Source organism: Methylobacterium sp. W2 (assembly GCF_020662345.1).
Taxonomy (GTDB): domain Bacteria; phylum Pseudomonadota; class Alphaproteobacteria; order Rhizobiales; family Beijerinckiaceae; genus Methylobacterium.
In genome coordinates this window covers 1-57,552 of sequence record NZ_VMOA01000001.1, presented here as the reverse complement: position 1 = coordinate 57,552, position 57,552 = coordinate 1, and the positions used below count along the sequence as shown (strand labels likewise).

The following is a 57,552-nucleotide window of genomic DNA, read 5'->3' as shown; positions in this document are numbered from 1 at the left end:
CTTGGTCAGCTCGGTCTTGCCGACGCCCGTCGGCCCGAGGAACATGAACGAGCCGATCGGCCGGTTCGGATCCTGCAGGCCGGCGCGCGCGCGCCGCACGGCGGTGGCCACCGCCTCCACCGCCTCGCGCTGGCCGACGACACGGCGCCCGAGTGCTGCTTCCATGGCAAGCAGTTTCTCGCGCTCGCCCTCCAGCATCTTGTCCACCGGCACGCCGGTCCAGCGCGAGACGACGCCAGCGATATGGGCCGGCGTCACCGCCTCCTCCACCATGCCGTCACGGGCGACGGCGGATTCGGCGGCAGCCTCGTTCTCGGCGAGCTGCTTCTCGAGGCCGGGGATCACGCCATAGGCGAGCTCTCCGGCGCGCTGGTACTGACCCTGGCGCTGGGCGTTGGCGAGTTCCGTCCGGGCCTCGTCGAGCTTCTTCTTGAGATCGGCGGCGGCGCCGAGCTTGTCCTTCTCGGCCTTCCAGCGCGACGTGATCACGGCCGATTGCTCCTCGAGATCGGCCAGTTCCTTCTCCAAGCGCACCAGCCGGTCGCGGGAGGCGGAATCGGTCTCCTTCTTCAGCGCCTCGCCCTCGATCTTGAGGCGGACCACCTCGCGGTCGATGTTGTCGAGCTCTTCCGGCTTCGAATCGACCTGCATGCGCAGGCGCGAGCCGGCCTCGTCCATCAGGTCGATGGCCTTGTCCGGCAGGAAGCGGTCGGTGATGTAGCGGTTCGACAGGGTCGCGGCCGCCACCAGAGCCGCGTCCTGGATGCGCACGCCGTGGTGCTGCTCGTACTTCTCCTTGATGCCGCGCAGGATCGAGACCGTATCCTCGACGGTGGGTTCGGACACGAAGACGGGCTGGAAGCGGCGGGCGAGGGCCGCGTCCTTCTCCACATGCTTGCGGTACTCATCGAGGGTGGTCGCGCCGACGCAATGGAGCTCGCCGCGCGCCAGAGCGGGCTTGAGCAGGTTTGAGGCGTCCATCGCCCCATCCGCCTTGCCAGCGCCCACCAGGGTGTGCATCTCGTCAATGAACAGGATAATGCCGCCCGCCGCCGAGGTCACCTCGGACAAGACACCTTTCAGCCGCTCCTCGAACTCGCCGCGATACTTCGCGCCGGCGATCAGCGCACCCATGTCGAGGGCGAGCAGGCTCTTGTCCTTCAGGCTTTCCGGCACGTCGCCATCGACGATGCGCAGGGCCAGCCCCTCGACGATGGCGGTCTTGCCGACGCCGGGTTCGCCGATCAGCACCGGGTTGTTCTTGGTGCGGCGGGACAGGACCTGGATGGTGCGGCGGATTTCTTCATCGCGGCCGATCACCGGGTCGAGCTTACCCTCGCGGGCGGCCTCGGTGAGGTCACGAGCGTATTTCTTCAGGGCGTCATAGGCGTTCTCGGCCGTGGCATTGTCGGCGGTGCGGCCCTTGCGGAGGGCGTTGATGGCCGCGTTCAGCGACGCGGCGGTGACGCCGGCTGCGGCGAGTGCCCGGCCGGATTCGGTATCCTTCTCCACGGCGAGGGCCAGGAGCAGGCGCTCCACGGTGACGTAGGAATCACCCGCCTTCTGGGCGGCCGTCTCGGCGGTGTCGAAAAGGCGCACGAGTTCGCGCGTCGCCTGCGGCTGCGCCGAGTTGCCGGACACTTTGGGCTGCTTGGCCAACCATTGCTCAACCTGGGCGAGGGCCACGCGGGACTGTCCGCCGGCGCGGTCGATGAGACCGGCGCAGAGTCCCTCGGGATCGTCGAGCAGTACCTTAAGCAGGTGGCCCGGCTGCAATTGCGGATGGCCTTCGCGAAGGGCCAGGGATTGCGCGGCCTGGACGAAGCCGCAGGCGCGTTCGGTATAGATCTCGAAATTCATCTCGTTCCTCTCCCCGTACCGACGATCCACCGCCCGCCAAGCGGCGCAGCCCCGTCGAGACGTCGCTCCCCGACCGGATGGTCCGGGGAACACCGGCGCCGCGAGGGCCGCCGGTTGTTCAGGATGTAGTGTTGCAAATGAGCACCACAAGACCCGATCACGGACTTGCGCGCAACGATGGCTTCGGGCGAGGCTGACGGCATGACCACAACGCCGACGAGCCCCCCCGAACTGCGCCTTGAAGCGCTCCACCGCTACCCTGTGAAGGGGCTCTCGCCCGAGGGGCTGGAGGGAGCGACACTGGAGACGGGAGGCTATTTTCCCGGCGACCGGCTGTTCGCCATCGAGAACGGACCGTCCGGCTTCGATCCAGCCGCACCCAAGCATCAGCCCAAGATCAAGTTCCTGATGCTGATGCGGAATGAAGCCCTGGCCCGGCTCGGCACCCGCTACGACGAAGAAACTTCCGTGCTGACGATCCGCCGGGGGGACGGCATCGCCGTGGAGGCCGATATCTCGACCCCGGAGGGGCGCGAGGCGGTGGAAGCGTTCTTCCGTGCCGAATTCGCGGATACCCTGCGCGGGCCGCCGAGGCTGCTCACCGCACCGGATGGGTTCCGCTTCACCGATTCAGCGCGCGGCTTCGTCTCGCTCCTCAACCTCGCCAGTGTCGCGGCGACGGAGGACATGGTGGGCGTGCCCGTCGATCCGTTGCGATTCCGCGCCAACCTTCACCTCACCGGCCTCGCCCCCTTCGCCGAACTCGACCTCGTCGGACGCGTCCTTGCCACGGCGGGAGGCGTGCGCCTGCTCGTCTCCAAGCGGACGGAGCGCTGCGCGGCGACGAATGTCGATCCGGCGACCGGCATCCGCGACCTCGCGATCCCCCGGACGCTCTCCGCGCACCTCGGCCATACCGATTGCGGGGTCTACGCGGAGGTGGTCCATGGCGGCCGCCTCGAACGGGGCGAGACGCTCCGGATCGAGGCGTGAGGCACTGTGACAGTTACAAAGCCTGCGGGCCGCGATCGACCTTCGCGTTCCCGCAGGCGGGATCGCTTTAGATCGCGTGACGCGGGACGAGGACGATGGCGGCGGCGTAGCCGGCCCGGCGCAGGCCACGAAAATCAGCGTGACGCCGCTCGCAGGTCACCCTGACGTAGCGCTTCTCGCCATCGGCGCTCCAGGTGGAGGCGGCCATGGTCTGGCCATGGATCATGCATTCCATCGGCGTGTGCGCGGGCGACACGATGACGTCGAGGGCGGTGGTGCGGGAGCAATCCTGCGCCGCGATCATGCTAGAGCAAACGAGGGCGACGGCTAACAATTCTGACATGACGGACCCCTTTTTCGGTTCAGCGAATAAGGTCCGCGGTGTTGCTCAGGCGTCGAGCGGCCGCGTGATTGTTGCCTGAGCGTTCCTCGTCGTTTCTCATTGGACTCGGTCTAGCATGACAGATGCCAACCCCGTCGCAAGGTCGCCCCGCTTCGGGTCGCACATGGCTCTCATGCGCGGCGCGAAGACTACGGATTCGTGCGCGAAGCGACGCCCTGCCGGCCCGCGATCAGCCGGTGACGAGGCGGTACCCAGTACGGGGCATGAGCCAGGTCGGCTGGGGCTCGGCGCGCGGCAGGATGCTGGCGACGGCATCGAGATCGACGACGTAACTATCGGTCAGTCTGCGCCAGACCTCGCCGGGAGAGGCGGTGTCCTTCCCAATTTGGGCGAGGGCGGCAGTCAGATTCCGAAGGCCGGTGAGAGTCAGACGGGGGACGGTGGGATCCGCGGCGAGCATCGGAGGGAGCGTCCTGTGCAATCTTCCAGAGGATCACAGGACAGGGCTAACCCATGGTTATGTCCTCCCCCCTTCGTGCCGGCCGTTCTCACCTCCGATCCGCCTCCCACGACGCGACCATTTTTCCGAGCTTTGGCGGCTATGGCGCTTCGCAGTGCGACATCGCTGCGCTAGAAGCGCGTCGTCGCGCATCCCGATCCGGCGCCGTAGCGAGGACAGTGCCTCACGATGAAAGAATCTCTGGCAAAAGACGCCCTCCCGAACGTGCATGTGCGCGCTGAAGTCCTGGTCCAGGCGCTCCCGCACATGCAGCGCTACGACCAGGAAATCGTCGTCATCAAGTATGGCGGCCATGCCATGGGCGACCGCGCGGCGGCGGAGGATTTCGCCGAGGACATCGTCCTCCTCGAGCAATCCGGCCTCAAGCCCATCGTCGTCCATGGCGGCGGCCCGCAGATCGGACGGATGCTGGGCCGGCTCGGCATCCAATCCGAGTTCCGCGGCGGCCTTCGCGTCACCGACGAGGCCACCGTGGAGGTGGTCGAGATGGTGCTCGCCGGCTCGATCAACAAACAGATCGTCGGCTGGATCTCCGCCGCGGGCGGCCGTGCCATCGGCCTCTGCGGCAAGGACGGCAACATGGTCCGCGCCCGCAAGGCGACGCGCACCGTCCTCGACCCGGAGAGCCAGACCGAGCAGGAGATCGATCTCGGCCTCGTGGGCGAGCCCGAGCACGTGGAACGCGGCGTCCTTGACGCGGTGCTGAAAGCCGAGCTGATTCCGGTCCTCGCCCCAGTCGCCTTCGGGGCGGACGGCCAGACCTACAATGTCAATGCCGACACGTTCGCCGGGGCGATCGCCGGGGCGCTGCGGGCCAAGCGCCTATTGCTCCTCACCGATGTGCCGGGCGTGCTCGACAAGGACAAGAAGCTGATCACCGACCTGACCCTCGAGGATTGCCGCCGCCTCATCGCCGACGGTACCATCACGGGCGGAATGATCCCGAAGATCGAAACCTGCATCTACGCGCTGGAACAGGGTGTCGAGGCGGTGGTCATCCTCGACGGCAAGGTCAGCCACGCGGTGCTGCTGGAGCTCTTCACCGACCACGGCGCGGGCACGCTGATCCGCCGGACGTAGGCAGCTCTCGCAAAGGCAGTCAGCGGTTTAGCATCTCAAGACCCGTGGCACTTTAACGGCCTCAGCGAGGGGAGGCGTTGGCGCACCAAGGCAGACTCCCCTGGCGAACCTCCCAGAAACGACGAAGCCCGGGACGTGCTATTCACGCCCCGGGCCTCTGAATCGGTGGCGGCCGAAGCCGGCCCACCATCATGCGTCCTCAGCGCCCCCCGGCTCCGGCACGCCTGCCTTCTCCCAGAAGGCGGCTGTGGCCTTGCGATACGCCTTGAGCAAAGCGGGGCCTTCGGGACCAGCAGAGCCAATCTCGGCCCAAATCTGCTTGCAGAGCCCGGCCTGCACAGTGAAGCGGCTGGGGTCCTCGGTCTTCGCAGCCGCCAGCAACGCCCCGACGATCTTGCGCATGCGTTCGGCATTCTGGGCGAACACCTCCTCGCGCTCGGCCACGCGACGGCGAGCCGCCTCGACCTTCGCAGCGCGGCGCTCGGCGGACACCGCATCCTCGGTCACATCCGCCTCATCGGGCCGGTACGCCTCCTGGACCGACTTGAGCGCCGCACGACCGCGCAGGATCATCGGCTTGGCGTCCGCCCGCTCCCGGCACGCGGCCCGCAACTCGACGATGAGGCGCTTGGCCATATCCACCATCTTGCGCGAGGGTGGGGACTCGGAGGCCGAGACAGCCGCCTTCTCCAGGGCGGCGATGATGGACTCCGCATCGGCCGACGGTCGCTCGTCGGAAACGTCGGGGCCGGCAATCGCCATTGCCTTGTGGTCCGGCTCAAAGCTCACAATGAAAACCTCTCGATCGATCCGAGGCGCCTCGGATCAATCACCCGAGGGTCCGCATCACCGTTCCCGCGCCCGAAGCCGCCACGTCGAGCAACCGGCAACGCCTCGAGGCACCATCTGTCCAGCGCACAGGCCCTCACAGGTCTGCCGCCGCGACCGGGCGTAGCCCTATCGCCTAGGCCGCGACAGCGTCAAGGCGATGCGGCTCATTGAGAATGCGGAGGATTGCAGGGTGCCGAGCATTGTCTGACCAGATCGACGGTCACATCCCCCGATCATCAGATCAATCAATGATGTAATCAGGGAAAAATGGTGCTGCTGGACAGGATTGAACTGTCGACCTCCTCATTACCAATGAGGTGCTCTACCACTGAGCTACAGCAGCCGATCGTCGCGACGTGTCGGGACGAGCGGGGAGTTAGCGGATCAAAAGCGGCTTGGCAATCACTTCTCGCCACCTTTCAGCAATCCGTTTGAAACGAGCAACCCGGTTTCCCTCTTGCAGGCGGCTCGGATGATCCCCGCCAGGCCGGATTCGGCCACGGCTTCCGCCGCGTCGGATGGAGAGAACCAGCGATCCTCGCGCTCGTTCCGCTCCGGCCAGTGCTTGAGCTGCTTGCGCACCTCCAGGGGGAACACCTTGACCTGGCAGAGGACGAAGTCGCGGCTCTTCAGGCGCTTCTCGTAGAGATAGAAGCCGAGCGGCCGCTTGCCGATCTCGCCCAGGAGACCGGCTTCCTCATAGGCTTCCCGGGCAGCGGCCTCGAAGGGCTTGCGCCCCTTCATCGGCCAGCCTTTCGGGATTACCCACCGGCGGCTCTCGCGCGATGTGATCAGGAGGATCTTGAACCCGCCATCCGGCAGGCGCCGGAACGGCAAGGCCCCGACCTGGCGCCGAGGCTCCGTATCACTCTCCAACTGGACTGAACTCATGGCAGATGAACGCCCCGCCGCCGTCCGGGTTCGATGGCCCGAGTTCGACCGCGAGATTCGAGAAGGCGCCTTGCAAGCATCAGTGACGAGGCGGGCGGTTTCGTCGCATCGGCGATCGATACGAGGACCATCGAGTTCCGGATCACCGGACGCCCCTTGTCTGTCACGCGAGTACGGGCGCGCGAGGATGGAAAGGATGGAACAGCCGAGATAGGCTTCGACGTGTCGGACACGGATTGGCTCTACCGGAAAAAGAAGATTGCCCTCAAGGCAAAATTTACCCGGCAAACTAAAACGGCGTCACGCCTCGCCAGCGTAGACACCTTCCATCCTTACGACGCGCGCGTGACACCATGAACACACCCGGCCCCGCCGGGGTCATCCTCGACAGGGCGATGCAGGGAGGGGTTCAGCCAGCGGCGCTCAGGTTCTCGATCAGGGCATTGAGGTCGGCGCGCATGGCCTGGACCTCCGGCTCCGACATGTTGAGCTGGCACATCACGGATTCCCGCACGAGGCGGGCCTCGGCGCGAAGGTCGCGACCATGCGGGGTCAGCTGGATCTCGACCTCGCGCTCGTCACTCAGCCGTCGGTGGCGGACCAAGAAACCGGCCGTCTCAAGCCGCTTCAGAACCGGGGTCAGCGTGCCGGAATCGAGCCTTAGGCGGCGGCCGATATCCGACACCGTCACGCCATCGGTCTCCCACAGGACGAGGAGGACCAGATATTGCGGATAGGTCAGTCCCAACCGCTCCAGCAGGGGGCGGTACGACCGGGTGATGCGGTGAGCGGCGGCGTAGAGCGCGTAGCAGAGCTGATTGTCGAGCAGCAGCGGGTCCGTGGTGGAACTCACCTGCTGCTCCGGAGCGTCGACCATATACATCACGCGATCGATCCCCAGATCCAGACGGCACGACGCACCAGCGGCGGCATCGGTTCCTCGCACCCGGGGGTATCGGACGCGAGCCGAACGAGGGGTGCCGACGATCCGAAACTCTCGTTATTTCGTTCCGATTGCAAGCATTTACCGGACCAACGAGCTCGTCCATACTCTAGGGCGGCCAGGGGCGGGATGCCGCACGATTGCGTGAGCGTCGCGACAATGCCCACCCGACAATGCCCGCCCGCTGACCCCGCCCTGTGACGACCGGGACGGATTGATGCGCGAACAGCCTGTGACCGCCGCCTTTTTGGCCTGTGCCTCGGCGGAGGGAGCGGCCACAATGTGGGGATCAGGCCCGCGACAGGATACCACGATGCAGTTCGCCCCCTCAGCCTCGCGCTCTCGCGCACTTCCAATGGCCATCGCCATGGCCTTCGGCCTCGGCCTGCCCCTCACACCGGTCACGGGTTCGGCGCTGGAAGGCCCGGCCCCGGCCAAACCGGGTGAGGCTACGGCGCCGGCGGCGGCGGCCAAGCCCCGTGTTGTCATCGTCGCCACCGGCGGCACCATTGCCGGCGCCGGTGCCGATGCCGCCAACAGCGCCACCTACCAGGCGGCCAAGGTCCCGGTGGACAAGCTCATCGCCGCCGTACCCGCCATCGCCCAGGTCGCCGACGTGCGCGGAGAGCAGGCCTTCCAGATCGCGTCGGAGAGTTTCACCAACGCCCAACTGATCCAGCTCGCCAAGCAGGTCTCGGCCCTGGCCAAGCGCGACGACGTCGATGGCGTGGTCATCACCCACGGCACCGACACGGTGGAGGAGACCGCCTACTTCCTCGATCTCGTGGTGAAGACCGACAAACCCATCGTCATGGTCGCTTCCATGCGCCCGTCCACCGCGATCTCGGCCGACGGCGCCCTCAACCTCCTCGACGCCGTGGTGGTCGCCGGCGCGAAGGATTCCCGCGCCAAGGGCGTACTGCTGACCATGAACGACGAGATCCAGGCCGGGCGCGACAGCACCAAGCGCGTGAACATCAAGCCCTCCGCGTTCTTCAGCCAGTGGGGGCCCCTCGGCATGGTGGTGGAGGGCAAGACCTACTGGTTCCGCGCCCCGGTGAAGCGCCACGGCACGACGTCGGAATTCGATATCGAGACGATCGACTCCCTGCCGGATGTCGCCATCGTCTACGGCTCGGGCAACATGCACCCCGAACCCTACACCTCGGCAGTGGCCGGCAGCGCGAAGGCGATCATCCATGCCGGCACCGGCAACGGCTCGGTGGCCGGCTACCTCGTCGATACGCTGAAAGACATTCGCGGCAAGGGCGTGCAGATCATCCGCTCCTCCCGCGTCGGCGACGGCTTCGTCCTGCGCAATGCCGAGCAGCCCGACGACAAGTACGATTGGGTCGTCGCCCACGACCTCAACCCGCAGAAGGCCAAGATCCTCGCCGCCGTGGCCTTGACGAAGACGCAGGACACGAAGGAGCTCCAGCGGATCTTCTGGGAATATTGAGCGGATCGCCTGACTGCCGCCTCAGCGCAGGAGGAAGCCCTCCGGCGCGAGGGGCGGCGGCGCAGGTTCACCGAGGGCGTCGAGGACGATGCCCTCCACCACACGGACGAGGGCATCGAGGGGGAGGTCGTTGGGCTCGGTGCCGAACGGATCCTCCAACTCGTCCCCCAGGGCATCGAGGCCGAAGAAGGTATAGGCGACAAGCGCCGTCACGAGCGGCGTCACCCAGCCCAGGGTGCCTGCGAGCCCGAAGGGTAGCAGCAGACAGTAGATCCAGGCCGTGCGGTACAGGAGCAGGGTGTAGGCGAAGGGAAGCGGCGTGCTCTGGATGCGCTCGCACACGATCTGAACCTGGCCGAGGGCGGCCACTTTCTGCTCCACCAAGCCGAACAGGATGTCGGAGAGTGCACCCTCGCGCCGGGCCCGCCCCAGATCGGCCATTTGGTGGACGAGCACCGCCTCGGCCGGGCTCGGCCGGGCGTGCAGATCCGTCGCCTCCGCTTCGGGAAGCCACGGCGTCGCGGCCGCCACCTCGTCTTCCCGGCGCATTTGCGCGTGGAGGGCCTTGGCGAAGGCCATGACGCGCTTCAGCGCACGCAGGCGGAGGGAGCGATGCCGCTCCTCGGGGAGGAGCGCGGCCAGGAGGCGGGCGAAGGAGCGCGCTTCGAGGATCAGCGTTCCCCAGGCTTTGCGCGCCTCCCACCAGCGGTCGTAGCAGGCTCCGTTGCGGAAGCTCAGGAAGATGGAGAGCGCCAGCCCGACCAGGGTGAAGGGACCGATGCCCGCACTCATCGGAAAGGGATGGGGCCAGGCCCGCTCCACCGCCACGACCCCGATGGCGGCCGCGGTGATGAAGCTCACTTTCAGCGCCACCCTCGGCAGGATCGAGCCCTGAAGCGTGAACAGCACGGCCATCAGGTTGGGACGCGAACGGACGATCATGGAGGGTTCGAAGTTCCGTTGAGGGGGGACTACGGCCGCGTGAAGGGACCGTCCGGTCAAGCCTGCGTTACCGGGGGGTTCGATGACAAGGCAACCTCAGCACTCTCGCATTGACGAGCCGACGCTTCCCCTCGCTCGGGCCTTCGGAGTGTCGCAGGTCGTTGGCGGGTCGCAGGACTTTGGCCTGTCGCGGGACTTGGGACGCCAGACCGGTGACCACTTCTGCGAAAGCTGCTTGGCGTGAACACCATCGATCGGCGGCGAACCGCGCCCGATCTCGCGACAGGGGCGGAGTATCGGGAATGGGGCCCGGCGCACGACAGGCCGTAGCGGTGGAACGCAGAATGTAGAATACTGTCGACTTTCCCGCACCGCAAAAGTCGTCATGCCGCCCGAGCAAGAGCGGAGACTTGCGCAGAATCCTGGCGAACCGGCGGAAAGGCCGGATATCGGGGCGCGAGAACCCAGCAATCCATTGCAGTGCAACAAGACATTCACACCGCTACTGCGCCTAGACCAGCCCCTTGCGGAAACTGGACCGTATCTTTACGCTGTCCGCGCCAAACAAGACTTCCGCACTCCCGGCACTATGCAAGATATCACTTGTGTTATGGCCGGGACGGGGGAGGCGCTCCGAGGATAGACCGGTCGATGAAGAAAAATAAGGTGATCACGGCCGAGGAGGCGATCGCCCTCATCCGGCATGACGACGTCGTCACCACAACGGGGTTCGTGCAGAGCTGCATCCCGGAGGCGCTTCATGCCGCCTTGGAGAAGCGCTTCGTCGACACCGGCGCCCCACGCGGCCTCACCCTGATCATGACCGCCGGCGCCGGCGACAGCAAAGGCCTCGGCACCGGCCGGCTTCACCACGAGGGCCTGCTGAAGCGCGTCATCGCCGCCAATTTCGGGCGCATGCCGAAGGTGGCCAAGGCCGCCCAGGACAACAAGATCGTCGGGTACAACCTGCCCCAGGGCGTGATCTCGCAGCTCTACCGGGCCTGCGCCGCCGGCCAGCCCGGCCTCTTCTCCAAGGTCGGCCTGCACACCTATGTCGATCCGCGCCACGGCGGCGCTCGCGTCAACGAGGTCACGACGGACGAGATCGTCAAACTCGTGGAAGTCGATGGCGAGGAGTGGCTGTTCTACACCGCCACCAAGATCGACGTCGCCTTCATCCGCGGCACCTCGGCCGATCCGGCGGGCAACATCTCCTTCGAGAAGGAGGCGCTGACCCTCGATTGTCTGGCCCAGGCCATGGCTGCCCGCAACAACGGCGGCATCGTCATCGCGCAGGTGGAACGCATCGTCGATGACGGCTTCCTGCTGCCCAAGGACGTGCGCGTTCCGGGCATCCTCGTCGATTGCGTGGTCCTGGCCGAGCCCGAGATGCATCGCATGAATTACGGCGTGCAGCACGATGCGGCCCTCGCCGGCCAGATCCGCGTGCCGGTGAGCGGCATGAAGAAGATGAAGCTCGATGCCCGCAAGATCATCGCCCGGCGCGCGGCCTTCGAATTGCCGCCGAACGGCGTGGTCAATCTCGGCGTCGGCGCCCCCGAAGGCATTTCGGCTGTCGCCAACGAGGAGAAGGTGACGCCCTACATCACCCTCACAACGGAGGCCGGTGCGGTGGGCGGCGTGCTCGCGTCCGGGTCGAGCTTCGGCGCGGCAACGAATGCCGATTGCGTCATCGACCAGAACCAGATGTTCGATTTCTACGATGGCGGCGGCCTCGACATGACTTGCCTCGGCATGGCCGAGTGCGACCAGCACGGAAACGTCAACACCAGCGCGTTCGGCGGCAAGCTCAACGGCTGCGGCGGCTTCATCAACATCAGCCAGAACGCGCGGAGCGTGGTCTTCGCCGGCACCTTCACCGTGGGCGGCCTGGAGACCACGATCGAAGACGGCAAGCTGAAGATCGTCACCGAGGGACGCTCGCAGAAGTTCCTGCCGCAGGTGGAGCAGATCACCTTCAGCGGTCCCTATGCGCAGAAGCGCTCGCAGCCGGTGATCTACGTCACCGAGCGCTGCGTCTTCCAGCTCACGGACGAAGGGCTCGAACTCATCGAGGTCGCGCCCGGCATCGATATCGAGCGCGATATCCTGCCCCATATGGGCTTCACGCCGATCATCAAGCACCCGGCGCAGATGGATGCCCGGCTGTTCCGGGACGAGCCGATGGAGCTCCTCTCCGACCTCCTCAACCTCAATCTGCCGGAACGGGTCAGCTACGACGCCGAGCGCAACATCCTGTTCCTCAACCTCGAAGGCTGGCACGCCCGCATCAAGAGCGACATCGACGACCTACGCAAGGTCCTGGTCGACGCCTGCAAGAAGGCCGGCCAGCGGGTCAACTCGGTGGTCAACCATGACGGGTTCCGCATCAACGAGAACCTGTACGACGATTACGCCAGCATGATCCAATACCTGTCGGCGAACTACTATCTGACGACCACACGCTACGCGACGAGCGCCTTCCTGCGCCTCAAGATGGAGGAGGCCCTGAACAATCGAGGCCTCGCCCCGCACGTCTTCGAGCGCAAGGAGGACGCCCACGCCTTCCTCGACGGCATGGACCGCAAGGTCCGCCGCGCCTCCACCGCCATCGACGCGGCGGCCTGAGACATCAGGCCGGGATGGAGATCGTGTTCGACGCCCGGATTCCATCCCTCGCGCGTCCGGCATGCGCGGGGATGCGGTCTGTGCCATGAGCGCTGATCAAGCGGTGGAATCCGACACCGAAAGATCGGCAACCAGGAAGTCGACGAAGGCGCGAACCTTCGGGCTCATCTGCCGGCTCGAGGGCCAGACGATCCTGAGCTTGCCGGTGCTTTTGATGTAGGATGTCAGAACCGGCAGGAGCAGACCGGCCGCGATCTGCGGCCGGATCGTGAAGAGAGGGACGCAGGTCACGCCCTGTCCCCGCTCCGCCAGATAGATCAGCGGCTCGAGCGTGCTCGCCGTCAGCGCGACCGGCATATGGCCTCCGACGAAAGTCTCGCCCCGGTAGAGGGGCCATCGCTCCAGCTTGCCGTTCGAGGGATAGCGGTGCTGCAGGCAGGTATGCCCGGCGAGATCCTCCGGCATGTTCGGGTATCCCATCCGGTCGAAATAGTCCGGCGCCCCCACGACCCTGTGCTCGAACTGCCCGAGCATGCGCGTCATCAGCCGGGAATCGGAGACCTCGCCGGTCCGCACGACCGCATCGAACCCCTCCTCCACCACGTCTACGACACGATCGGTGAAATCGAGGTCGAGTTCGACATCCGGATATGCGCGCATGAAGGCGGACAGGGACGGCATCAACAGCATCCCCACCAGCGGAAGGCTCACCCGTAGCCGTCCCCGCGGCCCTTCCTGGGACAGGGACATCTCGCGGGTTGCAGCATCGACCTCGGCGAAGATGCGGCGGCAGCGCTCCAGGAACAGGCTGCCTTCCGCCGTTAGAGCGAGACTGCGGGTGGTGCGGTGAAACAGCCGGGTCCCCAACCGGAGTTCCAGCCGCGCGATGGCCTTGCCCACCGCCGAGGGAGACACACCGAGCCGCCGCGCGGCCTCGACGAAGCTTCCAGCCTCGGCAGCCTGCAGGAAGACGTTGAGGGCGGACAGAGTGTCCACGGTAGCGTCCCACGATTGCGGACACCCATGTCCGGATAGACCGGAACGATAGAGTATTTTTCGTGCCACGGCAGAGGGGTATCGCCGATGCCGCGGTCGCTCGGACCGCCTTTCCACGGACGGATGCAATGGCCGAAACGATGACCCCGGCCGTATCGCCGGGCGGAGCCCGCTTGCCGGTCGTCGGCCTTCTGGCTCTGGCGATGGCAGGCTTTCTCACCATCCTGACCGAAGCCCTGCCCGCCGGGCTGCTCCCGTTCATGAGCGCGGATCTCGGCGTGTCCCAGGCCATGGTCGGACAACTCGTCACCGCCTACGCGATCGGCTCGCTCGTCGCGGCCATCCCGCTCACGGCAGCGACCCGGACATGGCGACGGCGCCCTCTTCTCCTGCTGGCCATCGGCGGCTTCCTCGCGGTCAATGCCGTGACGGCGGTGTCGACCCATTACACGCTGACACTGACCGCCCGCTTCATCGCCGGACTCTTCGCTGGGCTCGTCTGGTCCCTGCTCGCCGGCTATGCCGGCCGCATGGCCCCTGACCATCTGAGGGGCCGCGCCATCGCCATCGCCATGGTCGGCGCGCCCTTGGCCCTGTCGATCGGCATTCCGGTCGGAACATTGCTGGGCGGTCTCGTCGGATGGCGCCCGGTCTTCCTGATCCTGAGCGGTCTCAGCGTCGTGCTGGTCGGCTGGATCGCCTGGAAGGTCCCGGATTTCGAGGGCGAGGCCGATGACCGCAGACTCCCCCTCGTCGCGGTCATCGCCCTGCCGGGGCTGAAGACGGTGCTGGCGGTGACGCTGGGCTTCGTACTGGCCCACAACATCCTCTACACCTATGTGGCGCCCTTCCTCGGACGCTCCGGCCTGGCCTCCCGCACCGACGCCGTGCTGCTCCTGTTCGGCCTTGCGGCGCTGGTGGGAATCTGGATCGTCGGATCCTGGATCGACCGGAGCCTGCGGGCGCTCACGCAGATCAGTATCGTCGCCTTCTGCGGGGCGGGACTGGCACTCGCCACCCTCGGTGAACACCAGTGGGCCGTGCTGATGGCCGTGGCGGTATGGGGTGTCGCCTTCGGCGGCGCAGCGTCCCTTTTCCAGACGGCCTCGGCACGGGTTTCGGGAAAGACCGCCGATGTGGCCCAGTCGATGATCGTGACCGCATGGAACCTCGCCATCGCCGGGGGCGGCGTGCTCGGAGGCCTCCTGCTTCAATTCGGCGGTGCCGCCGCCCTACCCTGGAGCCTGGTGGTACTGCTGGTTTTCGTCGGGTTCCTGGTCTTTGCCGACCGTAAAACGGGGTTCGCTTAGGAACGCTTCTTCGACGAGATGAACATCGGCTCGTTGTAGGAGCGCGGATTGGAAACGAAACCTCGGGACGCCGAGGGGCGTCCTCTCCCCATGGCTCACGCCTCCGGGGTCGGAACGCCGATGCCGACATAGTGGAAGCCGTGGCGGGCCACGTCCTCGCCCCGGTAGACGTTGCGCAGATCGACCACCACCCGCGCCGCCATGCTCTCGGCGAGGAGCGCCCAGTCGAGGGCGCGGAAGGCGTTCCATTCGGTGACGATGACGAGGGCGTCGGCCCCTTCGGCGCAGGCATAGGGATCGTCGGCATAAGCGATGTCAGGCATCAGCGCCCGTGCGCCCTCCATTCCCTCAGGGTCATGGGCGCGGATGCGGGCGCCGGCATCCTGCAGGCCGGCGACGATGGACAGGGACGGCGCGTCGCGCATGTCGTCGGTATTCGGCTTGAAGGTGAGGCCGAGGAGCGCAATGGTCTTACCCCGCACCGAGCCGCCGCAGGCGGTGACGATCTTGCGCGCCATGGCCCGCTTGCGCTGATCGTTGACGGCGACCACCGCCTCCACCAGCCGGATCGGCGTGCCGCAATCCTGCGCGGTCTTCACCAACGCCAGGGTATCCTTCGGGAAGCACGAGCCGCCATAGCCCGGCCCCGCATGCAGGAACTTCGAGCCGATGCGGTTGTCGAGGCCGATGCCGCGCGCGACCTCCTGAACATTGGCGCCAACCTGCTCGCACAGGTCGGCGATCTCGTTGATGAAGGTGATCTTGGTGGCGAGGAACGCGTTGGCGGCGTATTTCGTCAGCTCCGCCGTGCGCCGGCCGGTGACGAGGATCGGCGCTTGGTTGAGATAGAGCGGGCGGTAGACCTCGTTCATCACGCTGGCCGCGCGGGCGTCGTCGGCCCCGATGACGATGCGGTCGGGCCGCTTGAAATCGCCGATCGCCGCGCCTTCGCGCAGGAATTCAGGGTTAGACACCACGGCGAAATCCGCATCGGGCCTCGCCTCGCGGATGATGCGTTCGACCTCGTCGCCGGTGCCGACGGGAACCGTCGATTTCGTCACCACCACGGTGTAGCCGGTGAGCGCGGCGGCGATGTCGCGGGCCGCCGCATAGACGTAGGAGAGATCGGCGAAACCGTCGCCCCGCCGGGATGGCGTGCCCACCGCGATGAACACCGTATCGGCTGCGGCCACAGCGCTGGTCAGGTCGGTGGCGAAGGTCAGGCGGTTCTGGCGGACGTTGTCGGCGACCAGCGTATTGAGGCCCGGCTCGAAGATCGGGATGCGCCCCTGTTCGAGCGCCTCGATCTTGGCCGGATCGTTGTCGACGCAACAGACCGTGTGGCCGAAATCGGCGAAGCACGCACCGGAAACCAGGCCGACATACCCCGCGCCGATCATCGCGATCTTCATCAGGCTCTCTCCTCGGCCGCCTCGATGGGGCGTCTCGACCAATCGTCTCTCGCCGTCGGCGGTGACAGATCCATGACGGATCGGGCGCTTGCCACGCTCGGCCCCACGTGACCCGAACAATGGCGGAGCACCGCGTCGGCAGGCCCCGATACCTCCACCTCCGCCGGGCGGATCGGTGGAACGGGGCTGTATAGCAGCCCCCAGTGGATGACAAACGAGTGGGCATGGCGGCCTCGATTTCAGGCGCGCGCGTCGCGGAGCGCCGCGCCCGTCGCCGTGATACGATCCGGGCCATGATCCCTCGCCTCATCGCGCCGGCCGCCGCCCGGAAACACGTCCCGTCCCGTGCCATGCAGGCGCTCGTGGCAGTCGCGATGGTCCTGGCGGGCCTCGCCCTCTCCGTGGAGGCGGCTTTTGCCCGACCCTTCGTCGATGCGGCCGGGCGAACGGTGGATGTGCCGGAGCGCGCGAAGCGCATCCTCGCCGCCGGGCCGCCGGCTTCGGTCCTGCTCTACACCCTGGCCCCCGAGACCATGATCGGTTGGGTCCGCGCCCCCTCCCCCGACGAGGCCGCCTTCCTGACGCCGGAGACGCGCGGCCTGCCCGCCTACGGCCGGCTGACGGGCAAGGGCAACACCGCCAATGTCGAGGCCGTGCTTACCCTGAAGCCGGATCTCATCATCGACGTGGGCAGCACGGCGCCGACCTATGTTTCCCTGGCCGACCGGGTTCAGGCCCAGACGGGGATTCCCTACATTCTTCTTGACGGCGCCATCGACCGGACGGGCGAAACCTATGCCAGGCTCGGCGAACTCATCGGCGCGCCGGAGCGGGCCGGGGATCTCGCCGCCCATGCGGAGTCGATGATCGCCGAGGTGAAGAGCCGGATCGACTCGATCCCCGCCGACCGGCGGCCACGCGTCTACTACGCCCGCGGGCCGCGCGGATTGGAGACGGGGGTCTCCGGCTCGATCAACACCGAGGTTCTCGATAGGGCCGGCGCCCGCAACGTCGCCGAGGGCGGAGGCGCCGCCGGCCTCACCACGGTGTCTCCGGAACAGGTGCTGGCCTGGAACCCCGACGCCATCGTCAGCCTCGACCCCGCCTTCCGGCGGGGCATCTCCACCGATCCGCTCTGGAGCACGCTCGGTGCCGTCCGCGCCGGCCGGGTCTACCAGACGCCGCGCCTACCCTTCGGCTGGTTCGATTCTCCGCCAGGGATCAACCGCCTGATCGGCCTGCGCTGGCTGGCGGGACGGCTGTATCCCGACCTGTTCCCGGAACCGATGGAAGGCATCACGCGGGATTTCTACAAGCGGTTCTACCATGTGGACCTCGATGCGGCGCAGCTGGACACCCTGCTAAGGGATGAAGGGGCGGCCCGGCCGTGACACCCACCGCCATCGCCGCCCGCCCCGCCCTGCGCCTCGCGCTACAGGGCGGGCTCCCGCTCCTCGCGCTGCTCCTCCTCGTTCTCGTCTCCCTGGCGACGGGCAAATACGCCGTGCCCATCGCCGACGTGGCGCGCATCCTCTGGGCGAAACTGCTTGGGCTCTCCTCCTCCATCGATCCGACCGCGCAGATCGTGGTGCTGCAGGTGCGCCTGCCGCGCGTGGCGGCGAGCCTCGTCGTCGGCGCGGCCCTCGCCGCGGCGGGCTCGACCTACCAGGGCCTGTTCCGCAATCCCCTGGTCTCGCCCGACATCCTCGGGGTCTCGGCGGGGGCGAGCCTCGGCGCGGTGCTCGGCATCTTTCTCTCGCTCCCCGTGGGCGCGATCCAGCTCCTCGCCTTCGCCGGGGGATTGCTCGCCGTGGGCGCGGTCTATGCGGTGGGCCTCGCGGTGCGGCGGCACGATCCGGTGTTGACCCTGGTGCTTGCCGGCGTTGCCAACGGGGCCGTGCTCGGCTCCGCGATCTCGCTGCTGAAGGTGCTGGCCGACCCCTACAATCAGCTGCCGGCCATCACCTATTGGTTGCTCGGCAGCCTCGCCTCCGTCACCCTCGGCGATGTCGGCGCGATCCTCCCGGCGATGGTGCTCGGCCTCCTGCCCCTCGTCCTGTTCGCATGGCGGATGAATTTGATGAGCCTCGGCGAGGAGGAGGCGCGGGCGCTGGGCGTGGAGACGCGCCTGCTGCGCCCGCTGTTCATCGCCGCCGCGACCCTGGTCACCGCCGCCGCCGTCTCCGTCACCGGCGTGATCGGCTGGATCGGCCTCATCATCCCGCACGTGGCGCGGCTGATCGTCGGGCCGGATTTCCGCCGCCTGCTGCCGGCCTCCCTCCTGATGGGGGCGGGCTATCTCCTGGCGGTGGATCTCGTCGCCCGCACCGTCGCGCCGATCGAGGTGCCGCTGGGCATTCTCACTGCGCTCATCGGCGCGCCGTTCTTCCTCTGGCTCCTCGCCACGGCGAAGCGGGGCTGGGCGTGAGTCTGGCCGTTCACGACCTCGCCTTCGGCTACGGTGCCAAGACCCTCGGCGCGGGCATCGGCTTCAGCGTGAGCGCAGGCGAGGTGCTGGCCCTGCTCGGGCCGAATGGCGGCGGCAAGACCACCCTGTTCAAGACCCTCCTCGGCCTGCTCCCCGCGAAAGCCGGGCGGATCACCCTCGACGGCGAGGATGTGACGACCTGGCCGCGGGCGCAGTTCGCGCGCAGCGTCGCCTACGTGCCCCAGGCTCACGCCGCCTTCTTTCCCTTCCGCGTTCAGGACGTGGTGCTGATGGGCCGGGCGAGCCGGCTCGGTGCCTTCGCCGCCCCCGGCAAGGCGGACGAGGCGATCGCCCTCGCGGCCCTCGCCACCCTCGGCATCCGGCATCTGTCCGAGCGGAGCTATACCGAGATCAGCGGAGGCGAGCGCCAGCTCGTGCTCATCGCCCGGGCACTGGCGGGAGAACCGCGCTTCCTCGTCATGGACGAGCCCACCGCCAGTCTGGATTTTGGCAACCAGGCCCGCGTCCTCGACCAGGTGCGGCGCCTGAAGGAACGCGGCATCGGCATCGTCCTCTCGACCCACGACCCCGACCACGCCTTCCTCTGCGACACGGTCGCGCTCCTGCACGAAGGCCGCCTCCTGGCGCTCGGCAGGCCGGAAGAGGCGGTCACGCCCGAGACCCTGCGCCTCCTCTACGGCGTCGACGTCGCCATTGTGCCCCTGCCGGGCAGCGAGCGTTTCGTCTGCTCGCCGATCCTGCTGCCCTGACGCGGCACACCGGCCCCCGCCCGCGCGTTGCCATGCCGATAAGCGGTGATGATGGGACAGAGACCGGATGCCAGTGCTGGAGACCCCCGACGGCCGCTACATCGTCGTGAAGGGACGGCTCTGGCGGCGCACCAATCCGAAGCTCAACGAGGAACAGCGCGACCGCCTCGTCAAGGCGCTGATGGATGCCCGGCGCGGGGTGAAGGAGGCCAAACGCGCGGAGGACGAGGCCGCCATGAAGCGGGCCCGTGCCGCAGTCGATGCCGCCAAGCACGGTCTCGGCGAACGCGGCCCCGTCTGGTGGACGGACGGCGCGCCCGACCAGAACCGCCGCATGGTCGCGAACACGACCTATGCCGAGTGGTATGCGGGACTGGACGCGACGTAGCGGAACCACCGCGCCATCCCAGGGACGCTACGGCCCACATCTCCGATGCGAGCCAGGAGAACCTGGATTGTCGTCCCGGACCGGATGTCCGGGACGATGCTTAGCGGGAACGCGTGTTTAGATCACGAAGATGAAATCCGCCGTCAGCGCCGCCCTGTTCTCGAACGTCGCGAACTGAACCGCGGCGCCACCCCCGACGCCATCAGCGTCATAGCTCAGGCTGCCGCTGCTCCGGTCGTACAGGATACGGTCATTGGCATCCAAGGCGGCCGTGCCGTTCACGAACATATCGGCGCTCAGGCGCGTGGGGGTATCCACGTTTCCGAACGCACGGAACACGTCGCTGTCGAGATGGACGGCGTCGGATTGTCTCGTCAGGAAGTCGGTGACGCGATCGATGTTTCCGCCGCCGAGAGTCGACGCGAAGCGGAAGACGTCATTCCCGATTCCGCCGGTCAGCACATCCGCGCCCAATCCGCCATCCAGCGTGTCACGCCCCGCACCTGCTGACAGCGTATCGTTGCCGCCGCCGCCCCGGAGGATGTCGGTTCCAGCCAGCGTCGTGAACGTGTCGTTGCCAGCGCCACCCGAGAGCTGGATGTTCTCGGCGTTGATGACCTTCGTGCCGTTGCCGCCAAGCTGGGTCGACGTCTCGACGCTGACCATGACGAAGGTCAGCGCCTCCCCGGCCCCGGCACGATCGAGCACGAGCGTATCGTTGCCCGCCCCACCATCGATCGCATCGATGCCCCCGTTACTGGTGATGGTGTCGTTTCCATCACCGCCCCGCAATTGTCCCTTCCCGGCAGACCCTGCGGAGTTCCCCCCGATCAGCGTATCGTTGCCGGCTCCACCATCGAGAATGTTCGTGCCGTCGCCACCATCCAGTTGATCGTTGCCTGCGCCACCCCGGAGGATATCGTTGCCCGCACCGCCAAGGAGAACGTCGTTTCCGGCGCCGCCATCCAGCACGTCGTCACCATCCTCCTCTGGGCCGTCGTAGTCATAGGGCGTCGGATCACGGCCGCCGAAGAGAACGTCGTTGCCGTCGCCACCTCTCAGCACGTCGTTGCCAAGTCCGCCGTCCAGGTAATCATTCCCCGCCCCACCCTCGAGCGCGTCGGCGCCATACCGGCCATAGAGCTTGTCGTTTCCGGCCAAGGTCGCAAAGTGGTCGTTCCCGTGTCCACCGGTGATCTCGAAGACTTCCGCGTTGATAACGGACGTCCCGTCGCCATGCATCTTGGTTGCATTCGACGTGAAGTTCATCACGAAGGTCAGGTCGGTTTTCGCGAAAAACCGATGAAGGATCACGGTATCGATACCAGCGCCGCCATCGATGACGTCAGAACCGCTTCCACTATAAACGACATCGTTACCGCTACCACCACTGAGTCGATCGTCACTCATGATGACGTGGGGAGGGGTATAGCCTACGTCACTGAGGTAGTATTCCTCGCCCGTTCCGCTCGCGAGTCTATACTCATCGTTACCATCATTCAGCTTATCGTTGCCGCTACCACCGTCGAGGACATTGTCTCCGTAGTTTCCGACCAATTCGTCGTTACCACCGCCGCCATTCATTGTGGTGCGTCTATCACCACCAAAGAGGTGATCGTTACCTAGCCCACCACTAAGAATGCTGTCGACGCCATCAGTCGTCAGAGTATCATCGCCTGCGCCACCATTCACGATGTTGGTGCCGTCGCCGGCATGGATGCTGTCGTTGCCGGCGCCCCCCGTCAGTCGGTCGTTCCCCGAGCCGGTACTGAGCGAAATGGATTCGATATTGGCGACCGTGGTCCCATCACCGATGAGAGTGGCCGAAGCCGAGAAGGAGAAAGTCAGGTTCACGGTGGATGACGTGCGATTGATGACGGCCCTATCTATGCCTGAACCGCCATCGATCCTGTCCGCACCGCCGTAGCTGGTGATGATGTCATCCCCATTGCCACCGAACAGCCGATCCGAAGCGAAATCGTAATACGCATAGTAAGAGTACACATCACCGACGAGGGTATCGTTACCATCTCCACCTTCGAGGGTATCGGCTCCATATCCACCGAAGAGGGAATCGTTACCGGCACCACCCTGCAGGATGTCGTAGCCATCGCCACCGTCGAGGCTGTCGTTACCACGACCTCCATTGAGGACGTCGTTGCCGCCATTTCCGATGAGCGTGTCGTTTCCCGACGCCGTGGTGAACGAGTCGCCGCCGCTCCCGCCGATCAGGTTGATGTTTTCGACGCCGATCACAGTGGTCTTGTCGCCCACCAGCACCGTCTTGACGGTGGAACTGCTCATCGTGAAGGACAAGGCATTCTGAGCGGTCGAACGGTTGATCGAGGCTGTGTCGTTTCCATCCCCACCATCGAGGATATCGATCCCGAAATGGCTGTAGAGGGTGTCGTTTCCGGCGCCCCCGCGAAGCACATCTCTGCCATTCATGGTATAGGCGTAAGAATATCCGTCATAAAGCGTATCGTTCCCGCCGCCACCCATCAGGATGTCGTCACCGAGACCGCCTTGGATCGTGTCGTCCCCGTTGGCAGCCCCTTGATTCGAGCCGAACTGACCGCCGTAGATCCGGTCATTCTCGTCTTGCCCGACGAGCCAATCGCCATACGTCGTGCCATAAATATAACTCACCGAATTTCCCCCACCCATTTCCAAATCAGCAGATTTCTATTTTTGTTATTCGTCAGACTCGAACACCGTTAAAATATATAAGAATAATTTTACTTCTATATTTAACTATATATCTTTATATTTTATCTATATTAAGCATATCAATACATCATTCTAAGTATATAGCTTTTTTAACTAGGCCGTACATGTTCCCACAAATCGCTCTCATCGACAGCTAGTCGGCAGGGTCATTCCGTCCGTCGCCTGCAGCAGCGATGGAAGTGAAAGCGAATCATCACAGCACAACCCAGGAGTACCGATACTACTGCTGGAGTTGTGAGGCGAAAGGCAAGAGACCTTCGGACTGGGCCCAGCGTTCCTTCGCTCCTGATGCGGAATGGCCACTCGGGCCAGGACGATTAAGCCGCTCCATCGCGGCGCTGGGCAACTGGCGGCCTTCCTGGCGCCCCTCCATTGGTTCGCCGGATGAGCGGGGGAAATCTGGACCGGACCCGCTCAAACCTTTTGTAGCCGAATTACCCTGGACAAAGTGGACGCTGCTTAGCCACGTCGGCGTGTCGACGATGGTCAGTTCCGAAAGCTCCCTCGTGAAGCGGATCGTCAGCGCGAGAGCAGCTTTCCGGTGAGGCTGCCGAGAACCAGGATCACCAGCGCGCAGACGGCGAGCGCGGTGAACTGGCCGAGGCCCTGGAGGGCGGCGCCGAGGATCGCCACGCCCAAAGCCTGGCCGCAGAAGAACGAGAAGGCGTGGAGGGAGACGGCCGAGGCGCGGGCCGTTGGCGCGACCTCAGTCACCTGCACCTGGAAGGTGTTGTGCAGCATGTAGAAGCCGAGGCCCAGCGCCACCAGGGCCGCGCAATCCACTTGCCAGCTTCCCGCGCTGCCAATGACGAGCAGGGCGCCGGCACAGATCGCGCCTCCGCCGATCAGCATCCGCCGCATCCCGAGGAAACGCAGGAGGAGTGCGACGAAGGCCGAGTAGAGCAATCCACCGGCGGCGAAGCCCGCCAGGGCCATCCCGGCCTCGCGGGGTCCACCCTCCCCGCGCGCCTCGATGAGCGGCGCGAGATGGGGGAAGATGCCGAAGACCGCGATCGCCTCGATGAACACGGCGGCGAACAGCACCCGCGCACGGGGAATGGCGACGATGGTGCGGTAGCGCGTCACCGCCTCGCCGAGCGCGAAGCGCTTCGGGGCCGCGCCGGCCGCCCATTCGAAGCCGAGGATCGCCGCCGCGCAGCCCAGCGCCGCCACCGCAGAGGTGATGGCGAAGACGCCCTTCCAGCCGACATCGGCCTCGATCAACCCGGCGAAGGTCGAGCCGGACAACTGCCCCAGGATGACGGCGACGAGGAAGCGGCCGATGGCGACCTGCCGGCGCTCGAGCGGGATCCTGTCGCCCATCAGGGCGAGCGCCAGGGGGATGACGCCGCCCGCCGCCGCGCCCGCGAGCACGCGGAGCCCGAACAGCACGGTGAGATCCGCCGAGAGCGCGCATCCGGCGAGTGCCAGAGTGAGGATGCCGAGACAGACGGCGATGACCCGCTCCTTGCCGAGCGAATCCCCCACCGGCCCGAGGATCGGCTGGATCAGCGCGTAGGGCAGCGCGAAGGCCGTCGACAGCAGGGCGACCGTATGGGGATCGCTGCGCAGATCGCGGGCGAGGACGCCGACAAGGGGCTCGATGGCGCGCCCGGCGAATGTGCTGGCAAAGCCGGCCACAGCCAGGATCACGATCAGGCGCGTGGTCGAGAAGGCCATCGGCGCTGCGGTCATTCACACCCTCGAAACGGGGACGATCCGGTCGGCCCTCGCGCGCGCGTCCACGGTGGTATTTTTTATACCCCGGTCACGACGGCAACGCGCGATGCGCCCGTCCACACCGCGTCACGAGGCAAGCGTCGGGCTCGCCCCGATCCAAACCGGGATCAGGCTTTCGCCACCAGGGCGTCGGCGAGATCGACGATCCGCTCGCGCCAGGCAAGGGGACGGAGCCAGCGTTCGGGGATCGCCGAGGCGCCGTAGCGGGCGCCCGCGAGTTGGCCGGTGACGGCACCGACCGTATCGGCGTCGTCGCCCAGATTGACGGCCAGGATGAGCGCATCCTCGAAGGTCTCGGTCCTGCCGACCGCCCAGAGAGCCGCCTCCAGCGTGTGGATGACGTAGCCGGACGAACGGATCCCCGCCCGTGTCTTCCCACGCCAGGAGCCACGGGCGATCGCCTCGACGGCCGTCGAGTCGGCGCAGCTTGCTGCGCGTGGCTGCAGAACGTCCGCCTCACCGAGAATCGCCTGGCGCAGGAGCTGAACGACATAGGTGCAGGCCTCGACGGACTCCGGCGCGCCGTGCGTGGTCCGGCTCTGCGCCTCGGCGATCCGCTCGGCCTCGCGGGGATCGTGCAGGGTGGCAAGGGCGACGGGGGCGAGCCGCATCAGAGAACCGTTGCCGGCGGTGTCCGGATCGGTGGAGCCGGACTCGGCTCGGCCGGTCTCGACGAACCGGGCCAGGGCGTCCCGCGTCGTCAGGCCGATATCGAAACAGGCGCCCGTGCAGGAATAGGCGCCCTGTTTCCACCACGCGACGAAACGGGTGGCGAGGTCGTGAGGGTCGAACGGCCCGGCCTGAAGCAGGCTTTCGGCGAGGGCCAGCGCCATGCTGGTATCGTCGGTCCATTGACCGGGCTGGAGATCGAACGGGCCGCCGCCGGTCATCTCGGTGTGGTGGGAAAGCGTATCCCGGCGGCTGAATTCGAGACTCGTGCCGAGGGCGTCACCGACCGCGAGGCCGAGGAAAGCACCGCGGGCGCGGTCGCGGACCACGGAGGAGTGGGTCGGATCGGGCAAGGTCACGATGAGGCTCCTTCGGCTCCGTGCATCCTACCCGTCGCGGAGGCGCGCGGGGAAACGGGCTTCAGCCTACCTGCGCGAGCAGTCGCTTCAGCACCTCCGTCATCCGCGCCTGGGCCGCGACCGGGCTGAGGTCGTGATCCGCCCCGTCGATGATCGTCACCGGGCCGCCGAGGCGGCGGGCAATCCTCTCGGGGGAGCGGCCGAGCGCGTCGTGCAGGGCGGCGAAGCCGCGATCGCCCGCGCTGTAGACGAGTTCGAGATGGGCACCGCGTCGGCGCAGGGCGGCGATACGCTGCGCCACCGTTCCGCCGGCGGGGCGGGGCCGGAGCAGGATGGCGAGCCGCTTCCCCACCCGCCCGATGGCGGCCCGGGCAATCGCTCGCGCAATGGCGCCGACGCGGATCTCGCCGCGCGCGAGGCGTCGCCATGCAGCTCCCTGCTTCAGCAGGCCGGCATAGGTCGAGGCGTTCCGAAACACGTTGCGGATGACGCGGTCGACATCGTCGGCCGGGTTCCAGTCGAAGCAATAGGGGTTGACCAGCATGGCGCCCCTCAGCCGGTCCTCGCGGCAAAGGGCCTGGAAGGCGAGATAGGCCCCGCTACAGGAGCCGACGATGACGACCGGCCCGGAGCGGACGGTGTCGAGATGGTCGAGGGCGGCGCGCAGGTCGTCGAGGGCATCGAGGCTGTAGAGCGGAGAGGCGCCGCCGGGCCGGGCCGGACTGTCACCGATGCCACGCAGGTCCATGCGCAGGGACAGGTAGCCCTGGACGGCAAGATATCGTGCGAGAGTGGTCGTCTGCCGGCCCCAGCCGGAATGCACGTTGGTGCCGGCATTGACGAAGAGCAGCATCGGCCGCGCCGGTGCCATCTCGCACGGATGGCACAGGATGCCGAACAGCGTCGGGCCGAACCGCGAGGGCTCCTCGCGCCAGCGTTCCCCCTGGATCGGATCGACCGGGAGCAACATGCGCGCAGCGGCCGGGATCGGACGGGGCTGAGCGCCTTCGGCGACGAGGGCGATCACCGCCGAGAAGGCCTCGTCCGGCGTCTCGGCATAGAGCGGGTTGGCGACGAGGGCGGCGAGGCCGGGAAAGGGCCGCGTGGTCACCCGCGCCCCCAGCGCGGCGTAACGGGGACCGAGCCCGCCGGCTTCCGCCCCGACGAGGAGGATGTCGGGAGCCGGTGCCCGCTCCGCCTTGGCGAGATCGATGACGGACAGTTCGGCAGCCAGAGCTGGACCGATGTGGAAGCCGCCGACGGTGAGGCAGCCCTCCTCCTGCGGCAGGGGCGATCCGTCCGGCAGGCGCCCGATGGTGCGCGACTGCATCTTCATTTCGCGCAGATAGGCGCGCCCGGTCGCGAAGGGCGCCAGCAGGATAAGCCGGTCGACGCGCTCGCCCTCTGCCGCCAGAGCCGCGAGGGTTCCACCGAGGCGCAGGCCGACGAGGACGATCTCCTCCACCCCCGCGACCTCCCGGAGGTAGCGGATGGCCCGGCGCACCGCCCCGAGCCAAGCCTCGACGCTGTCGGCGCCCGCATCGCCGGAATCGCCGGTGCCGGGATAATCGATGCTGAGGGTCACGCAGCCTGTGGCGGCGATCCCCTCGGCGAGGCCGCGCCAGGGGCGATGCGCCGAGAGCTGCTCGTAGCCATGAGTGCCGCACAGGACGATTCCGCGGCGCGAGAGCCCCGGGCTGAACCAGCCGAACAGGCCGTCGAAAGAGACGGGGCTCAGCGGCAGGGTCGAGGCGGCGTCCCCGTATGGTTGGGAAGTCTCAATCGCCACGACCGAACCTCGCGATTGCGATGCCGTTGAGGGCGCCGACATGGCCCGTTGGCGTGTCGCCCGTCTGAACGGTTCCGAATAGCGGTACGATCCGTGTCGCTCCGGGTGCCAGCGAAAACCAATTGTCCGAGGGCCGGCCGGTGCTGATCTCGATCCGAACGCCGAGGGCGTGCCGCCCGGTGGCGATCCGGAGCGCCCAGCCGGTTCCATTTCGCATCAGTTCGGCCGAAAGCCCGAGTTCCCGCGGCTCCGGATCCCGCCCCTGCGGATAGTGAAACGCTTCGGCGATCACCTCGCCCGTGCCGGCCTTGATGAGGCTCGCATGGCCGAGGCGGTGGGCCGGCGGTCCGAACCGGTAGGCATGGGTCGCGTCGAAGAAGCGCCCCAGCAGTTCCGCCGAGGACCATGATGCGGAGCTGCGCGGACCGACCTCGATCGCGCGCTCGGCCCCGATGACCACGCGACCGTCCGCATCGGTGAACGCGAGTCGAAGCGTGGCGTCGAGCCGCTGCGCCGTCTCGTTGTGGACATGGGCATGCAGCCCGTTCAGCCCCTCGTCGGACAGGGTGACCTGGACCGGCCGGAACGCGCGCTTGAGGGCGTACCAGGCGGGTTTCGGACGCCCGAGACAGTCGACGACGCCCCATCCCGGCCCCGGCGCGAGATCGCGAAAAAACCAGACCAGCCCGCCGGCATTGGGCGAGCGCGCCCGGCGCCATTCGGCGAACACTGCCTCCATGCAGACGCCGCTCGCCGCGCGGCCAAGCGCGAGGTAGCGCTCGGGATTCTCCCGGCGCAGGCGCTCGGGATCGGCACCGAACAGCGTCGCCACATAATGATCGCGCACGCCCTCGAAATCCCAATCCGCGCCCCGGTCGCGGGGGATGCCGACCGGCCAGTGCGGTGACGTCGGATCGGTGAGGCCGCATTCGGCGAGGGTCGTGGCGTCCGGAACGTTGGCGAAGGCGAGGCATTCGGAGGCGAACCCGACCTCGGCGAGGCGCGCATCCTCGAAGGGCCTGCGATAGGCGCCGACGCCGTAATAATGGGTCACCCCGGCGCTGGTGGAGAAGGGAAGATCGCCGCCCGAGGGCGAGTTCGGCACGACGACGAGGTCGGGCCGAGCCCTGGCCACCAGATCGGGAAGCACCTCGGCGGCGAAGCTGCCAGCCCAGACCTCACGCGGGAAACCGAGCATCGCCGCCTGCTGCCAGACCTCGCTGCCGCCCGACAGCACGCAGAGCGAGGGCGAGGTCTGGGTGCGGTCGAGGAACTGGGTGATCTCCTCGACGAGCGCCGCGCAAAAGCCGGGATCGTCGGTGGGATAGTCGAAATTGGCGAGCATCAGATCCTGCCAGACCAGGATGCCGAGTTCGTCGCAGAGATCGTGGAAAGCTGAAGCTTCGTAGAGCGTGATTCCGGGGACGCGCAGCATGTTCATGCCGGCCTCCCGCGCCAGATCGAGGAGGGGCCGATAGCTGTCGCGGTCGCCGGGCAGACCGACGAGGTCGGGCGGGGTCCAGCAGGCTCCACGGCAGAAGACCGGGACGCCGTTGATCGCGAGGCCCAGCCCCTCCTCGAACGGGCGGGTCAAGGCGAGGGTGCGAAAGCCGACCCGGCCGAGATCGAGGCGCCTGCCCGCGATATCCGCTTCCACGGCATGGAGCCTCGGCTCGCCATGGGTGTGGGGCCACCACGGGGCGATGTCCGGCAGCAGGAGTTCGCCCTCGAACCCTCCGGGGGCGACCTGGCGAAGGGCGACCTCACGGCCGTCGCAGATCAGGAACGCCGGTCCCTCCGCCACGCCGTCGAGTTCGATCCGCACGGTGAGGCGTCCCGTCCCGCCATTGAGGGCCGTGCGCAGATCGACGGACGCGATATCCACGTCGTCCCCGCGAAGACCTTTGCGCGTTACGGGGCGATAGGGGCCGACGCTGTCGATGGACGGGCACCAGCCCGGCATGAAACCGAGCAGGCTGGTGCGGATATGGCGCAGCGAACCCGGCGTCGCTAGGAGCGGTCGCCAGCGACCACGCTTGTGCGGGCGCGCCAATTCGGCCGAAAGCGAGCGGAAGCAGAGGGCGATCTCGGTCTCGCCGGAGAGATCCGCCTCGACCTCCTGGGCCAGGAGCATCGAGCGGCTGGTACCGGCGAGTACCCCGTCGATCCAGATCTCCGCGATGGTCGCCAGCCCCTCGAAGCGCAGGCGCTCGCGGCCGGTGCCGGAGAGGGTGGCCCGATACCAGATGTCGGATTCGTGGAGCGGCGTCGGCGCCGCCTCGGACCAGAGCCCGGCCTCGCGTAACGAAGCCGCCGCCGTGCCGGGGACGCGGGCCTGAATCCAGCCCTCGCCCGGCAGGTCGCGGGGTGTCGCACAGGCGCCCGGAGGCGTCACCACCAGATGCCACGGCCCCTCGACATTGAGTGCCGGCACGCCGTCGACGGCGAGGATACGCGCCACCGCGATCCCCCTCAGGACAGCGCGCGGTCGAGGGCGGCGAAGACCGCGTCGTAGGTGGCCGCCGGTCCGTCGAGCCGTTGGCTCAGCCCGGTGGCGCTGTGCCGACCGAAAGCGCGCGCCAATTGGAACTGGAAGGCTTTCGCCTCCGCCGCGAGCCTTTGCGCCAACTCTGCGCTGGCCGACATGTCGGCGACGCCTTGGCTGCCGAGCCAGGCGAGATGGCTGCCGAGAAGCTCGAAATTGGCCCCGAGCTGGCGGGTCGTGTTGAAGGCGTAGCCGTGGAAGACGCTGAGCGGGTTCTGGACCAGCACCTCCGCCCGCGCCGCCAGGGCATCCCGAAAGGCGAGGACGGGATTGGCGCGGGGCGCGAAGCGCCGGTGATGGCGCAGCAGGTCGAGGGCGGCGCGCGGCAAGTCGCCGTTGGGAAGCGGCGGCCCGATCTCCTTCACGAATTCCGCATAGGGAAACAGGGTCGAGGGTCCGAAAATACCCTCGTAATCGGCACCGCCAAGCCGGAAGCGGCCGGCATTGTGGAGGTAGTCGAGCTCGCGCTCGCCCGCGTCGAGGCCGAGAATGCCGATCGTGGTCTTGCCGTGCTCGCGCCCATAGGTGGTCCCCGCCGTGTCAGGCAGGTGGATCGCATCCACCTCCACCAGCACCGGGCAACCGCGCGCTGCCTGGACGCCGGCATGCGCCTCCAGGCTCTCGAAAATCGCGAGCTCCTGGATCGACAACCCGTAGAGCCGCTCGATATCCCCGGCGGGCGGCTTGAAGAAGGTGAACTGGTCGCCCTCGAAATCCTGCCGCAGGGTGAAGCCGAGCATCGCTTCCGGCACGAGGCCCCGGCCGTGCAGCAGCTCGATCCAGAGATCGACGTAGCAGTTCGTCTCCGGCCAGATCCGGTCGGAGGCATGAAGGGTATGGGAGGCGGGCGGCGGCAAGGCCGAGGCCTCTCCGCGGATGGCGGTGGCGGGCACCTTCTAGCCCCAGAGCCGGTCGCGCACGGCGTCGGGCCACGCCGTAATGTCGAGGCCGTGATGGCGGAGCAGCGCCAGGGTGATCCGCTCAAGCCCGAACCCGACGCAGGCGGTGTGCGCGACCTCGCCATCGGCCTGCCGGATGTCCCAGATCATGCCGAAATGGTCCTGGTGATAGTTGAAGCTGAGGCAAGCGGTGGGCTTGTCCTCGCTGTTCACCGGCACGTTGAGTTCGAACTTCAACCCCTGCGCCCGCTGGTTGTTGGCGAGCATGCGCCCGGCGCGGCCGAAAAACGGATCGTTGGCCGGATCCACCGCGATCGGCAGGCCGAGTTCGCGCATCATCGCGGTGCCGCGTTCCAGCCAAAGCTCGCGGAAGGCGAGCACCTGATCGGGGCTGCCCATGCGGACGTATTCGCGCATGCGGAACATCTGCATCCGCGTCGGCTCGAGCGAGGGCTCGTGCCGGAAGCAGTAGGATTGCAGGTCGAACAGCAACCCGCCTTCGGGCAGCGCCCCACGCGCGGCGGCCACCGGGTAGAGCGGGTAGCAGGCGGCGGGCGTCAGAACGATCTCGCTGGCGGCCTGGCCGCCGGTCCAATCGGTGCCGGCCTCGATGCAGGCCAGCAGCCGGGCGTGATCAGCATCGTTACCGCAGAAGCAGTGGATGGTGCCGGCGAGGTTCGGAAACCCCTTGAGGTAGCCGCTGCGCTCGAAGGCCGGGCGGCTCATGCCGGGCGGGAAGCGCAGGGATTCGGCCCCGTCGCCGGCGCCGAGCCGGGTGGCGATCCGATCCACGGCCTCGACCACGCTCTCGAAATCGCCGCTGCGCCCGTAGAGCCCATCGACGCCGGTGCGAATGAGGAGACCCTGGTCGAAGAGCCGGTCCAGCAAGGAGCGCGGCCCGGATACGGGATCGAGGGCGGGAATCTGGTCCATCATGCGCTCAGGAGCTGCGCCCCGCCCTTCTGCACCAGCAGGAGGTTTGCGGTGTTCGCGAGGATGCGGTCGTTGTTGATCATCAGCGGCGCCGACAGCACGTCGCGCAGTTGCCGGCCGAGGCTGAACGGGGTGCCGTTCTTGTAGCCGGAGAGCCCGACGATCCCCAACGCACGCTGGACGATGTCGACGGATTTCGCCGAGATCGTCGTCTTCACGTTGTTGAGCATGACGGCGAACCCGATGGAGCCGAGCTCGTCCGCGTCGCCCTGCGCGGCCTCGTAGCGTTTGAGGGCGGCGATCACCATCCCCTTCATGGCCTGAAGTTCGTTGGCGGCCTCTGCCAGACGCAGGGCGCCGGGGGGAACCTGACCCGGCCGGCGCCGGGCTTCGCCCTGGACATAGGCTCTTGCCCTATCGAGGGCATGGCTGGCGATGCCGAACCAGACACTGCTCCAGAGCAGGTGCGACGAGGCGAGCATCGATTGCGCCGCGATCTCGGCGAAGGGTTTCGGCAGGATCTGCGCCACCGGTACGTGGCGCGCCTCGAGTTTGAACCCGTCGCTGCAGGTGCCGCGCATGCCCAGCGTGTCCCAGGTGCTGGTGCGCTCCAGGGTCATCTGTCCCTTCATCAGCGCAACGAGGACCTGATCCGACGAGGCCGCGTCCGGATGACGGCGGCCGGTGGCCAGGATCACGTCGGCGTGGGCACCGTAGGATATGACGGTGGCGTCCTTGGCGAAATGGAACACGTCGCCCACCGTCTCAACCGCGCACAGGCTGTTGCGCAGGTCGCCGCCGATGCCGCCCTCGGTGGTGGCCGAGGCGAAGAGGAGCTGATCGCCCGCCACCCCTTCCATCAGGGCACAGTGCCACTCGCTGTCGAGGCCGTGCGAGACGAGGCTCGCGACCTTGATCTGATGCATGGCGAAGACCATCGCCGCCGCCGTACAGGCCTGGGACAGGGTGAAGCAGACCTCGGCGATCTGCGACAGGCTGGCGCTCTCGCCGCCGAACTGCATCGGGATCTGCATCCCGAGCAGGCGTTCCGCCTTGAGGGCCGCCACGGCCTCGGCGGGGAAGCGGGCCTCACGGTCGACATCGTCGGCATGGAGGGCAGCGACAGCCGCGACCCGCTTGGCGCGGATTGCGACAGCGTTCATGCCGCAGCCGAAACGGTCAGCTTGCTCACCGTCTCCACGATGATGCGGATGGTGGAGAAGGAGCGTCGGTTGAGGAGGCTGTCGGGGAACTCGATGTTGTAGCGTTCTTCGAGGGCGAGCATCAGCTGTACGGAGCCGAACGAATCCAGACCTTTGTCGAACAGGTTGTCGTCCTCACCGAGACTGTCGATCACTTCGGACAAGGCCGCGACGCTTTTGAGCGTTTCGCGGATATCTTCGGGAAGCACCATGTTGCCGCGCCTTTTACGTAATATTTCTCCGAAAATATCGCAGTGATCATGCCGGTCAAGCTCAATCGGGACAGGTAGTTAATGAGGGCAGCAAGTCGGCATGAAATATCGGTAAATGGACTTGCTTACCGCCGTCAATCTGGAGCAGTCACGGCACCGAGGCTATGGCACCTGATGATTGCGCACAGCCATGCCCCTCTGCCGATGCCCTATTCCGCGGGCATCGGCTCAGGAACGACGGGCCTTTTCGGCTGAGGAATGGCCTGCACGGCGGAGGGTGACACCTCCTCGTCGGCCCGCCGCTCCTCCGCCCGCTTGAGGATCTCGCGGGCCTCGTCGGCCTCGCGCTGGCGGCTCCAGAGCGAGGCGTAGACACCGCCGAGATCGAGCAACGTCTGATGGTCGCCGCGCTCGACGATCACGCCACGGTCGAGCACGATGATCTCGTCGGCATTGACGACTGTCGACAGGCGGTGGGCGATGACGAGGGTGGTGCGGCCACGGCTGACCTTGTCGAGCGCGTCCTGGATCTCGCGTTCGGTAAAGGAATCGAGCGCCGAGGTCGCCTCGTCGAGGACCAGGATTGGTGGTCCCTTTAGAATCGTGCGCGCAATGGCGACGCGCTGCTTCTCGCCGCCCGACAGCTTCAGCCCGCGCTCGCCCACCGGGGTATCATAGCCCTCCGGCAGGGAGGAGACGAAGCGGTCGATCTGGGCAAGGCGGGCGGCCTCACGGACTTCCCCGTCGCCCGCGTCCCACTGACCGTAGCGGATGTTGTAGCCGATCGTGTCGTTGAACAGCACGGTGTCCTGCGGGACCATGCCGATGGCGGCCCGAAGACTTCCCTGTTCGACACCTGCAATGTCCTGGCCGTCGATGAGAATGCGCCCCGATTGCGGCTCGTAGAACCGGAACAGCAGCCGCGACAGTGTCGACTTGCCGGCCCCCGACGGACCGACGATGGCGATGGTACGCCCGGCCGGCACTTCGAAGCTGACGCCGCGCAGGATCGGCCGCGCAGGATCGTAGGCGAAGCGCACGTCCTCGAACCGGACCACGCCGGCCGAAACGGCGAGGGGTTTCGCGCCCGGCCTATCGGCGATCTCCGGGTTGCGATGCAGGATCTGGAACATGTCGTCGATGTCGATCAACGCCTGTTTGATCTCGCGGTAGATCATGCCCATGAAGTTGAGCGGCATCGAGAGCTGCACCAGCATCGTATTGACGAGGACGAACCCGCCGAGCGTCGTGCGGCCGGCCATGATGTCCCGTGCCGCGAGCCACATCACCACGGTCATGCCGATGGTGAAGATCAGGGCCTGGCCGGCATTGAGCACCGCGAGCGAGACGTAGGTCTGGGTCGAGGCCTTCTCGTATTTCGCCATGGAGCCGTCGTAACGCTCGGCCTCGCGCGCTTCCGCGCCGAAATACTTCACCGTCTCGAAGTTCAGCAGCGAATCCACCGCCTTGGTGTTGGCGTCGGTATCCGAGTTGTTCATCCGCCGACGGATTTCGATCCGCCATTGCGTCGCCTTCCAGGTGAAGGCGAGATAGGCCACCACCATGACGAAGACAACGAACGAGTAGAGCCAGTCGAATTCGTAGGCGAGGACGCCGATGACGAGGAGGAACTCGACGATGGTGGGGACCAGCGTCAGCACCATCAGGCGCGAGAGTTCCTCGATGCCGCCGCGCCCGCGCTCCAGCACGCGGGTGAGGCCGCCGGTCTTGCGCTCGAGGTGGAAGCGCAGGGAGAGCCGGTGCATGTGCTCGAAGGTCTGGAGCGCGAGGCGGCGCACCGCATGCATCGCCACCTTGGCGAAGAGCCCATCGCGCACCTGGGTGAGTACGGCCATGATCACCCGAGACAGGCCGTAGAGCCCGATCATCAGCATCGGTGCCGCGAACAGGCCCGTGGGGAGCGTGGCACCGAGGCCGTCCTTGTCCCCCACCGCCGCCACCAGGGCGTCCGTCGCCCATTTGAAGGTGAAGGGCGTCAGCATCGTCACGAATTTCGCGACGAGGAGGAGGCCGAAGGCGAGGAAGACGCGCCGCTGGAGGTCCGGCCGGGTATGGGGCCAGAGGTAGGGCCACAGGCGCCGATAGGTGGCGAACAGGCCGGGGCGTTCGGGCGGCATCGTGCCGCCGCCCGCCACGGAGGTGGGATCGGTGCTCATTCAGGCAAACTCGGGCAGGTGAACCGGGAGCGGTCGAATTCAGCTCCGGATATAGTCCCTCGAACCGTTCCAGACAGTCGCCCGGCGGCGCAGGGCCGGGATGCAGGATGCGCGGTCGCGGCTTAGCTGCGTCGCTTGTCCTGCGGCAGCGTGGACGCGCTCTCGGACGGGACGACGAATATCTGGCCGGGATAGATCAGGTCCGGGTTGCGGATCTGCGGCTGGTTGGCGTCGAAGATCACCGTGTAGCGGGTACCCTTGCCGTAAACACGACGGCTGATCTGCCACAGGCTGTCGCCGCGGGTGATCCGGGCGGTGTTGATCTCCGGCACGAACACGCCTTGCGGTGCGGCCGAGGGCTGGATCGCCAAGGCCGAGACCGCTTTTGCGCCGGCTTCGTCGGTCGTGGGGCTCGGCTGCGACCGGCCCATCGTCATGGCAGAGGCCGGTGTGCTCGGCGAGGCATCCTGGGGCGCCCCCTGGGCCGGGCGACCGAGGGGAGAGGCAAGGACCGGCGAGGATTTGGCATGCGGCCTCGCCGCCAGCGCCGCACTCGGCGACGGCTTGGCTGCGAGAGTCGACGGCGCCGCATCCTGTCCCAAGCCGACCACGGGCTTTGCCGCAGGCGGCATCGAGAAGGCGACTTCGGAGCGGTTCTTCACCTTGCCCGAGACCGGATCCACCTGATCGATGCGGATCCGGTAATCGCCGGGGGCGACCCCGCGCCCGATCGTGAACGAGACCCGCCCGTCGGCGCCGACGCTGCCGGGCGCGATCTGGGCGTCGTTGATGTAGAGGCGGACGGTGGCACCGGCCGGCGCCTGCCCGGTGATGAAGAGACGCCCGCCCTCCTCCGCATCGACGCTGACGACCTTCACCGGCACGGCATCCGGCTTCTGCGAGCCGGACGAGTCGGGACTGGCCGCCTCGGGCCTGACGGCAACCGCGCCATTCGCCTTCGCGGGATCGGCGGAGGCGCGGGCCGCACCGCCGGACTTGTCCGGACCGGCGCCCTTCGGACCAGCGCCGACCGCTTTGGCCGAAGCCGCATCCGTCGGACGATCCGGCTGCGACAGGACGACGGTGGGTTTGTCGGGGGACGTCAGGGCGATGAGCGGCTTGGTGGTGCGGTCGGCGGAGACCACCACCATGACGGTCTCTCGCGCCTGCCGGCCCTGGCCGTCGGCCCCGATGGAACTCAGGGTGATCTCGCTGCTACCGGCGGGGAGCGCAGGCGGGACGATGGCAAACTGTCCTGACGGGTCGATGAGCGCACGGGCAATCGGATGGTTGTCGCGCAGCATCTCCACGGTGGTGTTGGGCGTTCCGCGGCCGGCGATCACGGTCTCGCCCGTGGGCTCGACGCGGATGATGTCGAAGGTCGGAGCCTGCGCCTGATCCTGCACGGCGGGCGGGTTGCCCGTCTGCCCGGTGGCGCCCCTTGCCCCCGACGAGGACTTTCCCGGCGTCGTCGAAGCCCCCTCCTCGCGGCGGGCCGGAGGAGTCACCGGCGAGCCGGCGGCGGCGGGCGATTCCGCGGCCCGCGATTCGGGTGTGCTGGTCTCCTTCGGCTGAGGCAGCGCCGCCGCGGCTACGGGCGGCTTGTCGCCCTGCGCGCGCTTGGACAACTCGCTCGTGCCGAAGAAAACGACGACCAGAGCGAATCCGGCCAGCAGGCCACCGCCCGCGAGAATCAGGCCTCGCCGCCACTGCGCCGTCATGGCACCCCCGCTCCTCAAATCCTTCGACTTTGCGGCAGATAACATCGTCGGGTTTCGACTCTGGCTGTCGACAAAACGTCGATTGATGGCGACATACTAGCCGACATGATCTCAACACCAAATCGCGCCTCCCCCCGAAAGGCGGGATCATTCACGAAATCAGCAGTTTGGCCCCGGGATGGCGCCTCCCTGCCCCTCATCTGGGGAGGCTCGGCATGGCCCCGGTGAAAAACGTCTGCGTCTATTGCGGCTCGGGCTTCGGCGGTGATCCAGCCTTCGCCGAGGCCGCGGCGGCGCTTGGCCGCGCCCTGGCGGAAGCCGGGCTCGGCCTCGTCTATGGCGGCGGCAATGTCGGGCTGATGGGCACGGTGGCACAGGCGGTGCTCGATGCCGGCGGCCATGTCACCGGCATCATCCCCGACTTCCTGAAATCGCGCGAGCGGATGCTGGATGCCATTCAGGAGACCATCGTCGTCGGCGACATGCATACCCGCAAGCGGCTGATGTTCGAGCGCTCCGATGCCTTCGTCGCCCTGCCCGGCGGCATCGGCACCCTGGAAGAACTGGTGGAGCAGCTCACCTGGGCGCAGCTCGGCCAGCACAAGAAGCCAATCCTGCTGCTCTCGATCGCCGAGTTCTGGACGCCACTGCTGACCCTCCTCGACCACATGCGTGACCAGGGCTTCATCCGCGAGGGGCTGGAGTTGAACTACCTCGTGGCCAAGGACGCCACCGAAGTCATCGGCCTGCTGCAGAGCCAATCATCGGAGACCTCGCCGGAGGCAGAGGCTTTCGTGACTGAGCGGCTCTGACCGCACGTCGGTTTCGCCGCATCACCCCTTAGCGTACGGCACGGCCCCCTTCCCCTGGATGGGCAGGGGACCGTGTGGATGTCTCCCGTCACCGCGTCGAGGGCAGCAGCCAGTTTGGCAGCCACATGGCGATGCCGGGAACGAGGCAGAGGATCAGGATCGCCACGGCCATCAGGATCACGAAGGGCAAGGTACCCCAGATGATGTCTTTCAACGGGATGTCGGGGGCGATGTTCTTGATGACGAAGATGTTGAGGCCCACCGGCGGGTGGATCAGCCCCATCTCCATCGTGATGGTCATCACCACGCCGAACCAGACGAGGTCGAACCCGGCGGCCTTCAACGGCGGCAGGATGATCGGGGCCGTCATCAGGATGATCGAGACCGGCGGCAGGAAGAAGCCGAGCAGGATCACGAGGCCGAGGATCGTCACCAGCAGCACCCATTTCGACAGCTGCATCGCCACGATGGCGGCCGCCGCCGATTGCGAGATGTGCAGGTAGCTCATCACGTAGGCGTAGAGGAGCGACATGCCGATGATGAGCATCAGCATGGTGGATTCCCGCAGGGTCGCCGCGAGGATCGGGTTCACGTCCCTGGGGCGCCAGACGCCGTAGATGATGGCAATGAGGCCGAGCGCCAGGAGGCCGCCGAGGCCCGCCGTTTCCGAGGGCGTGGCGTAGCCGCCGTAGAGCGCCACCATCACGCCGGTGAGCAGGATCACGAAGGGCAGCACGCGCGGCAGCGTCGAGAAGCGCTGGCGCATGCTGTAGGTGTCCTCGGCCAGGATGGCCGACGGGGTACCGTGGCGCTCGTAAGCGTCCTTCGCGGCGGCGTATTCCGCACGGAAGCGGTAGACCGACCAGGCGGCGAACAGACCGACCAGCAGCAGGCCCGGCCCGATGCCGGCGAGGAACAGGCGTCCCAGCGACTGTTCGGCCGCGACCGCGTAAAGGATCATGGTGATCGAGGGCGGCAGCAGGATGCCCAGCGTGCCCCCCGCGGCGATGATACCGGCGGCAAAGCCCGGCGAGTAGCCGCGCTTCCTCATCTCCGGGATACCTGCCGAGCCGATGGCCGAGCAGGTGGCGGGCGAGGACCCCGCCATGGCGGCGAACAGAGCGCAGGCGAAGACGTTGGCGATGCCGAGGCCGCCCGGAATCTTGTGCATCCAGGCATGCATGGCCGAGTAGAGGTCCTGGCCTGCCTTCGACCGGCCGATGGCTGCCCCCTTCAGGATGAAGAGCGGGATCGACAGCAGGGTGATCGAGGCCATCTCCTCGTAGACGTTCTGCGCCACCGTATCGAGGGATGCGCCGGGCATGAAGAAGAACATGAAGGCCAGGGCGACGAAGCCCAGGGCGAAGGCGATGGGGATGCCGGCGAGCATCGCGCTGAGCGTCGCGCCCGCATAGAGGAAGCCGATGGCCGCGACGCTCATGGGTGATTACCCGTCTTCAGAGGAGTCTTGTTGAGATCGGCGCCGAGGCCGACCTTCGGGTTGGCCCAGCCGGCCGCGCGCGGGCCGTAGGTCAGCGCCTCGACGATCTGCAGAAAGAATTGCAGGCCGAGGAAGCTCATCCCGATCGCCATGAGCGCATAGGGAATCCACAGGGGCGGCCCCCAGGAGGATTGCGAGACCTGGCCGTCGACCCAGGCCTCGTGCAGCAGGGTCCAGCTCTTCCAAGCGAAGAAGGTGACGAACACGATGCTGACGATGTCGGCCATCAGCAGGCGGGCCCGGTTCACGCGGGGCGAGAGCAGGCCGCTCAGGGCCTCGATCGCCACGTGGCCGCGCCGGGCCTGCACGGCGGCGGCGGAGAAGAAGGTGGCCCCCACGATGAGGAACACCGCCATCTCGTCCTGCCAGTCGGTGGGCTCGTGCAGGGCGTAGCGCACGATCACGCTGTAGCTGAGCACGAGGCAGGCGCAGACCAGGGCGATGCCGCCGAGCAGCATAATCACCCGGTTGATGGCTTTCATGCCCCGGTCGAGATGCCCGAGGATCCCGGGGATCCGGGGCTCGGGCGCCATCGTGGCGGTCTCTGAAGCGGCCGAGGCCGCGTCGAAGGCGTGGCTCACGACACCTGCTCCGCCAGCTTGAGGAGTTCGGCGCAGCTCGCCGACTTGCCCGCGAAGTCCTTCCAGGCGGTCTCGCGGGCGATGTCGCGCCACTGGCCCAGCGTCTTCTCGTCGAGGTTCTGGACCTTGGCTCCGGCCTTGGTGAAGATCTCCTCGACCTTGGTGTCGTCCGCCTTGGCGCCGGCCTGGCCGAAGGGCTCGAGTTCGGCGCCGATCGCCATGATGAGATCCTGCTGGTCCTTGGGCAGGCGCTCGAACGCGATCTTCGACATCATGATCGGCTCCAGCATGAACCAGTAGGAGCGCTCGCGGCCCGACGTCAGGGACTTCGACAATTCCTCCAGGCGGAACGAGATCAGGCTGGTGGACGAGGTGATCACCGCATCGCAGGCGCCGGTCTGCATGGCGGCGTAGGATTCGCTGGAGGGGATCGACAGGGTGGCCGCGCCGGCCTGCTTCATCATCAGGTCCATCTCGCGAGATCCGCCGCGGACCTTGAGGCCCTTGGCGTCCGCGGGCGCGTAGAGAGGACGCTCGCGGCTGGCGACGCCGCCCGATTGCCAGACCCAGGAAACGAGGAGGATGCCCTTCGAATCGAGAATCTCGGTGATCTTCTGGCCGACCGGCGCCTTCTTCCAGGCGACGGCCTGTTCGTAGGAGCTCACAAGCGCCGGCATCAGGCCGATGTTCATCTCAGCCACCTCGCCCCCGGCATAGGGCGACGGGTAGAGGCTCATGTCGAGGGCGCCCTTGCGCATGGCGCCGAACTGGGCGTTCGTCTTCATCAGGGACGAGCCCGGATAGACCTGCACCTCCAGCGCGCCCTTCGAGCGCTCGGCCAGGAGAGCAGCGAACTTCCGGCACATGCGATCGCGGAAGTCGCCCTCGTCGATGGTGCCGCCGGGGAACTGGTGCGAGATCTTCAGAATCGTCGCCGCCCTCGCCCTTCCGCTCAGGGACAGGATCGCAGGGGCGGCGAGGCTGGATGCGACGAAGGTGCGGCGTGTCAATGTCATGGCGTTTCTCCCGTGGCGACCTTTGCGGTCTTACCGTTTTGCACCGCACCATTTATACTGCAGTGCCAATTCTTTATACCAACGGACTATGTCTTGTATATTTTGTCAACGACATTGAATAATGGGCCGCAACGAATTTCGAGACGTACAGGGACGGGAACGCCATGACCCGATCGCTCAGCCTCCGGCAGACGATCGAGACGGAGATCGTGGATGGCCGGCTGGCTATCGGCTCCCGCCTCGACGAGACCGAGCTCGCCGAGCGCTTCGGCGTCTCCCGCACGCCGATCCGCGAGGCTTTGCTACAGCTGGCCATGACCGGCCTCGTGGAGATTAAGCCGCGCCGGGGCGCCATCGTTAGCGCCCCCGATCCGGAACTGCTCATCGCGATGTTCGAGACGATGGCCGAGATCGAGGCTTCGTGCGGCCGGCTCGCCGCCCGCCGGCTGATCCCGGCCGACGAGACGGCCCTGAAACAGGCCCTCGCCGCCTGTGCGGCGGCGGCGGCCGACGAGGATCCCGAGACCTACTACCAAGAGAACTACACCTTCCACACGGTGATCTACCGCGCCTGCCGCAACGACTTCCTGTGCGAGCAGGCGCGGCTTCTCCACCGGCGCCTGACCCCGTTCCGGCGGATGCAGTTGAGGGCACGTCACCGGCTCGGGCAATCCCTGGCCGAACACGAAGCCATCGTCGCCGCCATCGTCGCCGGCGACGAAACCGCGGCGTCGGACAGACTGCGCGCCCACGTCATCGTCCAGGGGGACCGATTCTCCGATCTCGTCGCCAGCCTGCGCTCGATGAGCGACGCGGCGTGAAACCAGCCGAATGACAAGAGTGCAATATTGCCAGCAGGCTTTTAGGGCGAGGCCAAACAATCGTTAGGGATTGGCCCTCATGGTTACGGCGATCTTGCACACATTCGCTCGTTTTCCGGACCGTTTCATGCGCCTCTCCATCAAGACGACGCTTATCGGCCTCTTCACCGCGCTCGCCATCATTACGACGGTCCAGGGCGTGACTGCCTTGCGGAAGCTCGACGCCATCGGTGGCCGGATCGAGTTGCTGGCCTTGAATGCGCTTCCCTCGGTCGATGCAGCCCATGCCCTGAATGCGCTGGTGATGCGCACCCGCCTCTGGCAGTTCCGCTACCTGATGGCGGAGGACGAGGCCGAGCGTGCCCTAAGCATCAAGAATGCCGGCGAGATGATCCAGACCATCGAGAAGAGCAGGAGCGCCTATCGTCCCCTCGTCAGTTCGCCGGAAGAGCAGGCGCTGTTCGATGAGTTCAGTGCGAAGTGGCAGGTCATGCTGAACGGCTGGAATGGCCTCAGCAAGATCGATCCCAGTCAGCGCGCAACGATCACCGAATACTTCCGTGGCCCGATGAACGCTGAGTACCTCGCCGCAACCGCCGCCGGGCGCAAGCTCGTCGAATTCAACAGCCGGGCCGGATCGGCGGCCAGCGTGGCGGCGCATGAGGAACAGGCGCAAGCGGTCTTCACGACGCAGGTCATGCTGGTCGCGGCTGTCGTCATGGCGCTGGCCGCCATGGCCTTCGCGTTCTTCGGGGTGTCGCGTCCCATCGAGCAGGTGACAGCCGCCATGCGCCGGCTGGCCTCCGGCGATACCGAGGTCACCATCCCCGGCACCGGACGGAAGGACGAGATCGGCGCCATGGCCGCGACCCTGGACACCTTCCGGGACAATCTGGTCCGTACCCGTACCCTGGAGACCGAGGCCGCCGAGGCCCGTGCCGGGGCGGAAGCCCAGCGCAAGATCGCCGCCCTGGCCCTGGCCGACGGTTTCGAGAACGCGGTCGGCGATATCCTGACCCGGGTCTCGGCAGCGGCGACGCAATTGCGTTCGACCTCCCAAGGCATGTCCGGCACCGCGACGGAGACCGCGCAGCAATCCGTCGCCGTGGCGGCGGCGGCCGAGCAGGCGGGCAGCAACGTGACCATGGTGGCGGCAGCGGCCGAGGAGCTCGGTTCGTCCGTCATGGAGATCGGCCGTCAGGTCGATGGCTCCACCAGCCTGGCGCACCAGGCGGTGGAGGATGCGACGCGGACGGGCGCGCAGATGAAGGATTTGAGCGATGCCGCGGCGAAGATCGGCGACGTCGTCGCGATGATCGCCACCATCGCGGGCCAGACCAACCTCCTCGCCCTCAACGCCACCATCGAAGCGGCCCGCGCCGGCGAGGCGGGCCGAGGTTTTGCCGTCGTTGCCGCCGAGGTGAAGGAACTCGCCAATCAGACCGCGCGGGCTACCGACGAGATCGGCAGCCAGATCAGCCGGATCCAGGGCTCCACTGGCCAGGCCGTCACGGCGATCGAAACCATTACCGCCCGCATTCGCGAGATCAGCTCCGTCGCCACGTCGATCGCGGCAGCGGTGGAGGAGCAGGGTGCAGCGACACAGGAGATCGTGCGCAACATCAATCAGGCCGCCGAGGGCACCGGTGAGGTGACGACCAACATAGCGGGGGTGGCGGGTGCTGCCGAGGAGACGGGTGCCGCTGCCTCGCAGGTGCTGGCCTCAGCATCCGAACTCTCCCGGGAATCGGAGCATCTCAACGCAGAGGTGGGCCGATTCCTGGCGACGATCCGCGCGGCCTGAAACGGACCCGCCCGCCGACGTCCCACATCGAATTGTGCTCCTAAGTCCGGGTGCCGTCGTCGGATCGGCCGTTCAGGTCCCCGCGCCGAAATTCTCGGCGATGACCGGAGTTTTGGAGCGGATATGATCGCGCATGAGCGCGGCCAGCGCCTCGCCGTTCCGGGCACGGAGGAGCTCGATCATCCGCTCATGCTCCGAGACGGCGCGGCCCCATTGCTCTGCGGTCTGGTGAACGGCGTAGCGCGAACGCTGGATGCGGCCGGACAGACTCGCATAGATGGTGCCCAGCACCGAGTTGCGGCTCGCGGCCATGATCGCTTCGTGGATCGTGCGGTTGAGCCGGAAATACGTGGCCTCCTCGCCCTCCTTCCACGCCTTCACCATGGCGTGGTGATCCCGCTCGATCTCGGCGACCTCCTCGTCGCCGATGGTGCGGCAGGCGAGATCGGCGGCGGTCGCCTCGAGACCGGCGATGACCTCGATCATCTCCTCGATCTCGACCTGGGACAGGCTGGCCACCCGCGCCCCGCGATTGGGCAGCAGCTCGAGCAGCCCCTCCGTGGCGAGGATCTTGATCGCCTCCCGCAGGGGCGTGCGCGAGATGCCGAACCGCTCGGTGAGCTCGCTTTCGTTCACCCGCGCCCGCGGCTCGAGTTCCCCCGACTGGATGAGATCCCGCATCCGATCCACGACTTCGTCGTGGAGGTAGCGGCGATTGATCCCGACCGCCGAGTCCAGCTTTTCCATGGGGGCGTAGGTCTTGTCGTTGGAGGGTGGATACTCTCCCGAGGTTTAGGCGTCGGGCATCGGCCTGTCGAGGGAGTGCCTGATTAGTTGTTTTTATTGGCGTCGCACAAATAACTTAGCGCCTGCGATGACGCCCCCGCCAATCAATGCATTTCCTCGTGCCAGGTCCGTCCGTCCCGCTCGATCAGGGCGATGGCGGCGGTGGGGCCCCAGCTTCCGGCTGGATAGGCGCGCGGCGGTTCGGGCCGGTCCGCCCAGGCCTTCAGCAACGAATCAGCCCAGGCCCAGGCCACCTCGACCTCGTCGCGGCGCATGAACAGGGTCGCGTTGCCGCGCACCACATCCATCAGCAGGCGCTCGTAGGCATCGGGATAGCGCTGCTTGAACGTCTCCTCGAAGGAGATGTCGAGGTTGGTCGGCCGCAGGCGCATGCCGCCCGGTCCGGGATCCTTGGTCATCACTTCGAGCTTGATCCCCTCCTCCGGCTGGAGCCGGATGACGAGGCGGTTGGGCTCGCGCCCGAAGGATTCGGCCGGGAAGATCGAGAAGGGAGAGGCGCGGAACTGCACCACGATCTCGGAGAGCTTCTGGGGCAGGCGCTTGCCGGTGCGGATGTAGAACGGCACCCCGGCCCAGCGCCAGGACTGAACTTCGAGCTTGAGGGCGACGAAGGTCTCCGTGCGGCTCTCCGTCTCGCCGCCGAGATCGGCGCGGTAGCCCTGAACCGGTTTGCCATCCACGGCGCCGGCCGCGTACTGGCCGCGCACGGTGACAGCCTGGACGTCGTGGGGCGTGATCGGCTTCAGCGCACGCAGCACCTTCAGCTTCTCGTCCCGCACCGAATTGGCGTCGAGGGTGAGCGGGCTCTCCATCGCCATCAGGCAGAGGAGCTGGAGCAGGTGGTTCTGCACCATGTCGCGGAGCGCCCCCGACGTGTCGTAGTAACCGGCCCGGCCCTCGACACCCACCGTCTCGCCCACCGTGATCTGGACATGATCGATCACGTCTGCCGTCCACAGGCGCTCGAAGATGGTGTTGGCAAAGCGCAGGGCGAGCAGGTTCTGCACCGTCTCCTTGCCGAGGTAATGGTCGATGCGGAAGATCTGCTCCTCGGGGAAGACCTCGCCGACCGCGTCGTTGATGGCGCGGGCCGATTTCAGATCCTTGCCGATGGGTTTCTCCAGCACCACCCGCGACTTTTCGCCGATGAGCCCGTGGGCCGAGAGGTTGCGGCAGATTGAGCCGTAGAGATCCGGCGAGGTGGCGAGATAATAGGGCCGGACCTGATCCGGCCGCTCGGCGAGCTTGGCGGCGAGATCCTCCCAGCCGTCGTCGCCGGCCCCGTCCACCGCCACGTAATCGAGATGGTCGAGGAAGGCGGCGAGCTTGTCCTCGTCGAGGTCGCGGGCCGGAACGAAGCGCTTGAGCGCGTCCCGCGCCCGCTCGCGGAACGCCTCGACGCTCATCTCGGAGCGGGACGCGCCGATGATGCGGCTGGTGCCGGGGATCTGCCCATCCTTGTACCGGTAGTACAGGGCCGGCAGCAGCTTGCGCGTCGTCAGATCGCCGGTGGCGCCGAACACGACGCAATCGAAGGAGGCGACGGGGATGATGGTGGCCAAGGCTGGCTCCCAGGTTCGTGTGCGCCGGTCGAGAGGTGCGTCCGGTATCGTGCGGCTGGGGCCGCACGATACCGGGGCGAAGGCCTCCGGCTTACCCCTCTCGCAAGAGCTTCGCCAGTATGGAGACCCGCGGAGCACGCAGCGGAGCGATCGAGGAAGCACCGCGAGGCGATCATGACCGATCTGGCGCAATCTATGGCCGATTGCGCGACGCAGGCGCCTTACCGCGATGGCATGAGCGATTCACGCGATAGGGGGAACGTGATGCGGGAGAACATCGAGTTTCAATCCGAGGGCCGCACGTTGCGCGGTTGGGCCTATCGGCCCGACGGCAAGGCGGACGGGTCGCCTTGCATCATCATGGCGCACGGGCTGTCGGCCGCGAAAGAGCAGTATCTCGATCGCTATGCCGATGTCTTCGTCGAGGCTGGCCTGAGCGTGATCCTGTACGATCATGCCAATTTTGGAGCCAGCGATGGATTGCCCCGTCAGGAGGCAGACCCTGTGCTGCAACGGCGCGGCTACCGTGACGCGATCAGCTTTGCGCAGATGCTGCCTTGGGTCGATCCGGCACGCATCGGATTGTGGGGAACCAGCTACAGCGGCGGTCATGTCCTTGAGGTCGCCGCGCTCGACAGACGGGTCCGATGCGTCGTGAGCCAAGTGCCCACGATCAGCGGCCATTTATCGGCTCAGCGCCGGACCCGGGCCGATCTCGTACCGGCGTTGCTCTCGCGCTTGGACGCCGACCGGATCGCTCGTTTTCGGGGCGAAGCGCCCGCGACTCTCGCCGCCGTGGCGGACGACCCCCATGAGCCGTGTGCGATGGGCGGGATCGACGCATATGCTTTTTTCACCGGCAGTCGGCATTTCGCGCCGACATGGCGCAATGAACTGACCCTGCGCAGCGCAGAAATGGCGCGGGAGAACGAACCAGGCCAATACATCGCTCGCATCGGCCCGACTCCTCTTATGATGATCGTGGCCGACCAGGACCTGTTGACCCCGACCGATCTCTGCCTCGAAGCCTATCAACGGGCCTTGCCGATCAAGACACTGGTCATGATCAAGGGAGGGCATTTCGATCCCTATGTCAGCCGTTTCGAGGAAACCAGCAGCGCCGCGCGCGACTGGTTCCGACGCCATCTTGTCGATGACCCATCCTGATCGCCCGGTCAGCATCCATGCCGTCGCGCGCGACTATCCGAATGGAGCCCTGGTCGGCGACCATTGCCATATCGATGGCCAGTTGATCCACGCTACGGCAGGGGTCATGGAAATCCGCGCCGCCCGTCGGATGTGGCTGATCCCGCCGCAGCGCGCGCTGTGGATACCGCCTCGCATGCCGCACGGGTTGCGCGCGCGAGGCGCGGTTTCGCTGCGGACGCTCTACATTGCGCAGGACGACGCATGCGACGTGAGCGACGCGCCTCGCGGCTTCGTCGTTCCGCCGCTGCTAAGGCAGTTGATTCTGCAGGCTCTTGAACCTTGCATAAGAAGTGATTTGCAGCGGCGGCGCCATCTTAACGCGGTGCTGATGGACGAACTCCGTGCGCTCGCGCCCGATGCCCTATCGCTGGCCATGCCATCGGATCCGCGTCTCGCACGTGCCTGCGCCGACATCCTTGCGAAGCCGGACGGGGAGCACCGGATCGGACGATTGGCCCACGAAAGCGGGGCTTCGGTGCGCACGCTGACCCGCCTTGCTCAGGACGAGCTTGGCTGCCCGCTGTCCACATGGCGGCAGCAGGCACGGATACTGTCCTCCATCCCGATGCTGATCGCCGGCAAGCAGGTGACCTTTGTGGCCCATTCCATGGGCTACGAGACCCCGGGTGCATACTCGGCGATGTTCAAGCGGATCATGGGGGTCCAGCCACACCTCTATCGACAAAGTCCCGACCCGAACGATCTGCCCCGGGCCGAGGACGACGCCGAGGCGGCTCCGCAACATCCCTCGGTTCTGCCGTCAAACATTAAGTGTGATCGCCCCGTCACTGGGAGGTGCTTTGCCGAAAAGCCTCGGCAAAGTCCGGGTGCCAGCGTGAGAGCGCGGGCCGGTTCTCGATGACGTCGCCCGCTGCCCAGGCGATGCGGCGCTCGTCCTGCTCGCGGGTGGTCTCGTTGTCGGGGCAGAGGATGTAGAAATCGCCCCGCGCCATCGCCTCGATCATGAACTCCACCGTCTCCTCCGGCGTCCAGGCGCCGTCCGGCTTCTCGGCCACGCCGCGCGCCCGGGTGAGCCCGGTATAGACGAAACCGGGGATGAGGAGATGGGCGCTGATCGTGGCGCCGTCGCGCCCGCGCAGGTCGTGGGCCAGCGCCTCGGCGATCACTTTTACCCCCGCCTTCGAGACGTTGTAGGGCGTGTTGCCCGGCGGCGTGGTGATCCCCTGTTTCGAGCCGGTGACAATGATTGCTGCGGGCTCGCCGGCCTCGATCATCGCCGGAACGAAGGCCTGGATGCCGTTGACGACGCCCCAGAGGTTGGTGTCGAGGATGCGCCGCCAGGTCGCGTCGTCCGAGAACAAGCGACCTCCGGCCTCGATCCCGGCATTGAGCATGACGAGCGCGGGCGCATCGCCCGCCGCTTCGCGCAGGGCCTCCATGTCCTCGCGGCGGCCGACATCGGTGGGACGGGCCAGCACCTCGGCGCCCGTCGCCCCGATCTCCGCGCGCGCCGTCTCGAGCGCCTCGCCGGGTAGATCGGCGAGGACAATTCTCATGCCGGCGGCAGCGAACCGCTTGGCGGCGGCGAGGCCGATGCCGCTTGCGGCTCCCGTCACGATGGCCGTGCCGCCTTTCCGGATCGCGGGATGATGGATCATGGCAGGGCCTCCTCGGCGGTTCGGGTTGGCCGGGAGGTAGGGCGGGGTGTCCCGTTTTGTCAGGGTCGCCCGGCACGGAGGGGGAGGAACTTGGTAACCATCCCGCCCGCATGATCCGACCCTGTCTGCTCACGAGGGCTGCCTGTGTCGTCGCGTTGCGTCGTGTTCCCGTCGATCCTGACTGCCGGCCTGTCGCCGCTGGCGCTGATGCTGTGCCTGACCGGCGCTGGGGCCGAACCGGCTCCTTCTCTCCCGGAGGCCGTGCCGGCTGCCGCCAAGCCTGCTCCCAAGGCCGAAGCCGGCCCGAAGCCCGACGCCGCCCCCAAGGCCGAACCGGCGGCGCCAGGGAATGCGGCCCCACAGGCGCAAGGCGCAGAGCCGGCACCGGCGGCGCCGAAGAAATCCCGCGAACTGCCTCCCCTCGTGGTGGCGCGAGTCTCGGACGACCCCGTCCCGACGCTTGCCCCCTCGACCTTCCTCGACACGTTCCGCATGGCCGAGCGCTACCAGGCCATCGTCGATGCCGGCGGCTGGGGCACCCTGCCCGCCGACCTGACGATCAAGCCGGGCGCCCGCGACCCGAACATTCCGGCGCTTCGCCAGCACCTCGTCCTCACCGGCGACCTGCCGGCCGGCGTGCCGAGCTCCGACGTGCTCGACCCCATTCTCGTCTCGGCGGTGAAAGCGTTCCAGGCGCGCCACGGCTTGCCCGAGACCGGCCTGATCGGCCGCCAGACGGTGACCGCCCTCAACGTGCCGGCCGCCACGCGCCAGCGCCAGCTTTCGGCCTCCGCCGCGCGGCAGATCGGCTCGAACTTTCCCTACGGCGACCGCTACGTGGTGGTGAACATTCCCTCCGCCGCTGTCGAGGCGGTGGAGCGGGGCGTCGTGGTGCGCCGCTACGTGGCCGTGGTCGGCAAACCCGACAAGGCGACGCCGCGGATCGAGGCGCGCATCACCGACGTGAATCTCAACCCGACCTGGACCCTGCCGGTCTCCATCATCAAGAAGGAGATCATCCCCAAGATGCGCAAAGACCCGGGCTATCTCGCCCGCGAGCGCATCCGCATCCTCGGCCCCGGCGGCACGGAGGTCGATCCGACCACGATCGACTGGGCCGGCGAGAAAGCCGCGAACTACACGCTGCGCCAGGATTCCGGCCTCGACAATTCGCTGGGGCAGGTCCGCATCGACATGCCGAACAAGCAGGCCGTGTACATGCACGACACGCCGTCGAAATCGCTGTTCGCGCGGGAGGTGCGGTTCCACTCGCATGGCTGCGTACGGGTGGCACAGGTTAAGGAACTAGCGGGCTGGCTGCTGGAGGGCACGCCCGGCCCCAACGGCCCCGCCTCGACCTGGGGACCGATGGAGATCGAGGCCAATATCGCCACCAACGAGCGGCTCGACATCAAGCTGCCGAAACAGATCCCGGTGACCTTCGTCTATCTCACCGGATACGCCACCCCGGATGGTCGCGCGCATTTCCGTGACGACATCTACGGCATCGATTCGCCGGCGGTACCGATGCGGGACGCGGTCATGACGGGCTCCATCACACCGAAGAAGGCGGCACCGGCCGCTTCGGGGAAGGCTCCGGGCAACGCTCCGGTGCCGCCCGGCCTGATCCCGCAGAAGGCGGCGCGACCGGCCGTGAACTGAGCGGTTCAGCCGCGCTGCAGCAACTCGATGCGGACTCCGTCCGGTCCGTCGAGGAAAGCGGTGCGAAGCCCCGGACGGACGTCGGTGATGTCGATCACGAAGGTGACACCACGCCGTTTCAAATCGGCGACCGTGCTCTCGATGTCGTCGACGGCCAGCCCGATATGCTCGATGCCCCGGTTCGGCGGCTTGGCGGCGGGGGCGGCCTCGGGCGCGTGCTCGATGAACAGGGTGAGCCCGGACAGGTCGAGGACGACGCGCGTCACGGACGGCACGCCCTCGCGGGCGATCTCACGGGCACCGAAGGTCTCTACATAAAATCCAGCAGCCGTTACGGCATCCTGGCTGCGAAGGTGGAGGTGTTCGAAACGGAAAGTCATGCGGTCCTCGCTCTGTGCCGGGACCCTTCGCCGGCACCGGGCCGATGCCCCGAGGGGAACAGGGACCGCTCGCAGGAGCAGCCGTCAACGGATGGCAGGAAGAATCGCGATACAAGGCCCCGCCCGTGTCCGGGCGAGGCGGTCGGCGGGAGATGATCCTGCGGGATCAGGCCTTACGAATCGAGGCCGGCATCCTCGTCGATATCCACGAGGAACACGATGTCGGCGTCGTCCTCGCCGTCTTCATCCTCGTCCTCGTCGGGCTCTTCGGCGCTCTTGGCATGGCGCATATCGGGCTCGAACGGGGCGTCCTCCTCCGAATCGTCCTCGGCCAGGGCATCCTCGAAGATCTCGATCTCGTCCTCGGTGGCGGGGCGGATCTTGAGCTCGGAGGTGCCGTTCCACAGCACCTTGCCGTCACTCTTCATCGCCTGGATGTCTTCCTTGAAGCCGTCGCAGGTGAACAGGTCGCGAGCGGTTTCCTCGGTCCCGTTGATGACCGCGATGGCCACGCCATCGATATCGAGTGTGAACATCGCACAATCCTCATTCTGGGCGCGCCGGGAGGCGGCCGCGTCGGCGTGGGAATCGTCAGCCCGACAGCCGCCCGTGTAGGGGCGAACGGGGCCGAGGCCAAGAGCTCAAGCCACGTCCTCCAGCCCAGTCCTCTTGCGGTGCGGCGCTCAGACGCCGCCCGCCGCCCGGCCGATGGCGCGCTTGACCACACCCTGGACCTCCGGATTCGACAGGAACAGGTCATGGTTGATCAGGCCGCCGCCGTAATCCGACGCGTCGGCCACGCGGACCCCGAGGGCTTCGAGGCGCTCGCGGTCGGCCGCGCCCGCACGGACGATACCGCCGGCGATGGCGCCGGAGAGTTCCAGCGCGCGGTCGTTGGTGGAGGAGATCACAGTGATCTTCGAGACGTCCGGCCCCATCCGCTCCACAGCCCCGGTGAACAGGTCTATGTCGATGTCGGGCGCCGCGAGAACGATGGCGCCGATTCGCGCCATCGCCGCCTCGCCGGCCTCCGCGCGCAGCATACGGATCGTCTCCAGGGTCAGGAGCGTCCCCATGGAATGGGCGACGATGTTGATGCGCCCGCCGCTGGGCGAGCTCGCCAGCGCCTTGAGGAGATCCTCGAAGGCGTCGCGCGACCACAGGGCGCTCTCGCGGTCGTAGCCGTAATCGAAGGTGGCGGCGGCCGATGGCCAGGTGAACAGGCCGGATGCGCCCCGGAAATGGATGCCGTCGGAGAGACGGGCCGCGCTGACCGCCGCCGAGGCGAAACTCTCACGGTAGCCGTGGACATAGATCAGCACGTCGCGCCCGAAGGCCGCCTGGGTGAAGGCCGCCGCCGCGCCGGGTCCGGTCTCGACCTGCGGCACCGCCGTCACCGCCCAGTCTCCGCTGACCACGGAGGAGACCTTGCCGATGAGCGAGCGGTCGGGGGCCGAAAGACGCACTTCGGCAAAGCTCAGGCCGCGGCCGCGCTCGGAGCTGAAATACGGGCTCTTGGGCGGGTTGCCCACGGGCTTGCGCGTGGTCGCCACCAGCAGGATTGGGCTTACGTCGAGGTTCGATTGCCGCTCCGGGCCGGTGCCCCCGGTGACGAGCCCGTCGGTGACGCAGCCGGCGAGGCCCGGCGTAAGGCCCGCGACTCCAATAAGGGCGGCGCCGCGGATCAGCGAGCGGCGGGTCTGCGATGGCGCTCCCGGCATGCGGTTTCGGATCATGGCGTGTCGACGGCCCCGTGATGGCCCGGCGCTCGGTCCCGGCTCTCTCGTCCTACCCTGTCGGCGACGATCGTGACCATGGCAGGGCGCGGGCGTGGCGGGAGACGGTGTGAATTGCGGGCAGAGGCCGATCCGTGTCCCGGCGGGTACAGGTACCCCGATGCAACGACACGCGCCCCCTCGACGAAACCGGGCCGGCCCGGCATGAAGGGGCTCATGGCTCTTCCTCCTTCCCTCGACCTCGATTCCCTGCGCGAGCGGCTGCTCGCGGGCGACCGTGCGGCTCTGGCGCGGGCGATCACCCTCGCGGAATCGAAACGGGCCGATCACCGGGCAGCGGCGCGCGACCTCATCGACGCGGTGCTGCCGCGGACCGGCACTGCGATCCGCGTCGGCATCACCGGCGTGCCGGGGGTGGGCAAATCCACCACCATCGACAATCTCGGCGCCAACCTCACCGCCGCCGGGCACAAGGTGGCGGTGCTGGCGGTGGACCCTTCCTCCAGCCGCACCGGCGGGTCGATCCTCGGCGACAAGACCCGGATGGCGCAGCTGGCGCTCGACCCCAACGCCTTCATCCGCCCCTCCCCCTCCTCGGGAACGCTGGGGGGCGTGGCCGCCAAGACCCGCGAGACCATGCTGCTCTGCGAGGCGGCGGGGTTCGACGTCATCCTGGTGGAGACGGTGGGCGTCGGCCAGTCGGAGACGGCGGTGGCCGACCTCACCGATTTCTTCCTGGTCCTGATGCTGCCCGGCGCCGGCGACGAGTTGCAGGGCATCAAGAAGGGCATTCTCGAACTCGCCGACATGATCGCGGTCAACAAGGCCGACGACGGCGAGGGTGAGCGCCGGGCCAACGCCGCCGCCGGTGAATACCGGGCCGCGCTCCACATCCTCAGCGCTCCGAGTTCGAGCTGGACGCCCCCCGTGGTCACGATCTCCGGGCTCAATAACAAGCGCCTCGACGCGCTATGGGAGAAGGTGGTCGACCACCGCAACAAGCTCACCGCCACCGGCGAGATCGCCAAGAAGCGCCGGGCGCAGGACGTGAAGTGGATGTGGGCCCTCGTCCACGAGCGCCTGCACCAGCGCCTCGTCGGCTCGCCCGAGGTGCGCAAGCAGACGGCGGAGGCGGAAGCCGGCGTAGCGCGGGGCGAATCCTCCCCGGCCGCCGGCGCGGAGGCCATCGCGACGCTGATCGGGCTGTGACGCGGGGACATCTCCTCGTCATCGGCTTCGGCCCTTTTCCCGGCATGCCACGCAACCCGAGCGAGACACTCGCCCGGCAGGTCGGGCATCTCGGCCGGCATGGCATCGCGGGGGTCCCGGTGCGCACGCTGATCCTGCGCACCGCCTATGCGGCGATCCCCGAGATGCTGGAGCCGGCCCTTGCCCAGAGGCCGGCGGCCCTGCTGATGATCGGCGTCGCGGGCCGCGCCAAGCGCGTCCGCGTCGAGGCTCGCGCCGTCAACCGGGCGAGCCGGCTGTTTCCCGACGCGTCGGGGCGGATGCCCGCGACCCTCCGCCTCGACCGGGACGGACCGGCGCAGCGCAAGGCGCCGATCGCGGGGCGCGCCCTCGTCGCCCTGCGGCATCACGGGGTCGCTGCGATTCCGTCCATCAATGCCGGGCGCTATCTCTGCAATGCCAGCTACTTTCGCGCCCTGGCGGAGACCTGCCCGGTCCTGTTCCTGCACATTCCCCCGGTAAAGCCCGGCTGGCGGCGCCGAACCGGGCCGGCCATCGGGCGGCGCGATCCCTCCGCCACGCTGGCGCGGGCGGTGGCCGAAGTGGGACGCCTGATGCTCGTGGCCGCCCGGCACCGGAACCCTGCGTAAACCGCGCCTCCAACAAAAACGCACCGCCATGGTGCCCTTCGGCCACTTCGCACGTTCTGTGACCATCGGATGCGGGCGCCGCCTTGGAAGCGCCGATCACGCGTTGTCGATTCTCAGGGAGCAGACCAATGGTTGATACGGATCGGGTCGTCGGAGCGGCCAAGGACCTTGGCGGCCGCGCACAGAGCGCCATCGGCGATGCCGTCGGATCGTCGCGCACATCGGCGGAAGGCCGCTACCGCGAGGCGGAAGGCCGTGCCCAGGAGGTCTACGGACAGGCCAAGGACACCCTGCGCGATGTCGCCGACAACGTCTCGGAATATGCCGGCGACGCCTATGATCGCGGCGGCTCCTATGTCCGCGACGGCGCCCGCGCCGTGGAGAGCCGCGTCGAGGAGAACCCGCTCATCGCCCTGGTGATCGCCGGGGCCGTCGGCTACGGCCTTGCCCTGCTGCTGCACGGCCGCCGCTAAGCTTTCATTGCCCGTCGCCTGTCGATCGCCCTGCCTCGCCCTCCAGCGAGGCAGGGCTTTCTCTGTCGGCTACTGTGCTGTCCAGCCGCCATCCATCGGGATATTGGCCCCGGTGATCTGGCTGGCGTGGTCGGAACACAGGAACACGGCCAAAGCCGCCACCTGCTCCACCGTCACGAATTCCTTGGTGGGCTGGGCTGCCAGCAACACGTCGTTCATGACCTGCTCCTTGGTCAGACCCCGTGCCTTCATCGTGTCGGGGATCTGCGCCTCGACCAGGGGCGTCCAGACGTAGCCCGGCGAAATGCAGTTCACGGTGATGCCGTGAGTGGCGAGTTCGAGGGCCGCCGTCTTCGTAAGCCCGGCGATGCCGTGCTTGGCGGAGACGTAGGCCGACTTGAACGGCGAGGCGACCAGCGAATGCGCCGAGGCGGTATTGATGATCCGGCCCCATTTGCGCGCCTTCATGCCGGGGATGGCATAGCGCATCGTGTAGAAGGCCGAGGACAGGTTGAGGGCGATGATCTGCTCCCACTTCTCCGGCGGGAAATCCTCGATCGGCGAGACGTACTGGACGCCGGCATTGTTCACGAGCACGTCGACGGTACCGAAGGTCTCTTCGCCCAGCCGGATCAACCCCTCGATCTCACCGGGCTTCGTCAGGTCGGCCGGGGAATAGACCGCCTTCACGCCGAAATCGGCCTCGATCCCGGCGCGCTCCTTTTCGATGTCCTCGGGCTTGCCGAAGCCGTTGATGACGACGTTGGCGCCCTCCCTGGCGAAGGCGCGGGCATAGGCGAGGCCGATGCCGCTGGTGGATCCCGTGACGATGGCGGTCTTGGATGTCAGGATCATGGAAGCCTCTCGGGTCAACTGAGCGATCAAGCGAGATAGTCGTGCAGCACCTGCCCATAGGGCAAGGTGAAGTCGACGAGCATGTGCCGACCGCCGACGATGCGCTTTACCGGCAGGTCGGCGACCCGGCAGTTCACGTGCGGGATGAGGTCGAGGCGGGCCTCGCCGTCCCAGGCGCCGTGGACGGTGATGTCCTCCAGGCGATAGCCCACGAGCTGGGCCACCTTCGGGGCGCCGGTGACGTCGGGGAGGAGCTTGAGGTTGACGTTGAGGCGGCCGAGGCCGGCCTTCACCGTGTCGAGCTCGTTCTCCAGGCTCTTGTGCTTGTAGGTCATGGTGCCCATCGCCACCCGCTCCTCGTCGTAATGGAGGGTGCCGGTGAGGGTGTCCTTCGTGACCTTGAGGCGCGGCACGCCCCATTTCTTCGGGAAGCCCCAGATCTCGCGGCCGGCGGTGATCGGCGGCTCGTCGTCGAGATACATCTGGATCGAGAAGTTGCAGGGCTCGCCGTTATAGGTGGCGATGGCGCCCGAGCCGCTCTCCTCGTAATCGCCGAAGCCGGAGGAATCCGGCATCTTCATCCACTCGTAATAGACGAGGTTCTCGGGGTGCGGCTCCAGGGGCTCCGGCAGCGCCCGGCGCAGGGCTTCCGCATCGGTCTCGTAGGTGATGATGAGGTATTCGCGCCTGAGGAAGCGATACGGCCCGCGCGGATAGCTCGGGCTGAAGGCGGGCATCGAGGGGACGTGCAGGATCTCGTCGCGGGTCATGGCGTGGGGCTCCGGGATGAAGCTGTCGGGAAGGCTCAGTCGCGGGCGTCCCGCGTCAGGTCGAACACGGCGACACCGGTTTCGTCGTGCACGCGGTTGCGCCAAGCGGGGGAGCGCAAGGAGCGACGCAGGTCGCTGGCACCCGCCGCCCAATGTTCGAGCATGGTGGCGCGGGAGAACTCGTAATCCTTCGAGTTCCCCTCATAGGCCTTCCGCCGGTAGATCAGCTGCATCACCGTGGTGAAGTTGGCGTGGGTGACCTGGCGCAGGTAGGTGACGTCCTCGTCGCTCATCAGTTCGGGGGGCAGCTTCTCGGCGAGGCGCCGGAACGCGGCCTTCGCCCTGCGGGCTTCCAGGTTCTTGTCGGTGTTGAGCCGGGTGCGGCTCGAGAAGCGGATGTCCTTCTCGCGCTCGGCCGATTCGATGAGGGTGCGCGGCATCGGCCCGCGCGCCGCGAACAGATCGACCTGATAGACGACGAGGTCGCGGCTGCGCTCCTCGTCGAGGATGTATTGCAGCGGCGTGTTCGAGACGATGCCGCCGTCCCAGTACTGCTCGCCGTCGATGGTCACCGGCGGAAAGCCCGGCGGCAGCGCGCCCGAGGCCATGATGTGCTCGGGCGCGATGCGGTCGCAGCGGTTGTCGAAATAGACGAAATTGCCGGTGCGCACGTTGACCGCACCGATGCTCAGCCGGGTCCGGCCTTCGTTGATGAGGTCGAAATCCACGAGCCGCTCCAGCGTCGCCTTCAGCGGGGCGGTGTCGTAATAGCTCAGCGCTTCCGGCGCACCGGGTGGGTAGAGGGTGGCCGGAGGAAAGCGCGGCTTGAAGAAACCGGGCACGCCCACAGTGGCGATCCAGTTGGCGCTGGCCTCGTTGAAGGCCGCCCGCGCCTGCTCACCGGGGAACCAGGGCGAGCCCATCACCCCGGAGGAGACCTGCTCCCAGAACGCCTTCAGCCGCTCCACGCGGCGCTCGGGCGGGTTGCCGGCGATCAGGGCCGCGTTGATGGCGCCGATGGAGATGCCCGCCACCCAATCCGGCGCGATGGCCTCCGCCGCCAGAGTCTCGTAGATGCCGGCCTGATAGGAGCCGAGGGCCCCGCCGCCCTGGAGCACGAGGATATGGGACTCGCCGCTGGAAAACTCTGTCACGGGCGCGGACCTCTTACGGACGTCCCTCGACGCCGTTCACCGGTGAAGCGAAGTGGACGTCGAACGATGACGGCACCATGACCCAAGGCCGAACCGATGACCATCGTCCCGCAATGCGAAGGCAGCTCGGGAGGGCGGGATGGTTGACAGGCGGTGTTCCTTCGCCAACACCGCCTGTCAAC

At 67.1% G+C, this 57,552-nt stretch carries 50 protein-coding genes and 1 tRNA gene (1 of these 51 only partly in view); 18 read left to right on the top strand and 33 right to left on the bottom strand.

The window, feature by feature from the left end; genetic code table 11:
• Positions 1-1,860, bottom strand: partial view of an ATP-dependent chaperone ClpB gene (gene clpB, locus FPV16_RS00255; protein WP_227435234.1) — the 5' portion only. The gene continues 771 nt to the left of window position 1, outside the view; the window shows 1,860 of its 2,631 coding nt (coding positions 1-1,860); it begins with the start codon at positions 1,858-1,860; its stop codon lies beyond the left edge, outside the window.
• Between the two features lie 201 nt (positions 1,861-2,061).
• Here clpB and FPV16_RS00250 point away from each other — a divergent pair, with 201 nt between their 5' ends.
• Positions 2,062-2,853: an MOSC domain-containing protein gene (locus tag FPV16_RS00250; protein ID WP_227435233.1), complete on the top strand. Its 792-nt coding sequence runs from the start codon at positions 2,062-2,064 to the stop codon at positions 2,851-2,853.
• A gap of 67 nt (positions 2,854-2,920) precedes the next feature.
• Here the strand turns inward: FPV16_RS00250 and FPV16_RS00245 are convergent, their stop codons facing one another.
• Together FPV16_RS00245 and FPV16_RS00240 are read right to left on the bottom strand one after the other, a co-directional pair.
• Positions 2,921-3,196, bottom strand: coding sequence for a hypothetical protein (locus FPV16_RS00245; RefSeq protein ID WP_027171910.1), 276 nt, complete (start codon positions 3,194-3,196; stop codon positions 2,921-2,923).
• 229 nt (positions 3,197-3,425) lie between these two features.
• The gene (locus tag FPV16_RS00240) at positions 3,426-3,656 is read right to left on the bottom strand and encodes a hypothetical protein (protein ID WP_227435232.1); all 231 of its coding nucleotides are present in this window, start codon (positions 3,654-3,656) and stop codon (positions 3,426-3,428) included.
• Positions 3,657-3,884: 228 nt separating this feature from the next.
• Between FPV16_RS00240 and argB the strand changes: the two genes are divergently transcribed.
• Positions 3,885-4,796 (top strand): acetylglutamate kinase, encoded by a 912-nt coding sequence (gene argB / locus FPV16_RS00235; protein WP_227435231.1) that lies wholly within the window; start codon positions 3,885-3,887, stop codon positions 4,794-4,796.
• Positions 4,797-4,985: 189 nt separating this feature from the next.
• Here the strand turns inward: argB and FPV16_RS00230 are convergent, their stop codons facing one another.
• From FPV16_RS00230 to FPV16_RS00215, 4 genes are all read right to left on the bottom strand, one after another.
• Positions 4,986-5,558: a hypothetical protein gene (locus FPV16_RS00230; RefSeq protein WP_227435230.1), complete on the bottom strand. Its 573-nt coding sequence runs from the start codon at positions 5,556-5,558 to the stop codon at positions 4,986-4,988.
• 337 nt (positions 5,559-5,895) lie between these two features.
• Positions 5,896-5,970: transfer RNA gene (locus tag FPV16_RS00225), tRNA-Thr, on the bottom strand.
• Positions 5,971-6,029: 59 nt separating this feature from the next.
• Positions 6,030-6,518, bottom strand: a complete 489-nt coding sequence (locus FPV16_RS00220; RefSeq protein WP_227435229.1) for an NUDIX hydrolase — start codon at positions 6,516-6,518, stop codon at positions 6,030-6,032.
• Between the two features lie 409 nt (positions 6,519-6,927).
• Positions 6,928-7,395, bottom strand: coding sequence for a MarR family winged helix-turn-helix transcriptional regulator (locus tag FPV16_RS00215; RefSeq protein ID WP_227435526.1), 468 nt, complete (start codon positions 7,393-7,395; stop codon positions 6,928-6,930).
• A gap of 379 nt (positions 7,396-7,774) precedes the next feature.
• Between FPV16_RS00215 and FPV16_RS00210 the strand changes: the two genes are divergently transcribed.
• Positions 7,775-8,920: a type II asparaginase gene (locus tag FPV16_RS00210; RefSeq protein WP_227435227.1), complete on the top strand. Its 1,146-nt coding sequence runs from the start codon at positions 7,775-7,777 to the stop codon at positions 8,918-8,920.
• Between the two features lie 21 nt (positions 8,921-8,941).
• On the opposite strand, the gene FPV16_RS00205 is transcribed toward FPV16_RS00210, so the two are convergent.
• Positions 8,942-9,862: a bestrophin family protein gene (locus tag FPV16_RS00205; RefSeq protein WP_227435225.1), complete on the bottom strand. Its 921-nt coding sequence runs from the start codon at positions 9,860-9,862 to the stop codon at positions 8,942-8,944.
• Positions 9,863-10,513: 651 nt separating this feature from the next.
• Between FPV16_RS00205 and FPV16_RS00200 the strand changes: the two genes are divergently transcribed.
• Complete coding sequence (locus FPV16_RS00200; protein ID WP_056161468.1) at positions 10,514-12,490, top strand: acyl CoA:acetate/3-ketoacid CoA transferase; 1,977 nt, start codon at positions 10,514-10,516, stop codon at positions 12,488-12,490.
• 96 nt (positions 12,491-12,586) lie between these two features.
• Here FPV16_RS00200 and FPV16_RS00195 read toward each other — a convergent pair whose 3' ends face one another.
• Positions 12,587-13,486: a LysR family transcriptional regulator gene (locus FPV16_RS00195; RefSeq protein ID WP_227435223.1), complete on the bottom strand. Its 900-nt coding sequence runs from the start codon at positions 13,484-13,486 to the stop codon at positions 12,587-12,589.
• Between the two features lie 128 nt (positions 13,487-13,614).
• Here FPV16_RS00195 and FPV16_RS00190 point away from each other — a divergent pair, with 128 nt between their 5' ends.
• The gene (locus FPV16_RS00190) at positions 13,615-14,796 is read left to right on the top strand and encodes an MFS transporter (RefSeq protein WP_227435221.1); all 1,182 of its coding nucleotides are present in this window, start codon (positions 13,615-13,617) and stop codon (positions 14,794-14,796) included.
• A gap of 95 nt (positions 14,797-14,891) precedes the next feature.
• On the opposite strand, the gene FPV16_RS00185 is transcribed toward FPV16_RS00190, so the two are convergent.
• Positions 14,892-16,208, bottom strand: coding sequence for a UDP-glucose dehydrogenase family protein (locus FPV16_RS00185; RefSeq protein WP_227435219.1), 1,317 nt, complete (start codon positions 16,206-16,208; stop codon positions 14,892-14,894).
• Positions 16,209-16,501: 293 nt separating this feature from the next.
• Here FPV16_RS00185 and FPV16_RS00180 point away from each other — a divergent pair, with 293 nt between their 5' ends.
• From FPV16_RS00180 to FPV16_RS00165, 4 genes are all read left to right on the top strand, one after another.
• Positions 16,502-17,599, top strand: coding sequence for an iron ABC transporter substrate-binding protein (locus FPV16_RS00180; protein ID WP_227435216.1), 1,098 nt, complete (start codon positions 16,502-16,504; stop codon positions 17,597-17,599).
• A complete protein-coding gene (locus FPV16_RS00175; protein ID WP_413629132.1) occupies positions 17,596-18,636 on the top strand; it encodes a FecCD family ABC transporter permease in 1,041 nt (346 codons plus the stop codon). The genes FPV16_RS00180 and FPV16_RS00175 overlap by 4 nt, the downstream gene beginning before the upstream one ends.
• Entirely contained in the window at positions 18,633-19,406 is a 774-nt protein-coding gene (locus FPV16_RS00170) for an ABC transporter ATP-binding protein (RefSeq protein ID WP_227435215.1), read from the top strand. Before FPV16_RS00175 ends, FPV16_RS00170 begins: the two co-directional genes overlap by 4 nt.
• Before the next feature lie 67 nt (positions 19,407-19,473).
• Positions 19,474-19,794, top strand: coding sequence for a hypothetical protein (locus FPV16_RS00165; protein ID WP_227435213.1), 321 nt, complete (start codon positions 19,474-19,476; stop codon positions 19,792-19,794).
• 117 nt (positions 19,795-19,911) lie between these two features.
• On the opposite strand, the gene FPV16_RS00160 is transcribed toward FPV16_RS00165, so the two are convergent.
• The 11 genes from FPV16_RS00160 to FPV16_RS00110 form a co-directional block, all read right to left on the bottom strand.
• Positions 19,912-22,443, bottom strand: coding sequence for a calcium-binding protein (locus FPV16_RS00160; RefSeq protein ID WP_227435211.1), 2,532 nt, complete (start codon positions 22,441-22,443; stop codon positions 19,912-19,914).
• Positions 22,444-23,043: 600 nt separating this feature from the next.
• Positions 23,044-24,219, bottom strand: coding sequence for an MFS transporter (locus FPV16_RS00155; RefSeq protein WP_227435209.1), 1,176 nt, complete (start codon positions 24,217-24,219; stop codon positions 23,044-23,046).
• A gap of 152 nt (positions 24,220-24,371) precedes the next feature.
• The gene (locus tag FPV16_RS00150; RefSeq protein ID WP_227435207.1) at positions 24,372-25,292 is read right to left on the bottom strand and encodes an ADP-ribosylglycohydrolase family protein; all 921 of its coding nucleotides are present in this window, start codon (positions 25,290-25,292) and stop codon (positions 24,372-24,374) included.
• Between the two features lie 61 nt (positions 25,293-25,353).
• A complete protein-coding gene (locus tag FPV16_RS00145) occupies positions 25,354-27,081 on the bottom strand; it encodes an alpha/beta fold hydrolase (protein ID WP_227435205.1) in 1,728 nt (575 codons plus the stop codon).
• A complete protein-coding gene (locus FPV16_RS00140) occupies positions 27,071-29,542 on the bottom strand; it encodes a glycoside hydrolase family 2 protein (RefSeq protein WP_227435202.1) in 2,472 nt (823 codons plus the stop codon). The genes FPV16_RS00145 and FPV16_RS00140 overlap by 11 nt, the downstream gene beginning before the upstream one ends.
• A gap of 11 nt (positions 29,543-29,553) precedes the next feature.
• Positions 29,554-30,519, bottom strand: coding sequence for a DUF1839 family protein (locus tag FPV16_RS00135; RefSeq protein WP_227435199.1), 966 nt, complete (start codon positions 30,517-30,519; stop codon positions 29,554-29,556).
• Between the two features lie 3 nt (positions 30,520-30,522).
• Positions 30,523-31,458 carry an amino acid--[acyl-carrier-protein] ligase gene (locus tag FPV16_RS00130; protein ID WP_227435522.1) on the bottom strand — a complete coding sequence of 312 codons (936 nt, stop codon included), beginning with the start codon at positions 31,456-31,458 and terminating at the stop codon, positions 30,523-30,525.
• A complete protein-coding gene (locus FPV16_RS00125; protein WP_227435197.1) occupies positions 31,458-32,621 on the bottom strand; it encodes an acyl-CoA dehydrogenase family protein in 1,164 nt (387 codons plus the stop codon). The genes FPV16_RS00130 and FPV16_RS00125 overlap by 1 nt, the downstream gene beginning before the upstream one ends.
• The gene (locus tag FPV16_RS00120) at positions 32,618-32,872 is read right to left on the bottom strand and encodes an acyl carrier protein (protein WP_227435196.1); all 255 of its coding nucleotides are present in this window, start codon (positions 32,870-32,872) and stop codon (positions 32,618-32,620) included. The genes FPV16_RS00125 and FPV16_RS00120 overlap by 4 nt, the downstream gene beginning before the upstream one ends.
• A gap of 209 nt (positions 32,873-33,081) precedes the next feature.
• Positions 33,082-35,049: an ABCB family ABC transporter ATP-binding protein/permease gene (locus tag FPV16_RS00115; protein ID WP_227435194.1), complete on the bottom strand. Its 1,968-nt coding sequence runs from the start codon at positions 35,047-35,049 to the stop codon at positions 33,082-33,084.
• A gap of 122 nt (positions 35,050-35,171) precedes the next feature.
• Entirely contained in the window at positions 35,172-36,770 is a 1,599-nt protein-coding gene (locus tag FPV16_RS00110) for a LysM peptidoglycan-binding domain-containing protein (RefSeq protein ID WP_227435193.1), read from the bottom strand.
• Positions 36,771-36,985: 215 nt separating this feature from the next.
• Here FPV16_RS00110 and FPV16_RS00105 point away from each other — a divergent pair, with 215 nt between their 5' ends.
• Positions 36,986-37,582 (top strand): TIGR00730 family Rossman fold protein, encoded by a 597-nt coding sequence (locus FPV16_RS00105; RefSeq protein ID WP_227435192.1) that lies wholly within the window; start codon positions 36,986-36,988, stop codon positions 37,580-37,582.
• Positions 37,583-37,670: 88 nt separating this feature from the next.
• Here the strand turns inward: FPV16_RS00105 and FPV16_RS00100 are convergent, their stop codons facing one another.
• From FPV16_RS00100 to dctP, 3 genes are read right to left on the bottom strand one after another with little or no spacing between them, the layout of a single operon-like run.
• The gene (locus FPV16_RS00100; RefSeq protein WP_227435190.1) at positions 37,671-39,023 is read right to left on the bottom strand and encodes a TRAP transporter large permease; all 1,353 of its coding nucleotides are present in this window, start codon (positions 39,021-39,023) and stop codon (positions 37,671-37,673) included.
• Entirely contained in the window at positions 39,020-39,664 is a 645-nt protein-coding gene (locus FPV16_RS00095; RefSeq protein WP_227435189.1) for a TRAP transporter small permease, read from the bottom strand. The genes FPV16_RS00100 and FPV16_RS00095 overlap by 4 nt, the downstream gene beginning before the upstream one ends.
• On the bottom strand, positions 39,661-40,680 hold the full coding sequence (dctP, locus tag FPV16_RS00090) for a TRAP transporter substrate-binding protein DctP (RefSeq protein ID WP_227435187.1): 1,020 nt from the start codon (positions 40,678-40,680) through the stop codon (positions 39,661-39,663). The genes FPV16_RS00095 and dctP overlap by 4 nt, the downstream gene beginning before the upstream one ends.
• Before the next feature lie 164 nt (positions 40,681-40,844).
• On the opposite strand from dctP, the gene FPV16_RS00085 reads away from it, so the two are divergent.
• Positions 40,845-41,501, top strand: coding sequence for a GntR family transcriptional regulator (locus FPV16_RS00085; RefSeq protein WP_227435186.1), 657 nt, complete (start codon positions 40,845-40,847; stop codon positions 41,499-41,501).
• A 127-nt stretch (positions 41,502-41,628) separates the two neighbouring features.
• Positions 41,629-43,305: a methyl-accepting chemotaxis protein gene (locus tag FPV16_RS00080; protein ID WP_227435184.1), complete on the top strand. Its 1,677-nt coding sequence runs from the start codon at positions 41,629-41,631 to the stop codon at positions 43,303-43,305.
• A gap of 72 nt (positions 43,306-43,377) precedes the next feature.
• On the opposite strand, the gene FPV16_RS00075 is transcribed toward FPV16_RS00080, so the two are convergent.
• Both FPV16_RS00075 and zwf read right to left on the bottom strand, forming a co-directional pair.
• Complete coding sequence (locus tag FPV16_RS00075) at positions 43,378-44,052, bottom strand: GntR family transcriptional regulator (protein WP_227435183.1); 675 nt, start codon at positions 44,050-44,052, stop codon at positions 43,378-43,380.
• Between the two features lie 143 nt (positions 44,053-44,195).
• On the bottom strand, positions 44,196-45,674 hold the full coding sequence (zwf, locus tag FPV16_RS00070; protein WP_056161427.1) for a glucose-6-phosphate dehydrogenase: 1,479 nt from the start codon (positions 45,672-45,674) through the stop codon (positions 44,196-44,198).
• Between the two features lie 174 nt (positions 45,675-45,848).
• Between zwf and FPV16_RS00065 the strand changes: the two genes are divergently transcribed.
• Both FPV16_RS00065 and FPV16_RS00060 read left to right on the top strand, forming a co-directional pair.
• Positions 45,849-46,841 (top strand): alpha/beta hydrolase, encoded by a 993-nt coding sequence (locus tag FPV16_RS00065; protein ID WP_227435181.1) that lies wholly within the window; start codon positions 45,849-45,851, stop codon positions 46,839-46,841.
• Positions 46,828-47,745 (top strand): AraC family transcriptional regulator, encoded by a 918-nt coding sequence (locus tag FPV16_RS00060; RefSeq protein WP_227435180.1) that lies wholly within the window; start codon positions 46,828-46,830, stop codon positions 47,743-47,745. Before FPV16_RS00065 ends, FPV16_RS00060 begins: the two co-directional genes overlap by 14 nt.
• Here the strand turns inward: FPV16_RS00060 and FPV16_RS00055 are convergent.
• Positions 47,669-48,502, bottom strand: a complete 834-nt coding sequence (locus tag FPV16_RS00055) for an SDR family NAD(P)-dependent oxidoreductase (protein ID WP_227435178.1) — start codon at positions 48,500-48,502, stop codon at positions 47,669-47,671. The genes FPV16_RS00060 and FPV16_RS00055 overlap by 77 nt on opposite strands.
• A gap of 144 nt (positions 48,503-48,646) precedes the next feature.
• On the opposite strand from FPV16_RS00055, the gene FPV16_RS00050 reads away from it, so the two are divergent.
• A complete protein-coding gene (locus FPV16_RS00050) occupies positions 48,647-50,164 on the top strand; it encodes a L,D-transpeptidase family protein (RefSeq protein ID WP_227435177.1) in 1,518 nt (505 codons plus the stop codon).
• Positions 50,165-50,169: 5 nt separating this feature from the next.
• On the opposite strand, the gene FPV16_RS00045 is transcribed toward FPV16_RS00050, so the two are convergent.
• The 3 genes from FPV16_RS00045 to FPV16_RS00035 form a co-directional block, all read right to left on the bottom strand.
• Positions 50,170-50,544 (bottom strand): VOC family protein, encoded by a 375-nt coding sequence (locus FPV16_RS00045; protein ID WP_227435175.1) that lies wholly within the window; start codon positions 50,542-50,544, stop codon positions 50,170-50,172.
• A 173-nt stretch (positions 50,545-50,717) separates the two neighbouring features.
• Complete coding sequence (locus FPV16_RS00040) at positions 50,718-51,080, bottom strand: hypothetical protein (RefSeq protein WP_018045358.1); 363 nt, start codon at positions 51,078-51,080, stop codon at positions 50,718-50,720.
• A gap of 147 nt (positions 51,081-51,227) precedes the next feature.
• Positions 51,228-52,265 carry an alpha/beta hydrolase gene (locus FPV16_RS00035; RefSeq protein ID WP_227435174.1) on the bottom strand — a complete coding sequence of 346 codons (1,038 nt, stop codon included), beginning with the start codon at positions 52,263-52,265 and terminating at the stop codon, positions 51,228-51,230.
• A 219-nt stretch (positions 52,266-52,484) separates the two neighbouring features.
• Here FPV16_RS00035 and meaB point away from each other — a divergent pair, with 219 nt between their 5' ends.
• From meaB to FPV16_RS00020, 3 genes are all read left to right on the top strand, one after another.
• On the top strand, positions 52,485-53,489 hold the full coding sequence (meaB, locus tag FPV16_RS00030) for a methylmalonyl Co-A mutase-associated GTPase MeaB (protein ID WP_227435172.1): 1,005 nt from the start codon (positions 52,485-52,487) through the stop codon (positions 53,487-53,489).
• Positions 53,486-54,118: a peptidase C15 gene (locus FPV16_RS00025; RefSeq protein WP_227435170.1), complete on the top strand. Its 633-nt coding sequence runs from the start codon at positions 53,486-53,488 to the stop codon at positions 54,116-54,118. The genes meaB and FPV16_RS00025 overlap by 4 nt, the downstream gene beginning before the upstream one ends.
• A gap of 128 nt (positions 54,119-54,246) precedes the next feature.
• Positions 54,247-54,591: a CsbD family protein gene (locus FPV16_RS00020; RefSeq protein WP_227435169.1), complete on the top strand. Its 345-nt coding sequence runs from the start codon at positions 54,247-54,249 to the stop codon at positions 54,589-54,591.
• Between the two features lie 69 nt (positions 54,592-54,660).
• Here FPV16_RS00020 and FPV16_RS00015 read toward each other — a convergent pair whose 3' ends face one another.
• From FPV16_RS00015 to FPV16_RS00005, 3 genes are read right to left on the bottom strand one after another with little or no spacing between them, the layout of a single operon-like run.
• Entirely contained in the window at positions 54,661-55,446 is a 786-nt protein-coding gene (locus FPV16_RS00015; RefSeq protein ID WP_227435167.1) for a 3-hydroxybutyrate dehydrogenase, read from the bottom strand.
• Between the two features lie 26 nt (positions 55,447-55,472).
• Entirely contained in the window at positions 55,473-56,216 is a 744-nt protein-coding gene (locus tag FPV16_RS00010) for an acetoacetate decarboxylase (protein ID WP_227435166.1), read from the bottom strand.
• A gap of 35 nt (positions 56,217-56,251) precedes the next feature.
• The gene (locus FPV16_RS00005; RefSeq protein ID WP_227435164.1) at positions 56,252-57,370 is read right to left on the bottom strand and encodes a patatin-like phospholipase family protein; all 1,119 of its coding nucleotides are present in this window, start codon (positions 57,368-57,370) and stop codon (positions 56,252-56,254) included.
• Positions 57,371-57,552 lie beyond the last annotated feature (182 nt).

Coding starts and splice junctions, on each gene's coding strand:
- FPV16_RS00250 (WP_227435233.1), top strand. CDS start 2,062: ATGACCACAACGCCGACGAGCCCCCCCGAACTGCGCCTTGAAGCGCTC.
- FPV16_RS00245 (WP_027171910.1), bottom strand. CDS start 3,196: ATGTCAGAATTGTTAGCCGTCGCCCTCGTTTGCTCTAGCATGATCGCG.
- FPV16_RS00240 (WP_227435232.1), bottom strand. CDS start 3,656: ATGCTCGCCGCGGATCCCACCGTCCCCCGTCTGACTCTCACCGGCCTT.
- argB (WP_227435231.1), top strand. CDS start 3,885: ATGAAAGAATCTCTGGCAAAAGACGCCCTCCCGAACGTGCATGTGCGC.
- FPV16_RS00230 (WP_227435230.1), bottom strand. CDS start 5,558: ATGGCGATTGCCGGCCCCGACGTTTCCGACGAGCGACCGTCGGCCGAT.
- FPV16_RS00220 (WP_227435229.1), bottom strand. CDS start 6,518: ATGAGTTCAGTCCAGTTGGAGAGTGATACGGAGCCTCGGCGCCAGGTC.
- FPV16_RS00215 (WP_227435526.1), bottom strand. CDS start 7,395: ATGGTCGACGCTCCGGAGCAGCAGGTGAGTTCCACCACGGACCCGCTG.
- FPV16_RS00210 (WP_227435227.1), top strand. CDS start 7,775: ATGCAGTTCGCCCCCTCAGCCTCGCGCTCTCGCGCACTTCCAATGGCC.
- FPV16_RS00205 (WP_227435225.1), bottom strand. CDS start 9,862: ATGATCGTCCGTTCGCGTCCCAACCTGATGGCCGTGCTGTTCACGCTT.
- FPV16_RS00200 (WP_056161468.1), top strand. CDS start 10,514: ATGAAGAAAAATAAGGTGATCACGGCCGAGGAGGCGATCGCCCTCATC.
- FPV16_RS00190 (WP_227435221.1), top strand. CDS start 13,615: ATGGCCGAAACGATGACCCCGGCCGTATCGCCGGGCGGAGCCCGCTTG.
- FPV16_RS00185 (WP_227435219.1), bottom strand. CDS start 16,208: ATGAAGATCGCGATGATCGGCGCGGGGTATGTCGGCCTGGTTTCCGGT.
- FPV16_RS00180 (WP_227435216.1), top strand. CDS start 16,502: ATGATCCCTCGCCTCATCGCGCCGGCCGCCGCCCGGAAACACGTCCCG.
- FPV16_RS00165 (WP_227435213.1), top strand. CDS start 19,474: ATGCCAGTGCTGGAGACCCCCGACGGCCGCTACATCGTCGTGAAGGGA.
- FPV16_RS00155 (WP_227435209.1), bottom strand. CDS start 24,219: ATGACCGCAGCGCCGATGGCCTTCTCGACCACGCGCCTGATCGTGATC.
- FPV16_RS00130 (WP_227435522.1), bottom strand. CDS start 31,458: ATGGACCAGATTCCCGCCCTCGATCCCGTATCCGGGCCGCGCTCCTTG.
- FPV16_RS00125 (WP_227435197.1), bottom strand. CDS start 32,621: ATGAACGCTGTCGCAATCCGCGCCAAGCGGGTCGCGGCTGTCGCTGCC.
- FPV16_RS00120 (WP_227435196.1), bottom strand. CDS start 32,872: ATGGTGCTTCCCGAAGATATCCGCGAAACGCTCAAAAGCGTCGCGGCC.
- FPV16_RS00115 (WP_227435194.1), bottom strand. CDS start 35,049: ATGAGCACCGATCCCACCTCCGTGGCGGGCGGCGGCACGATGCCGCCC.
- FPV16_RS00110 (WP_227435193.1), bottom strand. CDS start 36,770: ATGACGGCGCAGTGGCGGCGAGGCCTGATTCTCGCGGGCGGTGGCCTG.
- FPV16_RS00105 (WP_227435192.1), top strand. CDS start 36,986: ATGGCCCCGGTGAAAAACGTCTGCGTCTATTGCGGCTCGGGCTTCGGC.
- FPV16_RS00100 (WP_227435190.1), bottom strand. CDS start 39,023: ATGAGCGTCGCGGCCATCGGCTTCCTCTATGCGGGCGCGACGCTCAGC.
- dctP (WP_227435187.1), bottom strand. CDS start 40,680: ATGACATTGACACGCCGCACCTTCGTCGCATCCAGCCTCGCCGCCCCT.
- FPV16_RS00085 (WP_227435186.1), top strand. CDS start 40,845: ATGACCCGATCGCTCAGCCTCCGGCAGACGATCGAGACGGAGATCGTG.
- FPV16_RS00080 (WP_227435184.1), top strand. CDS start 41,629: ATGCGCCTCTCCATCAAGACGACGCTTATCGGCCTCTTCACCGCGCTC.
- FPV16_RS00075 (WP_227435183.1), bottom strand. CDS start 44,052: ATGGAAAAGCTGGACTCGGCGGTCGGGATCAATCGCCGCTACCTCCAC.
- FPV16_RS00065 (WP_227435181.1), top strand. CDS start 45,849: ATGACCGATCTGGCGCAATCTATGGCCGATTGCGCGACGCAGGCGCCT.
- FPV16_RS00060 (WP_227435180.1), top strand. CDS start 46,828: ATGACCCATCCTGATCGCCCGGTCAGCATCCATGCCGTCGCGCGCGAC.
- FPV16_RS00055 (WP_227435178.1), bottom strand. CDS start 48,502: ATGATCCATCATCCCGCGATCCGGAAAGGCGGCACGGCCATCGTGACG.
- FPV16_RS00045 (WP_227435175.1), bottom strand. CDS start 50,544: ATGACTTTCCGTTTCGAACACCTCCACCTTCGCAGCCAGGATGCCGTA.
- FPV16_RS00040 (WP_018045358.1), bottom strand. CDS start 51,080: ATGTTCACACTCGATATCGATGGCGTGGCCATCGCGGTCATCAACGGG.
- FPV16_RS00035 (WP_227435174.1), bottom strand. CDS start 52,265: ATGCCGGGAGCGCCATCGCAGACCCGCCGCTCGCTGATCCGCGGCGCC.
- meaB (WP_227435172.1), top strand. CDS start 52,485: ATGAAGGGGCTCATGGCTCTTCCTCCTTCCCTCGACCTCGATTCCCTG.
- FPV16_RS00020 (WP_227435169.1), top strand. CDS start 54,247: ATGGTTGATACGGATCGGGTCGTCGGAGCGGCCAAGGACCTTGGCGGC.
- FPV16_RS00015 (WP_227435167.1), bottom strand. CDS start 55,446: ATGATCCTGACATCCAAGACCGCCATCGTCACGGGATCCACCAGCGGC.
- FPV16_RS00010 (WP_227435166.1), bottom strand. CDS start 56,216: ATGACCCGCGACGAGATCCTGCACGTCCCCTCGATGCCCGCCTTCAGC.